The organism is Sphingomonas sp. BK069, from assembly GCF_014193405.1.
Taxonomy (GTDB): Bacteria; Pseudomonadota; Alphaproteobacteria; order Sphingomonadales; family Sphingomonadaceae; genus Sphingomonas.
Genome location: NZ_JACHZH010000015.1, coordinates 1 through 47,727 on the forward strand (window position 1 = coordinate 1; position 47,727 = coordinate 47,727).

The 47,727-nt window shown below is 65.3% G+C and carries 34 protein-coding genes and 1 pseudogene; 20 read left to right on the plus strand and 15 right to left on the minus strand.

Annotation, left to right across the window (positions count from 1 at the left end; genetic code table 11):
- The first annotated feature begins 749 nt into the window (after window positions 1–749).
- Window positions 750–1,367: a recombinase family protein gene (locus tag FHY02_RS21540; RefSeq protein WP_183926216.1), complete on the plus strand. Its 618-nt coding sequence runs from the start codon at window positions 750–752 to the stop codon at window positions 1,365–1,367.
- Between the two features lie 1,065 nt (window positions 1,368–2,432).
- On the opposite strand, the gene FHY02_RS21545 is transcribed toward FHY02_RS21540, so the two are convergent.
- The 3 genes from FHY02_RS21545 to FHY02_RS21555 form a co-directional block, all read right to left on the minus strand.
- Entirely contained in the window at window positions 2,433–3,455 is a 1,023-nt protein-coding gene (locus FHY02_RS21545) for an IS110 family transposase (RefSeq protein ID WP_183926218.1), read from the minus strand.
- A 240-nt stretch (window positions 3,456–3,695) separates the two neighbouring features.
- The gene (locus tag FHY02_RS21550; RefSeq protein ID WP_183926220.1) at window positions 3,696–4,433 is read right to left on the minus strand and encodes an RES family NAD+ phosphorylase; all 738 of its coding nucleotides are present in this window, start codon (window positions 4,431–4,433) and stop codon (window positions 3,696–3,698) included.
- Window positions 4,396–4,737, minus strand: a complete 342-nt coding sequence (locus tag FHY02_RS21555; protein WP_221198782.1) for an MbcA/ParS/Xre antitoxin family protein — start codon at window positions 4,735–4,737, stop codon at window positions 4,396–4,398. The genes FHY02_RS21550 and FHY02_RS21555 overlap by 38 nt, the downstream gene beginning before the upstream one ends.
- 141 nt (window positions 4,738–4,878) lie before the next feature.
- On the opposite strand from FHY02_RS21555, the gene FHY02_RS23385 reads away from it, so the two are divergent.
- Genes FHY02_RS23385 through FHY02_RS21570 form a run of 3 tightly spaced genes read left to right on the plus strand, consistent with a single transcriptional unit; the run spans window position 4,879 to window position 7,167 of the window.
- Window positions 4,879–5,580, plus strand: a complete 702-nt coding sequence (locus FHY02_RS23385) for a multiubiquitin domain-containing protein (RefSeq protein ID WP_221198783.1) — start codon at window positions 4,879–4,881, stop codon at window positions 5,578–5,580.
- Window positions 5,555–6,742, plus strand: a complete 1,188-nt coding sequence (locus tag FHY02_RS21565) for a ThiF family adenylyltransferase (protein ID WP_183926224.1) — start codon at window positions 5,555–5,557, stop codon at window positions 6,740–6,742. The genes FHY02_RS23385 and FHY02_RS21565 overlap by 26 nt, the downstream gene beginning before the upstream one ends.
- A 29-nt stretch (window positions 6,743–6,771) precedes the next feature.
- Window positions 6,772–7,167 (plus strand): DUF6527 family protein, encoded by a 396-nt coding sequence (locus tag FHY02_RS21570; RefSeq protein WP_221198784.1) that lies wholly within the window; start codon window positions 6,772–6,774, stop codon window positions 7,165–7,167.
- A 151-nt stretch (window positions 7,168–7,318) separates the two neighbouring features.
- On the opposite strand, the gene FHY02_RS21575 is transcribed toward FHY02_RS21570, so the two are convergent.
- Window positions 7,319–7,660, minus strand: coding sequence for a hypothetical protein (locus FHY02_RS21575; RefSeq protein ID WP_311731908.1), 342 nt, complete (start codon window positions 7,658–7,660; stop codon window positions 7,319–7,321).
- 153 nt (window positions 7,661–7,813) lie between these two features.
- Window positions 7,814–8,218, minus strand: coding sequence for an FRG domain-containing protein (locus FHY02_RS21580; RefSeq protein ID WP_183926226.1), 405 nt, complete (start codon window positions 8,216–8,218; stop codon window positions 7,814–7,816).
- A 331-nt stretch (window positions 8,219–8,549) separates the two neighbouring features.
- Between FHY02_RS21580 and FHY02_RS21585 the strand changes: the two genes are divergently transcribed.
- Window positions 8,550–9,599: a hypothetical protein gene (locus FHY02_RS21585; protein ID WP_183926228.1), complete on the plus strand. Its 1,050-nt coding sequence runs from the start codon at window positions 8,550–8,552 to the stop codon at window positions 9,597–9,599.
- Between the two features lie 578 nt (window positions 9,600–10,177).
- Window positions 10,178–11,200 carry an aldo/keto reductase gene (locus tag FHY02_RS21590; RefSeq protein WP_183926230.1) on the plus strand — a complete coding sequence of 341 codons (1,023 nt, stop codon included), beginning with the start codon at window positions 10,178–10,180 and terminating at the stop codon, window positions 11,198–11,200.
- A 2-nt stretch (window positions 11,201–11,202) separates the two neighbouring features.
- Here the strand turns inward: FHY02_RS21590 and FHY02_RS21595 are convergent, their stop codons facing one another.
- Window positions 11,203–12,450: a nitrate/nitrite transporter gene (locus FHY02_RS21595; protein ID WP_183926232.1), complete on the minus strand. Its 1,248-nt coding sequence runs from the start codon at window positions 12,448–12,450 to the stop codon at window positions 11,203–11,205.
- A 120-nt stretch (window positions 12,451–12,570) separates the two neighbouring features.
- Window positions 12,571–13,821 carry an MFS transporter gene (locus FHY02_RS21600; RefSeq protein ID WP_183926234.1) on the minus strand — a complete coding sequence of 417 codons (1,251 nt, stop codon included), beginning with the start codon at window positions 13,819–13,821 and terminating at the stop codon, window positions 12,571–12,573.
- 258 nt (window positions 13,822–14,079) lie between these two features.
- Here FHY02_RS21600 and FHY02_RS21605 point away from each other — a divergent pair, with 258 nt between their 5' ends.
- On the plus strand, window positions 14,080–14,895 hold the full coding sequence (locus FHY02_RS21605) for a class III extradiol ring-cleavage dioxygenase (RefSeq protein WP_183926236.1): 816 nt from the start codon (window positions 14,080–14,082) through the stop codon (window positions 14,893–14,895).
- 8 nt (window positions 14,896–14,903) lie between these two features.
- Entirely contained in the window at window positions 14,904–15,398 is a 495-nt protein-coding gene (locus FHY02_RS21610; protein WP_183926238.1) for a VOC family protein, read from the plus strand.
- A 200-nt stretch (window positions 15,399–15,598) separates the two neighbouring features.
- Here FHY02_RS21610 and FHY02_RS21615 read toward each other — a convergent pair whose 3' ends face one another.
- The 4 genes from FHY02_RS21615 to FHY02_RS23390 all read right to left on the minus strand — a co-directional run bounded on the left by FHY02_RS21615 (window position 15,599) and on the right by FHY02_RS23390 (window position 20,325).
- Window positions 15,599–16,705, minus strand: coding sequence for a TauD/TfdA family dioxygenase (locus tag FHY02_RS21615; RefSeq protein ID WP_183926240.1), 1,107 nt, complete (start codon window positions 16,703–16,705; stop codon window positions 15,599–15,601).
- A 110-nt stretch (window positions 16,706–16,815) separates the two neighbouring features.
- Window positions 16,816–18,318, minus strand: a complete 1,503-nt coding sequence (locus FHY02_RS21620; RefSeq protein ID WP_183926242.1) for a carboxylesterase/lipase family protein — start codon at window positions 18,316–18,318, stop codon at window positions 16,816–16,818.
- 19 nt (window positions 18,319–18,337) lie between these two features.
- Window positions 18,338–19,327, minus strand: a complete 990-nt coding sequence (locus FHY02_RS21625; protein WP_183926244.1) for a bile acid:sodium symporter family protein — start codon at window positions 19,325–19,327, stop codon at window positions 18,338–18,340.
- A 17-nt stretch (window positions 19,328–19,344) separates the two neighbouring features.
- Entirely contained in the window at window positions 19,345–20,325 is a 981-nt protein-coding gene (locus FHY02_RS23390; RefSeq protein ID WP_221198785.1) for a PDR/VanB family oxidoreductase, read from the minus strand.
- A 192-nt stretch (window positions 20,326–20,517) separates the two neighbouring features.
- On the opposite strand from FHY02_RS23390, the gene FHY02_RS21635 reads away from it, so the two are divergent.
- Both FHY02_RS21635 and FHY02_RS21640 read left to right on the plus strand, forming a co-directional pair.
- Window positions 20,518–22,860: an acetamidase/formamidase family protein gene (locus FHY02_RS21635; RefSeq protein WP_183926246.1), complete on the plus strand. Its 2,343-nt coding sequence runs from the start codon at window positions 20,518–20,520 to the stop codon at window positions 22,858–22,860.
- 444 nt (window positions 22,861–23,304) lie between these two features.
- Entirely contained in the window at window positions 23,305–24,204 is a 900-nt protein-coding gene (locus tag FHY02_RS21640) for a ribokinase (RefSeq protein ID WP_183926248.1), read from the plus strand.
- Window positions 24,205–24,452: 248 nt separating this feature from the next.
- Here the strand turns inward: FHY02_RS21640 and FHY02_RS21645 are convergent, their stop codons facing one another.
- The gene (locus tag FHY02_RS21645) at window positions 24,453–27,029 is read right to left on the minus strand and encodes a TonB-dependent receptor plug domain-containing protein (protein WP_183926250.1); all 2,577 of its coding nucleotides are present in this window, start codon (window positions 27,027–27,029) and stop codon (window positions 24,453–24,455) included.
- A 133-nt stretch (window positions 27,030–27,162) separates the two neighbouring features.
- Between FHY02_RS21645 and FHY02_RS21650 the strand changes: the two genes are divergently transcribed.
- From FHY02_RS21650 to FHY02_RS21670, 5 genes are all read left to right on the plus strand, one after another.
- Window positions 27,163–27,975 (plus strand): oxidoreductase, encoded by an 813-nt coding sequence (locus FHY02_RS21650; RefSeq protein WP_183926253.1) that lies wholly within the window; start codon window positions 27,163–27,165, stop codon window positions 27,973–27,975.
- A 142-nt stretch (window positions 27,976–28,117) separates the two neighbouring features.
- The gene (locus tag FHY02_RS21655) at window positions 28,118–29,320 is read left to right on the plus strand and encodes an aromatic ring-hydroxylating dioxygenase subunit alpha (protein ID WP_183926255.1); all 1,203 of its coding nucleotides are present in this window, start codon (window positions 28,118–28,120) and stop codon (window positions 29,318–29,320) included.
- Between the two features lie 97 nt (window positions 29,321–29,417).
- Entirely contained in the window at window positions 29,418–30,518 is a 1,101-nt protein-coding gene (locus FHY02_RS21660; protein ID WP_183926257.1) for an acetamidase/formamidase family protein, read from the plus strand.
- A gap of 13 nt (window positions 30,519–30,531) precedes the next feature.
- The gene (locus FHY02_RS21665; RefSeq protein WP_183926259.1) at window positions 30,532–31,554 is read left to right on the plus strand and encodes a helix-turn-helix domain-containing protein; all 1,023 of its coding nucleotides are present in this window, start codon (window positions 30,532–30,534) and stop codon (window positions 31,552–31,554) included.
- A 288-nt stretch (window positions 31,555–31,842) separates the two neighbouring features.
- Complete coding sequence (locus FHY02_RS21670) at window positions 31,843–32,865, plus strand: IS110 family transposase (protein WP_183926261.1); 1,023 nt, start codon at window positions 31,843–31,845, stop codon at window positions 32,863–32,865.
- Between the two features lie 348 nt (window positions 32,866–33,213).
- On the opposite strand, the gene FHY02_RS21675 is transcribed toward FHY02_RS21670, so the two are convergent.
- A complete protein-coding gene (locus tag FHY02_RS21675) occupies window positions 33,214–33,396 on the minus strand; it encodes a hypothetical protein (RefSeq protein WP_132910979.1) in 183 nt (60 codons plus the stop codon).
- Window positions 33,397–33,643: 247 nt separating this feature from the next.
- Between FHY02_RS21675 and FHY02_RS21680 the strand changes: the two genes are divergently transcribed.
- Entirely contained in the window at window positions 33,644–34,192 is a 549-nt protein-coding gene (locus FHY02_RS21680; protein WP_221198790.1) for a MucR family transcriptional regulator, read from the plus strand.
- A gap of 876 nt (window positions 34,193–35,068) precedes the next feature.
- Here the strand turns inward: FHY02_RS21680 and FHY02_RS21685 are convergent.
- Window positions 35,069–35,608, minus strand: a complete 540-nt coding sequence (locus tag FHY02_RS21685; protein WP_183926265.1) for a GNAT family N-acetyltransferase — start codon at window positions 35,606–35,608, stop codon at window positions 35,069–35,071.
- 54 nt (window positions 35,609–35,662) lie between these two features.
- On the minus strand, window positions 35,663–38,350 hold the full coding sequence (locus FHY02_RS21690; RefSeq protein WP_183926267.1) for a TonB-dependent receptor domain-containing protein: 2,688 nt from the start codon (window positions 38,348–38,350) through the stop codon (window positions 35,663–35,665).
- 446 nt (window positions 38,351–38,796) lie between these two features.
- Between FHY02_RS21690 and FHY02_RS21695 the strand changes: the two genes are divergently transcribed.
- The 4 genes and pseudogenes from FHY02_RS21695 (at window position 38,797) to FHY02_RS21710 (ending at window position 46,173) form a co-directional block, all read left to right on the plus strand.
- On the plus strand, window positions 38,797–39,693 hold the full coding sequence (locus FHY02_RS21695) for a LysR family transcriptional regulator (protein ID WP_311731910.1): 897 nt from the start codon (window positions 38,797–38,799) through the stop codon (window positions 39,691–39,693).
- 251 nt (window positions 39,694–39,944) lie between these two features.
- A complete protein-coding gene (locus FHY02_RS21700) occupies window positions 39,945–42,743 on the plus strand; it encodes a TonB-dependent receptor domain-containing protein (RefSeq protein ID WP_221198786.1) in 2,799 nt (932 codons plus the stop codon).
- A 52-nt stretch (window positions 42,744–42,795) separates the two neighbouring features.
- Complete coding sequence (locus FHY02_RS21705; protein WP_183926269.1) at window positions 42,796–44,784, plus strand: prolyl oligopeptidase family serine peptidase; 1,989 nt, start codon at window positions 42,796–42,798, stop codon at window positions 44,782–44,784.
- A gap of 354 nt (window positions 44,785–45,138) precedes the next feature.
- Window positions 45,139–46,173 (plus strand): annotated as a pseudogene (locus FHY02_RS21710) (IS110 family transposase).
- Window positions 46,174–47,727: the final 1,554 nt, after the last annotated feature.

The following is a 47,727-nucleotide window of genomic DNA, read 5'->3' on the forward strand; positions in this document are numbered from 1 at the left end:
GATGCTGCCAGGCGGGTTGTGCAACACCGCCCCGAGGGGCACCATAATAGCCCCGGACTCCAGTTATGACTGGTAGAGCTTTGGGGAGCACGTCAGCACCATTCGCGTAGTTGATAGGTTCCAGGTCCATCCGTTTGCTCCTGTTTAATCGGTCGTGCCCACCGCCTCGGAGTTATGCTCTAGGGGCATTCGTTGAGGCCATTTATGGAACACGTCGGTGCCAACGATCAGCATCGCCCGACCAATGACCAAACGGTAATATGGTCATAAGGTTGCTTTCTATGTGCGCCTAGACCGACAATGTTAAGCTCCGTCCAGGCGGCAGCTCGAACGGTGCGCCTGTTTCTCAAATTATCCTCGCAGGTGGGTTGTGAGAGGTCCGCTCTTTCCCAGTTTATAATCATTTGTGGGACGGTCGCCAGCAGTGAGCTGCAACACGCCGACACCGCCTCGCGAGCCCATAAAAGGCTGAGCTTCGACCCTCTATGAAGCTCCTGCAGTGCCGTTTGGTAGGGTGCCCTTTGGTTCTCCTTGGTTAGGACTCCAGGCGGACCAATGGGCCAATCCGGGCCAATTTCTTGATGTTCCTTTTCGGCGGAAATAGGACCGGCCAAGGTAGGAACGCAGAGGGTATACCCTGTCGGTACATATCTCCTAGAACAGCTTTCCCGTTCAATCAGGGTCGCTGGCAGCTATATTGAACAGTCAGCCGAACAGGTCTAGAAGCTGATCGAACAGAAAGGGGTATCATGACGCTTTTCGGCTATGCTCGAGTGTCAACGATCGATCAGGACCTCGGCATCCAGGTCGCGGCGCTGCGTGCAGCGGGATGCCAGACGATCCGGTCGGAGAAGAAGTCTGGCGTCGAACGTGGATCACGGCCTGAGCTTCAGATCCTGCTCGACTTCCTTCGCGATGGCGACACGCTTGTGGTGACGCGCATCGACCGGCTCGCCCGCTCGATGAAGGACCTTCAGGACATCGTGCACGAGTTGAAGGGCAGGGGAGTGTCGCTGAAGGCGACAGAGCAGCCGATCGACACCGGGACTGCGGCTGGGAAAGCCTTTCTCGACATGCTCGGGGTCTTTGCCGAGTTCGAGACGAACCTACGCAAGGAGCGTCAGGCTGAGGGGATCCAGGCAGCGAAGGCGAGAGGCGCCTACAAGGGAGGCAAGCCGCGCATCGATCCGGAGGCCGTGCGCAAGCTGGCTGCCGAGGGCGTCCGACCATCGCACATCGCGCGCCAACTCGGTATCTCGCGCGGCACCGTCTACCGCTTTATGCCAGCCCAAGCTGCGCATCGACTGAGCGCGAGCGAGGCCTCGACGGTCAGTGCACGGGAGGGGACGGATGCCGATCCGTCCTGAGCACGCCTTCCTTGATCTCACCAACTAGCCAAACATCTCGAGCTTGATCCGCTTCAAGCAAGCGAGGGGACGCTGCGAGCATGGCGGTAGACCTCACCGCCGTCGGATCTTCCACTTGGGCGATGGCCGATGGTGGGATCCGGAGCGCCTCTACTGGCGAGAGGGTAGCAGGCGTCGTGTACGGCGTTCGACCGAAAACCTGCTAGCCCGCGGGCGCTGGACGCCAGTGGTGCTGGCTTGCGCGCACCTCCATCACGATCCCAGCGGTGCACAGATGCACGGGCGCACAAGGACGAAGGTGCCCAGATGCACGGTCGCACACGAGCGCTGGCTCATTCTTAGACGCTCAGTATCGCTGTTGCTTCGCCGATCACGGAAGACGATCATAGCTGCGGTCGGTTTAGCACCGGAGGTGTCGTGGTATGCACGTGAACGCAGAAGGGGAAGACACCGAGTCAGAGAGAGCGGAGGTCCACTTTTTGGCCGCCCTTCTTGACGAGCTGATGCGGAAGGTTCTCGCTGCCGGCGTACTGACGCAGGCCGATCTGAACGACGTGGAAGCGGCCGCAGCCAAGAGGGTCGGGGGAGCGCCGCGCGCTTGGTGAGGCGCTGGGGCCAGCGCAGAGGGCGGAGCTCGTCGGCAACTTTTTTCAGAGAGGAAGAGCCGGCGAACATGAACGGTCGCGTCAGGGTGGCATAGCTGCCCGTCCGCTATCGGGCGGTCGGCCGGGAAAACCGGACGTTCGTTCAGCGGGCAGGGGAGGGGCTCGATCGCCGACCGAGGGTGGAGAGCGGCCTGTCCGTGTGTGGACGCCCCTTCGGACGCAAGGGGGTGTCGGAGAGATTTTAGCGCGCGGGTTCAGGTGCTTCCGTGTGTCCGGCCTGTTGATGCAGCCTTCATCACGGCCGCTGGCCTGAATGGAGATCGCGGATCGGGTCCAAACCGCTTTCGCGCGCTCGAGGCGCTTGGACAGTGCACTGGTTATCCCGACCCCGTCTTCTGACCGTTGCGCCATTCCTCTCTGCTGACCTTCCCTGCGTCCCTGACGCCTCAAGCCTTGGCGGTTACGCCGCGGCCGGAGCTCTGTAGGTACCGCCGTGCGCCATCAGCGCCCAGACGATCCGTGCCATCTTGTTCGCGAACGCGACGGTGACCAGCATGCGCGGCTTGCGCGCGAGCATGCCTGCCAACCACGCAGTGGCCTTCTCGGGCTTGCGCGCCGCGACCTTTGTTGCCGAACTTGCCCCTAGGATCAGCAGCCGTCGCAGGCTGCGCTCGCCCATCTTGGTCGTACGGCCCAGCCGTTCCTTGCCGCCGCTTGAGTGCTGGCGCGGTACGAGGCCGAGCCAGGCTGCGAAGTCGCGTCCCCGGCGGAAGGTGCTGGCGGCCGGCGCTAGCGCCACCAGCGCGGTCGCGGTCACGGGGCCGACACCGGGGATCGTCATCAGCCGCTTCGCGACCGCGTCCGCCTTTGCCCGGCTTGCGTTCTCACGGTCGAGAAGGGCGATCTGCTCCTGTAGCGCCTGCAAGCCCTGTGCGACGACGGCCAGTACTGGCCGCGCCACTGCCGGCAGATCGGAAGCCGGGTCGGCGACGATCTCGACGAGCTTGCCGACGTGCCCGACACCCTGCCGAACGATGTAGCCGAACTCGTTGAGGTGCCCGCGCAGGGCATTGATCAGCTGGGTTCGCTGGCGCACGAGCAGGTCGCGCGTTCGGAACACGACCGCCGAAGCCTGTGCTTCAGCGCTCTTACCTTGAACAAACCGCATCGTCGGTCGCTGCACTGCCTCGCAGATCGCCTCCGCGTCGGCCATGTCGTTCTTCTGCCGCTTGACGAACGGCTTCACGTACGCCGGCGAGATCAGCCTGGTCTCGTGCCCAACTGCCGCGAGCTCACGCGCCCAGTAATGTGCACTCGCGCACGCCTCCATCGCGACGATGCACCGCGGCAAGGTCGAGAAGAAGGGCAGTACCTGATCCCGTCGTAGCTTCTTGCGGAACACGACCCCGCCGCTCGCATCCGCGCCGTGGACCTGAAAAACCGACTTCGCGAGATCGATGCCGACTGTGCTAACCTCACTCACGGACGCCTCCTGCAGTGGTGTTTCAACACCTCCACTTCTGGCACATCGATGCCGTCAGGGGGCGTCCACCCGACCCCAACGCTTTGGGGCGGCCGGCCGGGAAAACCGGACGTTCGTTCAGAGGGCCGGGAAGGGGCCTCAGATCCGAAGTCGGTCAGAAAAAGACGTTCGTTCGTGTGAGGCTGAGTGATGGTACATCGGCGGCCGTGGCAACTCATTGATTAATCGCAGCCGTATTCGTCAGGCGGCCAGTATCTGGTCTTCGCCGCGCAGATCGTCGGGATGGTACTCGGCGCCCGAGCCGAACGAGTAGACCTTGCTGACTTTGCTTCCGTTCCAGACGAACTTAAAGTGGTCCCGCTGGACGGCGCGGTCGAGGACGTCCCCCCGCAGCACGCAGATGCAGAACCCGGCGGGCCGCTCAGGCGGACGGTAGAGCAACCCGTCGAGACCGGCCTCCAGTATAGAGCGGCCAAGCTGGAGGCGGTCGCCCCGTGCGATATCGACGGCCCAGCTCCGGCCATCTGCAAATCGACCGCGAACGGTGCGGGAGAGCTCGCGCATCTCCAAGCCGATGGCGGCCTCGCCGGTGCTTGAGAGGAAGGTCTCACGCTTGCGAATCGAGATGGCGAGCGCGGTCTGCATGTCGCTGGCGAGATCCAGCACCGGGTGCTCGGCCTCGAAGAAGCGCGAACCTTCCGGGTTGTGGTATGCGAACGGCGCGTGGTTCCAGTTCTGAAGGAGCGGACCGTTGCCGTCGACAACCTGCGCGCCGCTGAGCAGCCGGTCACGCTCCCGGAGACGCGGGTTGGTCAGCGACTCCAGTTCCGCCAGTTCGCCGCTGCGATCGTTCGCCACGCGCGCGAAGACGTCGATCGTCGGGAACCTCGAAGGGATGAGGGTGAAGAACGTCTGGTCGACGTCGACGATCTGGTGATCCTCAGCCGCCACGCTGCGCGTCCACGTATTGTCGGACACGATAGATATCCATCACCTGTCCACCCCTCATCACATCGAGCGCGCTCTGATCGTTGAAGAACTTGTTGGGACGGCGGACCCACCCGTCCGCCGCCCTGGGATCGGGAAGGAGTATCTCTAGCGCTTTATGAATCGCGAGGAGGTGGGAGACGCGCTCAACGCTGTCCCTTGGTATCGAACCACCCTCCTTCTTCCACTTGAAGAACGTCGATCTGCCTGGCGACCCGAGCAGGAGCAGCTGATCCTCGGTGGTGAGCTGCCATAAGTCGGCGATGCCCAGGAACGCCTCGATGACGGCGGGCATCGGGGCTTGCCCTCCGCTCGATTGAGCGGCGGGTTCATTTTTCACCACGCATGACCTCCTCCGTGCCAAGATGGACTTGAAACGCACATCAGTCCCGATATAGATAGTCCACATCGGGACTCGAAAGACACCCTAGTCCGCGTGGGACTCGGGATCAAGAGTCCTAGGACGTGGAGCACCGCCGTGGCGAATGGCCGAGACAAATATAAGTTCACCGTCGACGGTGCCCCCTTCGGCACGGACGACAAGATCCTCGACGGCAGCCAGGTCCGGGAGGCCGCAGATAAGGCGCCGGCGAGCGACTTCGTGCTGATCCAGATCGTCAGCGGCTCGGCCCGTTCGGTCGGGCTGCAGGATGAGGTGACGCTCGACGCCAAGCACCCCGCGACGTTCCTGTCCTTCGATAGCGATCGCGTCTTCAACTTCACCCTCGATGAGCGCGGTTGGGAATGGGGTGCGGCGACGATCAGCGCGGCGGACCTGCGCCTCCACGCCCAAATCGACGCCGACCGCGAGTTGGTGCTCGACAGCGACGCCGACACCGTCATCGCGCCGGACGGGCAAATCGACCTCGAGGGTAAGGGTGTCGAACGGGTTCGCACCCGTGAGGCGAAGACCGTGACGATCAAGGTCAACGGCCGTCCCCGTGTCGTCGATAAGCGCCGCCACACGTATCGGGAGATCGCGGCGATCGCCTACCCCAACCCCGACTTCGAGAACTTCAATTACACGACCACGTACCTTCACGGGGTCGACGGTGCCGAGGGCGACCTGGTCGAGGGTGAATCGATCGCGGTCAAGAATGGGATGGTCTTCAATGTCCGCCGCTCTGATAAGTCTTGATCCTCATCTGAGGCGCCTCGCCGACGAGGGCTTCGAGATCGAGGTCGCGAACACTCATCTGGTTGTTCGCAGCATCCCGCACGTGACGACCGATGGAACGTTGGCGAGGGGCGTCCTCACGTGCGAGCTGTCGATCGACGCCGCCACCGGGCTCACGTCCACGCCCCAAGAGCCCCACACGATGTTCTTCGCCGGAACGCCGTGCCATCGAGACGGCACCCTCATGTCGAACATCATCGCCAGCTCTTCGAGGCAGCGGTTCGGGGAGATCGAAGTCGATTACTACTTGTCGTCGAAGCCCGAGGTCACGCATCGTTACGAGAACGTCTACGACAAGGTGGTCGCATACGAACGGCTGATCGGGAGCGCCGCGCGCTCGCTCGACAAGTCCGCCAATGCGCGCACCTACGCGCGGGGAATAATCGCGAACGACGACAGCCCGTTCGCGATTCCGGACTCCGCTTCGGCCCGCTACCGCATCGGCAAGGTGAACCGGAAGCTGATGGGTCGGGTCGCCATCATTGGGCTCGGCGGCACGGGATCCTACCTCCTCGACCTTCTGGTCAAGACGTGGGTGACGGAAATTCACCTCTACGACGGCGACCAGCTCCTGAACCACAATCTGTTCCGGTCGCCTGGATCGCCGGAGCCCGCGTTGCTCAAGGAGTTCCCACTTAAGGTGAACTACTATGCGCAGACCTATGGCCGGATCCATGCCGGCATCACGGCGCATCCTTTCCGCGTCACGCAAGACAATGTCGACGAGCTCGCGGGCTTCGACTTCGTCTTCGTGTGCGTCGACAAGGGTTCGTCGCGGCGGGCTATCGCGGAGGGTTTGCTTCGGTTGGGGATCCCGTTCGTCGACACGGGCATCGGGGTCGGCATGGAGGACGACTGCCTGGATGGTTGTGCGCGGGTTACCTTCATCCGCCCCGAGACGCCCTGGGCGGAGGTGGAGAGGCTGCTGCCGTTCGGCGACGACGCTGAGGATGATGACCTATACCGCACCGACATCCAGATCGCCGCCGTCAACTCGCTGAACGCGATCATGGCGGTGATGCGCTGGAAGCGCTGGGCGAACTACTTTCGCGATGAGCGGAACGAGATGAACTCGGTCTACATGATCGAAGGGAACAACATCTCGAACCGGGTAGCCAGGTGAGCCGGGTTGATCGGCTACGTACGGTGTTCGTGGCCGAGATCCCCGAGACCCTTGAGGACGGGATCCTCTACGTGTCGCGGGAATGCCATGTCGCCCTCCATCACTGCGCGTGCGGCTGCGGGGAGGAGGTGTCGACCCCGCTGGTGCCGACCGAATACTCGCTCACCATGACCGGGGACGACGCTTCGATCTGGCCCTCGATCGGAAATCACGACTTCGCCTGCCGCTCCCATTACGTCATCGACCATGGACGGATCGAGTGGTCCGGGCGGATGTCGCGGGCGGCCATCGAGGCGGGGCGCGAGAAGGACCGCCTGCTTAAGCGTCCGCCGATCAAGGCGGCGCCTGCACCACGACGCCGGCGCTTTATCGGGCGTGTCGCCGACTGGCTCGTGGCGACCTTCCGACGGATCACCGGTCGCTGATCCACCATCGCCCGCGGGGTCGAGACGGCCCCGCGGGTCGTCACATCGTTTCAGACCCATCGCAGCTCGTGATCGTCAGGCGCGGGGAGGACAACGCACGCGGCGATGTGGGACCGCTGCCGATGGGAACGCCGTCACACGCGACCGGCGATCAGACCGTTCGTGAAAGGATGGCCGTCGCCGAGACGTCGTCGGTCAGGTACTTGGCCGCCCGTTCGATCTCGGGGAACATGGTGCGTTCGTTGATCGCAACCCGCTTGAGCTGCGCTAGGATGTCGGCTTTGTCTCCGGCTGGAACCCTGATCCGTTCTACACGCATTCCGGGCGTCGCACGACCGTCGATCTCCTCCGTGAGGCCGAAGGCGAAGAAGCACCCCTCCTGGGCCAGAATACGTCGATTGCTGAGCTTCGGCTTTACCAGGAACACGCGCGAGAGATGCGAGGGGACGATGTCGGGTGCGAAGGCGGGCTTCTCGGCACTGATGAAGTGCACCAGCCGCTTGACCGGTCGGTTGCCGTTGAACCACTCGATGCCGGCTTCGCTATCGTCGCACCGGGCATCCAGCAGCAGCCTGCCGACATCGTCCTTCAGCTCCGTGTCGCATCGGGCAAGGTTGGCCAGACAGCTGACGGTATCACTGTCGAATTAGCGGACCAGCTTCTTGTCGACGACGAGCCTCACGACTTCGCCGTCCGCCTCTTGGCTGACACGAATCTTGGTGCCGGGACGCAACTTTCGGGCTTTCTTAGACTGTGCCGCGAAGTAGAGGGCGACGAGCGGGTTCCAGGTGGCGTCGAGCAGGCGTGTCGGAAGTGAGTAGTGCTGCATGCAGACGAGCATCTCTAGGGCGCTCGTGTCGGCCGCGAACTGGTCGGGGTGCATCGCCACGAGGTCACGAAGCAGCAGATGTTCGTTCGCGGCATAGGCGGTGGTTCTGAAGATCGTGGGCTTCAGCGTGTAGCTTCGGTTCGGATGCCCTCGATAGACCGTGACGGTCGTGCCGTCGGTCTGCTCGGCGTTGATCTCGCCTATGAAGCTCTGCAGGTCCATGCCGTCTCCCCCCGTCAGCCTAGCGTGATGCTGCATGGTCCTAAAGCGTATTCGGACAAAGACTTTCGGAAGTGATTGCCCGAGCAGATAGCTTCTCACGGCGCCGCGGCCATCAGCATGAGCCAATGGCAGAAAGTGGGAGGCGAGCAGGCACCATGAACGACCGGTTCTGGGTCGCCGCTGACCAAGGCTCAGCGAGAGGGCTCTGCTAGCCTACAAATCCGCCAAGCCACTGGGGTCGTTGGCGATCAAAGCTGCCGGTTGGAGGTGCTTGCGTCGACATAGTGCATTTTCCCAGGCATCTTGCGCCTGCGGGGAAAAGATTGGGGGCATGATGAAGCTGGTACGCGACGCTCGAACGCTCAAGACCAAGGCCATCGAGTCGCTTCGGACCGCAATGACCGCGTTCAACAGCTACGACGAGATGGGACGCGTGACCACGGTCCTGATGCACACTCAACACGCCTGCGAAATGCTGCTCAAGGCGGTCCTCGTTCAGGGTAAAATGAAGGTTTTCGACAAGGACAGCGGCAAATCAATTGGCTTCGAGAAATGCCTTGGTCTGTGCCAGGCGCACCACGACCTCACTGCCGACGAGGCCGGCATAATGCGGGCGATCGACGCTCAGCGGGATGCGGCGCAGCACTGGTTCGTCGTCGTGTCAGAGGACTTGCTCTACATGCAGCTCCGGGCGCTGATCACCACGTTCGACGCCTATCTGAAGCGCAAGCTGGACGAAGCTCTGCAGGAGCACATCCCGCCCCGGGTCCTGCCGATCTCGACGAAGCCACCCGGCGACTTCGAATTCCTGGTCGATAAGGAATTCAACTACGTCAACGAGTTGCTGCAGCCCGGCCGTCGCGCGCGCGACGAGGCGCGTGCCCGAATCCGAGCGATGCTTGCGATGGAGGCGATAGTCACCGACAAAGTCGAGATTTCCGAACGCGACATCGACCGGATCGAGAAAGCAATGCGTGGTGGCGCTGGGTTCGCCGCCGTGTTCCCGCGCCTAGCAACCGTTGGCACCACCACAGAGGGTGAGGGCGTGAACTTGATCGTCCATTTTACGAAAAAGCAGGGTGCGCCGGTGCATTACGTCGGCGGCGACGATCCGACGGCATCGGCAGCCGTCCGCGAAGTCGATCTGCGTAAGAAGTTTTACCTTCAGCGGAACGAGCTTGCCACAAAGGTCGGCCTCAGCCCGCCCAAGGCCAAGGTACTACGTGCCCATCTCGGCATCGACGACGACCCGAATTGCTGTCACGTCTTCGAGTTCGGAGCACAGAAGATCCCGTGCTTCTCCGATAACGCCAAGCGACGGATGGAGGAGGCGCTACCGAACATCGACATGGCCGAGCTCTGGGCGAACCGGAACGGCTGACCGACTTGCACAAGCTGATTATCATTACGAGCCGCCGATGTCCGAGGTGAACGAACGTCGGAAGTTGGGGAGCAGATAAGGTGTCCTGAGTGTCGCCTTGTGGGTCCGTCTCGCCAGGTCACGCAAGCTCTTCAAAGCCCCAGGTCCGCTTGAGCTGCTAGCCCGCCCACATTCGGAAGCCGTCGCACCTCGGAATAAGAGCTTTGCGCGGCCTCGGCGATGTTCTCAACGCGTCATTGCGAACGCTGCTTATTGTTCTTGGGCTGGCTAGGCAATACTCGGCGCCGGGTCGAGAAACGACGTGCCGCTTCATAGCGCCTTAAAGGGCCGCTCCGCTTAGGTGAGCCGACACGGCATGACAGTGTCGGACAGCAGCCGAACCATGTGGCGATCACCAACAACTCCGGATCGCTGCAGGCGGTTTTTGTTGCGGGAGCATACGCCCCGGCCGTTTGAACGGTTGCACACAAACGAAAACGCTTCGTCACAAGGCGCAATCAAGAATAAGGGGTCGGTAAGTCAAGCCATTCTCCCTCGCGGCGGCGCTAAGGACGCTTATTCGAGAGAGGGATTGGGCGATGCAGGTCAGCAACATTGTCGCGACGTTGCCGGTCGTCGACCTGGGTAGCACCGGTCTTGCGATCACGCGGGTCGGTTTCGGCGCTTGGGCGATCGGCGGGGCGGACTGGGCGGTCGGCTGGGGGGCGCAGTCGGACGATGAGTCGATCCGCGCGATTCGCCACGCGGTCGATCGTGGCGTCAATTGGATCGATACGGCCGCGATCTATGGTCTTGGCCATTCGGAGGAGATCGTCGCGCGCGCGCTGGCGGAGTTACCAGAAAGCGGACGCCCTTATGTCTTTACCAAATGCGGGCAGGTGTGGGACCTGGCGGATCGCTACAGTAAGCGGCGCGTCGGGCGGCGCGACAGCATCCGGCGCGAGGTAGAGGGCTCGCTCCGCCGCCTGCGCGTCGATGTGATCGATCTCTATCAGATGCACTGGCCCGCTGAGGACGGATCGCCGCTGGAAGAATATTGGGGCGCGTTGCTCGAGCTGAAGGCGGAGGGCAAGGTGCGCGCGATCGGCCTGTCGAACCATGACGCCGCGCAGCTTCAGACCGCTGAGGCGATCGGCCATGTGGACACGCTCCAGCCGCCGCTATCCGCGATCCGGCGTGGGTCGCTCGCCGCCGAGCTGCCATGGTGCCGCGCGCACGGCACCGGAGTGATCGTCTACAGCCCGATGCAGTCGGGGCTATTATCGGGGGCCTTCTCGGCCGAGCGCGTCGACGCGCTGGCCGATGATGACTGGCGCAAGCGGCATGCGGATTTCTCGGGCGAGGCGCTGCTCCGTAACCTGACAGTGGCCGAGGCGATCCGCGAAGTTGCGGTACAGCGTGGGGTGAGCGCGGCGGCGGTGGCGGTCGCCTGGGTGCTGGCGGTGGAGGGGGTGACGGGGGCAATCGTTGGCGCGCGTGCGCCCCAGCAGGTCGATGGCTGGCTCGCCGCCGCCACGCTGTCGCTTGGGGCGGCGGACCTCGCGCACATCAATGCAGCGATCCGGGAGAGCGGTGCAGGCGGTGGCCCGCTTCCGGACTGATCTCAAGCGCGGTACAGCGCCGGAGCCGCCACGTTGCGAGGCGCGCGCGCGATCCGCGCCGGCAGTGGTACGATCGCCAGCGTCGCGATCAGCATCACCATCTGCATCGCGTCGATCGCGTTGCGATATGATCCGGTAGCGTCGAACACCGCGTTCAGCCCCGCGGGTATAAACCCCGTAACAACCGCAACGATGCCATAGGCTAGTGCCGAGATCTTGCCGAAATGCACCAGCCCGAACCAGCGCGACAGCAGCACCGGCAGCGCGCTATATTCCGCTCCCAGGCACACCCCCATCATTACCGCCGCCGCCAGCAGCGAGGGAACGGTGGTTGATCTGGCCAGCAGCCACAGCCCCGCAATGCCGACAAGGTAGAAGGGCACCAGCACCGCCGGTCGCTGAAACCGATCAATCAGCATCCCGATCGCCCATTGCGCTCCCGCGCAGACCAGCGCGAAGGTGCTCACCGCTGTCACCGCCTCCCCCATCGCCATTCCGTTCGACAGCGTGATCGGCACCACCTGCGTGAACATCGCGGTCATGCACCCAGCGCAGATCCCGACGCTGAGCATCAGCCCCCAGAAGGCGGGGGTTTGAAGCACCTGCGTCAGCGTCATTCCCTCCGCTTCGGTCGGCTCGACCGCGCGCGCAGGCGGATCGCGGAACAGCGCGAAAACCACCGGCACGCCGAGGAGCAGGATGATAGCGGCGATCAGCATCACCACCCCGCGCCAGCCGAGCGATGGCAGCGCTCTCCCCGCGATTATTGGGAAGACCGCGGATCCGATACCGGTGCCCAGCCCCGCCGACAGCCCGATCGCGGCGCCGCGGTTGCGATCGAACCACCCCGCCAGCGCCTTGCCCAGAGTCGGCCCTGCCATAGGTGCGCCCAGCGCGCAGATCAGCCCGAACCCGGCGTAGAAGATTGTCACCTCGCCCGGCAGCGTGGCGAACACGATCAGCCCGGCCGCATAGAGCGTGAGCGCGCTCAGCAGCACGCGCCGCGGCCCGAAGCGATCGACCAGCGTTCCGACGACCAGCGTGAGCGCGAGCGACTTGACCACCACCAGGCTCATAACGCCCGCCGCCAGCGCGCGCGGCCAGCCGAATTCGTTCGCGATGGGGACGAGCAGAATGCCGTAAATCCCCAGCATTGTCTGCGACAGGCCAAGCCCGAACCCCACCGCCGCCGCGACCGCGGCCGCGGTTGAGGGCGGCAAGAGGCTGGTGCTGCCGATCGCACGACCCATCGCGCCACCTCCGTCACACGCCGCGTCGCACGTAACGCCGCGATCCTGTGACCTCAGTCTATGCGCGGACGTGTGCGATGCTTGCCCCTGCGCGTCCGCAAAGTTGACGTGCCGCGCGCATTACAGCCCGACATGCGCCAGCCCGGCGACATCCTCATGCGCTACCCGGCGCGCGCCGAACGGCGGCAGCACCAGCATCAGCGCGGAGATACCCAGCAGGCACGCCTCGATCAGCAGGATCGACGGTGCATAGCTGCCATAGGAGTCGAACATCCAGTCCATCGCCACCGGGGTGCCGCCCTGCGCCAGCATGACGATCGCGTAGATTACTCCGCCGATCGTGCCGTAGCTGCGCAATCCGAAATAACGCGAGATGAACAGCGGCAGCGCGCCGAACACCGCGCCCAGCCCGATGCCCAGCATCGCGCCCGCGACCAGCAGCGTCGCGCCGTCCCGATGTTCGAGCAGCCACAGCCCGGCGGTCGCGATCGCGAAGGCGGGGGCGACGACTCGTGGCGAGGCGAAGCGGTCGAGCAGCGAGCCCGACAGGATCTGCGCGGCGCTCGTTACCAGCGCCAGCGTCGACATGACGGAGGCGGCGGTGGCGAGGTCGAACCCGCGATCGGTCAGCACCGGGATGACGTGCGAGAACACCGCCGTCAGGCATCCCGATCCCAGCCCCAGCGTCGCAAGGATCAGCCAGAAGGCAGGGGTACGCAGCGCCTCAACCAGCGTATGCCCTTCCAGTTGCGGGGCCGGTGCATTGATGCTGGCTGCAACGGGCGCGGGCTCTCGCAGCAGGAACCATTGCAGCGGAAAACCGACGACGAAGATGATCGCGCCGATCAGCGCATAGCTGGTCTGCCATCCCAAGGCGGCCAGGCTGGCGGCGGCGATGATCGGCATGATCGTCGCTCCCACGCCATTGCCGACACCCGCGGAAATGCCGAGCATCAGTCCACGCTTCTTGTCGAACCAACCCGACACGACCTTGGAGAACATCGCCGTACAAGGGATGGAACCCGCGAGCCCGACCAGAACGAAATGGCCGTAGAAGCTGGCCACCGTGGCGTGCGCCAGACTGATCGAGGCGACACTCGCCGCGAGGAGGACGTTCCCCGCCAGCAGGATCGGCCGCGCGCCGAAGCGGTCGATTGCGCGGCCCACCAGCGGATAGGCGAATGCGTTGATGATCGCGATCAGCCCCAGGACGCTTGTCACCTGCGCGCGTGGCCAGCCAAAATCCTCCGCGATCGGGACTAGGAACACCCCGAACACCGCGCTGACCGTCGTCGTCATGCACAGCATGTTGCCGATCGTGCAGGCGACGACAACGCCCAGAGCGGTTCGCGAATTCTCGGTGCCGGACATGAAAGACGCGCCTCGCAGAGTCGGTTGCACCGCCAGACGAACGCCTCGCGCGCTCCACGTCAAAGCCAAAGCGACCGACGGCCGCGTCTGACAAGAAACAGTTCGCGAGGCGTCTAGTCCGATCCGGCCCTGTTAGGCTCGATGGATGAGCCGGATGCGCGCAACAACTTTCCCGGCGCATGCCGACAAGTGGAACCGCACGCCGCGTGGCTAGAACTGACCAGCATCATCGACTGTAGTAGACGGGGGTTTCATCGCATGCCGGGCACAACGCAACCGACCTTGTTCATCCCCCACGGGGGCGGGCCGTGCTTCTTCATGGACTGGTCGCTGATGGGCGAACCGGCAGATACATGGGACAAGACCGCCGCCTGGCTGCGCGGGCTCGCCGCCGACCTGCCGGAAAAGCCCAAGGCGATCCTGGTCGTCTCGGGGCATTGGGAGGAGCCGGTATTCACCGTCGCCTCGGTGCCGGCGCCGGGGATGATCTACGATTACAACGGCTTCCCGCCGCACACCTATCAGCTGCAATATCCCGCCCCAGGTTCAAGCGACATCGCGCGCCGCGTCGTCGAGCTGATGCAGGACGCCGGGATCCCGATCCGCGTGGATGTGCGGCGCGGGTTCGATCACGGGGTGTTCATACCCTTCCTGCTTGCCTTCCCGGACGCGGATATTCCGGTGGTGCCGTTGTCGCTCAAGTCCAACCTCGACCCCGCCGAGCATATCGCGGCGGGCAAGGCGCTGACCGCGTTACGCGATGAGGGCGTGCTGATCGTCGCGTCGGGCATGAGCTATCACAACATGCGCGCCTTCCGCACGCCGATGGCGACCGCACCCTCTGCCGCGTTCGACGGCTGGCTCACCGGCGCTCTGGGGCAGGACGACGCCAATGCGCGGCTGGGGCAGCTCGCCCAGTGGAGCGGGGGCGACGCCGCGCGCAACGCGCACCCGCGCGAAGAGCATTTGCTGCCGCTGATGATCGCAGCGGGGGCGGGTGCCGACGCTCCCGGTAAGCGCATCTTCTCCGACGTCGTCATGAAGGCGACCGTTTCCGCATTCCGCTTTGGATAAGGACCGACATGGAAAATCCGACCACCCTGATCTTCGTCGATCTCGCCTCCGACGATCCCGAGGCGACCGGTGCATTCTATGCCGAGGTCTTCGGCTGGACCAATGAAGGGCGCCCGGCGGGCGTCTATCACCGCCTCGTCCCCGGCGGGAACTTCCGCCACAAGGACGGCACCGACAGCGCCATCGGCAACCTCCACATCGGCGTCTACAATTCCGCCAACGCGCGTCCTTATCCCGCGATCGAAGGTGGCGGCTCGCGCCCGCTGTCGCGCGGGACCGATCACAAAGCTCGCATCTGGCTGTTGATCGGCGACGACCAGAAGGCAGACGACATCCTCGCCGCCGCGGAGACGCGTGGCGCCAAGGTGCTGTGGCGCAATCATTATTGGAAGGAGTTCAACGGCCTGAACTGGGCGTTCGAGGACCCTTGGGGCAATGAGATCATCCTGTGGGGCAAGGCCGGCGATCCGGCGGTGGTGCCCGAAAGCTTCACTCGCGAATAAAGCGCGCGGGCGTCACAAACGGAAAGGGGCGGGACACGCAGCGTGCGTCGCCCCCTTCTTTTGTCCGCCCGATGTCCTTGCGCACGCGGGAACCCAGAGTTGCGGAGGACAACCGCAGCAACCCCGGGCTCCTGCGTGCGCAGGAGCACATAATCAGGCTTCTACTTCCCTCTTGCGAACGAAGAAGCCCGGCTCCGGGCCTAGCCGTGGTCCGCCAGCAGGCGCGGCACCGGCGCGTCCTTGATGCGGAAGAAGCCCTGATCGTCCACGGTCACGCCCTCGCGCGGCTTGTGACGCACCTGCACCACGCCGTTCTTGCCGAAGCCGTCGATCACCGGGCGCTCGCCCTGTCGGCTCAGCCACAGGCGAAGCAGGTGGCGACGGCGCTGCGGTTCGGGATAATCGTCGAAGCCGGTGCGCGCATGCAGCGCGGCATAGTTCGACAGCCACTGGATGTCGCCGGGACGGAAATCCATCTCGATCGCCATGCCAGGCTCGTAAGCGATCTCGTCGAACAGCTTAAGCACCTCGATCTGCGCCTCGGTCAGCTTCGGCACGCCGGGGTAATCCTGCGCGGTGAGGATGTAGAGCGATCCCGCATACATGCTGAACACGCCGTCGGTCAGGTCGATGATCGGCGAGGTATAGGTGTCGGCGGGCGCGCGCACGTCCTGGCGGCGCCAGTCCCAGTGATACGGCTCGAACAGCAGGGGCGCGAGATCGGGGCGGCGGCGCAGGATCTCGTTGTAGATCTGCGCGCCCGAGACGAGGCACGACGCGCCGCCGTCCTTGGCCGGGCGCAGGCACATCAGCGCGACGATGTCCGATGAGTCCGAGTGATAGACGAGGCCGTCGCGCACCTTGGACGATTTGGCGGTAGGATCATCCATCGTCTTGTCCGAGGTGGCGTAGACCGAATCGATCAGGTCGCCCTTCTCGTTCTGGCGGATCGGATCGCCCATGTGCAGCCCGAGGATGTAGTAGATCGCCGCTGACAGCGCGTCCGAATAGAGATGCGTGCGCAATCCGCGCACCAGCACAAAGCCGCGCCCGCTGTCGACGTCGCGCCCCCATTTCAGCACCGCTTCGGCACAGGCGGTAAGCGGATATTCTTCCTTCTGGACAAAGCGCAGATCGGGATCGGCCTCGACGAAGCGCGTACCGAGCTCTTCCAGCTCCGCCAGCTCCTTGGCGGACAATTGGTAGATCCAGCCGTCGCCCTTCGACAGCACGTCGCCGCGCCATGCGGCTTCAGTGTGGATTTCCTCCAGCGGAGCAGCGGGGGTGATCGCCGCGGCGATGTTCATGATGATGGGCCTCCAGCCATTGCCGGGTTCGGGAGAAAATCCACCCGACCATCGTTAGGATAACAGCGACCCCGCCTTTCGACTTGTTCGTGCGAACCCCATTGCTTGATCTACCTGGCGTCCGCCGATCCTGCCGCCGCCTCTATCAGATCGAGGCGCGGGCGCGCGAAGTCGATGACCGTGCTGGTGCCATAGGCGTTGATCAGTTGCAGGCGGTCGGCGCGGGGGGTGAACGCGGGCCAGTCGGGCGCACCGGCATGGTTGGGGTTGCCCGTCCTTGCGAACGCGAGCCAATAATCCCCCATCAGCCGCGCGGTTGCACGATCCGCCGCAGTCCATCGATAGCCCGGGTGCGCCGGCCCGTTGCCGAACACGAACGGTATCTCGTCGGCATGGCCCACGCCCGGCGTGGTCGCGCGCAATGCCTCCGGCACATAGGCGAAGCGATAGAGATAGACCGGCGCGCCGTGCGCCGCCTGCTGCTTGGCACGCCAGCGTGCGGGTTCGGTCATCGCATTCTCACCCCACAGCCGCCCGATCTGGCTTTCACGCGTGTCGCCCGAGGCGGCGTAGGCGGCGAGCAGCGCGGAAGCCTTGTCGCCGAACTGGCGAACCATCGTTTCGCCTCCGCCCGGGAACCAGCGCAACAGGCTTTGCTCAAAATCGTTGGCGCCGACCAGATAGGGGACCTTCGCAGCCAGCCCGGTGCGGAAGGCAACATCGGTGCGTGCGACCACCAGCTTTCCGTCGATCACCGGGCGCGCGGCGACGGTGACGGGGGCGTCGAGGATCATGTCGGCGCCGAGCGCGCGCAATTGCGCGAGCGTCGTCGCGCGCTTGATCGTAGCCCACGCGCTACCCTTTGCGGCGGCGGCATCGATCGAATCGAGCACGTCGTTGCGGCCGCCCGATGCCGATATCGCCCTGGCGAACAGTCCTTTGGCAGCGGGCGAGGTCATCAGGAAATTGACAGACGAGGCGCCCGCCGACTCGCCGAAGATCGTGACGTTCGCGGCATCGCCCCCAAACGGCGCGATATTGTCGCGAACCCATTTAAGAGCCGCTATCTGATCCATCAGCCCATAATTGGCGATCGGCTGCCCTGCCTGTTCCTTGAGCAGTTCGGGATGGACGAACGTCCCGAACCGCCCGAGCCGATAGTTGAGCGTCACCACTATGGCACCGCGAGCCGCCAGCGCCGCACCGTCATAATCGGGCATCGACCCCGATCCCATAATGAACGCACCGCCGTGTATCCACACCATCACCGGCAGTCGCGCGCCGAGCGTCGCTCGCGGACGCCAGATGTTGAGGAAGAGGCAATCCTCACTCTGCTGATTGGTGTAGCCGACGGGGAGCGGGTTGTTCTTCGAATCCTGAACGCAATCCGCGCCGATCGCGCTCGCCTGCCGCATCCCCGTCCAGCGCGTAGCCGGAGCGGGCGGGCGCCAGCGAGACGCGCCGATCGGGGGTGCCGCATAGGGCACCCCGAGGAATGCCTCGACCGCGCCCGTGTACAATCCTTCGATTCGGCCTGCCGGCGTATCGACACGCGGACCGGCGAGGGCAGGCGAAGCGATCGCGCACAAGGTGAGCAGGGCAAAGCGCTTCATAGGGGTCGCTCCCTTGGGGTCAGGCGGCGGCGAGGTCCGCGGTGGCGGCATCGTCCGCGCCGCGCGCGAACGCCTGCGCCATCGCGGCGCAGACGATAAGCTGGAGTTGGTGGAACAGCATCACCGGCAACAGCACCGACCCCAGCGCCGCCGCCGGGAACAGCGTCGAGGCGATTGGCACCCCGGTCGCGAGGCTCTTCTTCGAGCCTGCGAACAGCATCACGATCCGGTCCTCGCGCTTCAGCCCGATCCACGACGACGCCCACCAGGTCAGCGTCATCACCGTCGCCAGCAGCGCGGCGGAGACGAGCAGGATCGCGGCGATGTCGGTGGCGTCCACACGGTTCCACAGTCCCTCGACCACCGAGGCGCTGAACGCGGAGAAGACGATCAGCAGGATCGAGCTGCGATCGACGCGGCCCACCAGCTTGCGATGCCGGTCGACGACCTTGCCGATCCACGGGCGCAGCAAATGCCCGGCGGCAAATGGCAGCACCAGTTGCAGCACGATCTTTTCGATCGCAGCGGTCGAGACGCTTGCGCTATGCCCCATCAGCAGCGCGACGAGGAACGGCGTCGCCATCACGCCCAGCAGGCTGGAAAAGGACGCGCTGCACACCGCCGCTGCGACATTGCCGCGCGCGAGTGCGGTGAAGGCGATCGACGACTGGACAGTGGAGGGCAACAGGCACAGGAACAGGATGCCGTCGAGCAAGCCCGGCGCCATGTGCCCCGTTAACGCCGCGCGGATTGCCAGCCCCAGCAGCGGGAACAGCGCGAAGGTCGTCGCCAACACCGCCGCATGGAGCCGCAGGTTGCTGAACCCCGAGACAATCGCATCGCGCGACAGCTTCGCGCCGTGGAGGAGGAACAGCAGGACGATCGACACTTCCGCGGCGATCTCCACCGCCTGCGCTGCGAGCCCGCGCACCGGCGCGATGCTGGCGAGCACCACCAGCCCCAGCATGAGCACGATGAACGGATCGACCCAGCCGGTCGTACGCGACATTGCGCGCCGCAACGCACTCACAGGTCAAGCACCAGGTGCGCGGACTTGGCGCCCGAACAGCAGACCATCATTGTCCGGTTCGCCGCCTTTTCCGCATCGGAAAGCACATCGTCACGGTGATCGGGCACGCCGTCGAGCACCGTCGCCTCGCACGCGCCGCAGATCCCCTCGGCACAGGAATGCGGGATGTTGATCCCCGCCGCCTTCAGCGTCTCGAGGATCGTCGATCCTTGCGCGACCGCATAGCACCCCCCCGTTCGCGCCAATTCGACGGTGAACCCGCCCTCGGTCGCCGTGGTGCCGGTGCCCGCGAAGCGCTCCAGATGGACCACGGCTTCGTCCACTCCGGCGGCTTTGGCCGCGTCGACATAGGCATCGAGCATCCCGGACGGCCCGCAGGCGTAAAAATGGCTGCCCGCGGGTGCCTGGGCAAATAACCGCGCGAGATCCAGCCGCGCGCCTCGATCCGCTTCGAACACCGTCTCGAACGTCGTTGCCAACCCTTCCAGCACCGGCGCGATCTCGTTAAGCAGCGGCGCGGTTGCGGCGCTGCGCGCGCCGAAATGGAAGGAGAAGGGCCGTCCCAGCGTGCGCAGCCGCTGCGCCATCGCCCACAGCGGCGTCACCCCGATTCCGCCCGCGATCAACACGCTGTGCGCCGCGTCCTCTATTAAGGGAAAATGGCAACGTGGCGCGCTGATGGTGATGACGTCGCCTTCAGAGACCTGTTCGTGCAGGTGCCGCGATCCGCCCCGGCTATCGGCATCCAGCGCGACCGCGACGACATAGCGCCCGCTGTCCGCCGGATCGTTGAGCAGCGAATATTGCCGGATCAGATCGGGGGTCAGGTGCAGGTCGATATGCGCGCCAGCGACGAACGGCGGCAGTATCGCGTCTGCGTCGGGCAGCAGATCCAGGATCGCGACCGCCCCCGCGCTGCCTTCCGCCCCCGTCACGCGGATCCGGTCGACCCGTACGCTGATCTGTTCGACGTCCACCGCTCTCTGATCCCGCCCCTAGCGCACAAAATGCTGCGACTGCTTGAGCATAGGTGACACGGCATGCCCGCGACGGCTTGCCTGAAACGGCACGAATTCTTGCGCACGGCCGGTGTCGCGCGCAGCCGGGCCGTCCCGCTATGGCCACCGATGCTGCGTTGCGGCACCTTTATCATCACCGGGTAGCCGATCATGCTGCGTTCGCTCGGTAAATGCGGGGATCTTGAATTGCGATTCACCACGAATGCCTATCCCAAGGAAGAACGCTGGGAGGCGTGGCGCTTCGCGCTCAAGCGCAAATCGGTGCTGCTCAACGTCATGAGCGAACCGGCCTATGGCGAGCTGTCGAGCCATCGCGGCGCCAACGGGCCCGAGTTCATCAGCATATCCTCCACCAGCCAGAACGTCACGATCGACCTGTCAGATCGCGCCGATCATATCTGGATGGTGCAGCTGCTGGAGGGCGAGCTTTCCGCCACGGTCGGCGCGCAGACGGTTGTCGTGCGTGAAGGCGACGTGCTGATCGGCGGGAACGATGCACGCGCGGTGCTGGATCTGCCGCGCGATCATCGCTTCCTAATGATGCATGTCCCGCGCGCGTTTTTTGGCCCGGCGGTGCGCAACCTGCTGCCCGCCGATCTCAGCCTGATCGCGTCGGATACCGGGGCGGGGCGGTTGCTGTCGGCGATGCTGCGCTCGGTCGCGGATACGATCAACGAGCTCACCAGCGACCGGCTGCGCCCGGTCGAACTCAGCCTGTCCGAATTCCTGCTCACTGCGCTGCTTGAGGGGGCGCCCGCGCGCTCGCTCGGCGGGTCGGCGGGTGCGCGCGCGATGCTGCTGGAGCGCGTCTTCCAGTCGATCGAGATGCATCTTTCCGATCCGACGCTCAACCTTCAATTCGTCGCCACCGAGCACGGCATCTCGATGCGCTACCTCCAGAAGCTGTTCGAATCGATCGACGACAGCTTCGGCCATTATGTGAAGCAACGGCGGCTTGAACGCTGCCGGATGGACCTGGTCAGTCCGCTGCATGCGCAGAAGTCGATTTCCGACATCCTGTTTCAATGGGGCTTCAACGATTCGGCCTCGTTCAGCCGCAGCTTCCGCGAGCGCTACGGAGTGTCGCCGCGCGAATATCGCAAGGCCTCGCCCGGCGGCGAGGACGACAGTGTTCCCCAGCGCGGCAGCCCCGTCGCGCGCACCGCCGACGCGCCGACCGACGAACCGCTAGAGCTTGAGGCTGCGATCGAACCCGGCATCGGCGCCGACGATATGGTCCCCGCCGGCGACGTGCGCCATCATCATCTGCGCGCGACGGTGGACACCGTCCATTGGGGCTATCTCAGCCGTAACCTGCGCCCGGTGCTGCGCGTCCGGTCGGGCGATTACGTCACGATCGAGACGGTCACTCATCACGCCGGCGACGATCACGAACGGATGATCGAGGGCGACCCGGAGGTCGAGCGCATCTACCATTGGGAAAAGGGCGACAAGGCAATCAACCGCCGCGGCGCCGGGCCGATGGATGCCTCCGCGGTCGGGCGCGGCGCGGGCGAGGGGTTCGGTGTCCATATCATGACCGGACCGATCGCGATCGCGGGGGCGGAGCGCGGCGACGTCGTGGAGGTGCGCTTCCTGGAGATGACGCCGCGCCCCTCGGGCAGCGAAAAGTTCGCCGGGCGCAGCTTCGGCAGCAACGTCGCGGCCTATTGGGGCTTTCATTACGGCGACATGTTGACCGAGCCTAAGCCGCGCGAGGTCGTCACCATATATGAGGTCGAGCGGCGCCACGGCGGGCATTGCGCGCAAGCGGTCTACAGTTACCGTTACGTGCCGCAGACCGACCCCAATGGCGTCGTTCACCAGCGCTATGATTACCCCGGGGTGATCGTCGATCCCGAACTGGTGACGAAGAACTTCAACGTGCTGCGCGACGTAGAGGTGCCGGTGCGCCCGCATTTCGGCTTTGTCGCGATGGCGCCCGCGCATGACGGGCTGATCGATTCGGTCCCACCCGCCAATTTTGGCGGCAATATCGACAACTGGCGGATGGGCGCAGGTGGATCGGTTTTCCTGCCGGTCAATGTCGCGGAAGGGCTGCTGTCACTGGGTGATCCGCATGCGTCGCAGGGCGACTCCGAATTGTGCGGCACCGCCATCGAATGTTCGATGAGCGCGGTGATCCAGATTGTGCTCCACCGGCGTGTCGACCAGCCCGAGACACTGCGCGATCTCGATTACCCGTTGATCGAGACGCGCGACGAATGGGTGATCCTGGGCTTTTCGCAGCCCAATTACCTGCGCGATCTGGGCGGCAAGGCGCAGAGCGACATCTACAAGCAGAGTTCGATCGAAAGCGCGATGCGCGATGCCTTCCGCAAGGCTCGCCGCTTCCTAATGACGACGCGCGGGCTGACCGAGGACGAGGCGATCTCCCTGCTGTCCGTCGGAGTCGATTTCGGCGTGACACAGGTGGTCAATGGCAACTGGGGCGCGCACGCGATCATCCGCAAGGCGCTGTTCGTGCATTGATGGGCGCACCCGATTGCGGAAGTGGGTGAATGGCCGGTTTGCCGGGGAGCTGTGTTTCACCAACTGTCCGATTCGAGCAGCATCGAGCCTGCCGAGGTGCGCCCGTCGAGAACTCGTCGGGCGTGGTGGCTCCCCAAAATTCGACTTCAGGTCTCGGCCTCGCTCAACCCTGCGCTCGAGACGAACGGACTCACTAGTGGGTATCCGTTCGTGCTGAGGAGAGGCTGAGCTTGTCGAGGCCCTGTTTCGAAGCACCGGGAACCACCGTCCCTCGAAGAGTCATCTCGACAAGCTCAATGGCTCCTCAGGATCAACGGAGTCCGCGAGAAAACCGAAATAAACGGCGCGCGAATCCGACGGGCCAACAGACCATGCACCGGACGACAAGTCGCCGTGTGCGCAGCATCAACGCGCGAGGGGCTCGGCTGCGCTAGGCTTGCGGGCATGAGCATCGCGCCCCGCATCGCCGTCGTCGGCAGCATCAACACAGACATCATCATCGACGTGGCGGCACTGCCGCGCCCGCACGAGACGATAATGACCCGCGGGCTGCGGCGGGGGATAGGGGGCAAGGGGCTCAATCAGGCGATCGCCGCGCGGCGGATGGGTGCGCGCGTGTGCATGATCGGCGCGGTCGGCAACGATGCCGAAGGGGCGGCGGCGTGCGGCCATCTGGTCGCGGCGGGGATCAACACGCTCTATATCGATGGTGTCGCGGCGCCGACCGGGACCGCGCACATCATGGTCGCGGCCGATGGCGGCAATGTCATCGCGGTGACGGCGGGCGCGAACGCGCTGGTGACGCCCGCGCTGGTGGAGGCGGCGGAAGCCTCGATCGCAGACGCGGGGTTGCTTATGGTACAGCTTGAAACCCCGCTTGATGCGATCGAGGCGGCGCTGCGCGTCGCGCGGCGGCACAATGTCCGCACGCTCCTGAACCCTGCGCCTGCCGAATGCGCCGCACTGTCGCTGTTGCCGCTGGTCGATCTGGTGACGCCGAACGAGACCGAACTGGCGACACTTACCGGCACCGATGACGTGGCGGCGGGGCTGAAGGCGCTGGTCGCGGCGGGAGCGGGCGCCGCGCTGGTGACGCTGGGGGGAGATGGCAGCGCCGCGCTGATCGGCGACGAACTGGTGCGCCAGCCCGCGTTTCCCGCGTCGGCTGTGGACACCACAGGGGCGGGGGACGCCTACAACGGTGCGTTGGCGTATGCGCTGGCACTGGGCGAGCCACTGCCGGCCGCGATGCGGCTGGCGGCGGCGGCGGGAGCGCTGGCGGTATCGCGCGCCACGGCGGATGCGGCGCCAACCTATCGCGAGGCGCTGGCGCTGCTGGGATAGCGCAGCAGCGCTCCTTCTGGTCATGCCAGCAACGGCTGGCATCCCTGTCTCCGTCGCGAATTTGCTGCCCCGCGACGGCCATAGGAGGACCCCAGCCTTCGCCGGGAGTGACGATGGCGTGATGCGCGCCGAGGCGCCGCCGCTCGCATCGAGGTGTCTCCCAGGCTCCGGAGTAGCGCCATGATGCGGATTTAGTGAACCTCCGTCCTGCCACCCGCGCCCATTGCGGCGCGGGTGGCGCGCCGATTCTAAAAATTGCGGCTCAAGCGGACCTGGACGGTGCGGCCGATGCCCGGCAGGACATTGGCGTTGGCGTCGGTGTCGTAACCGGCGATGAAGTACCGCTTGTCGAACAGGTTGTTGGCGTTCACGTCCACACGCCACGGCCCGTCGATGACATAGACGCCCGCACGGAACAGCGCATAGCTCGGCACCTTGATCGCCCCCGGCAGATAGCCGCCGGTCTGCGACGAATACGTCACGCCGCCGGTCAGCCCCCAGTGCCCGCGCCGGTCATAGGTGGCGAATAGCGATGCGCTCGTGTCCGGGGTGGCATGCAGGTAATAGCCGCCCTGTAGCTCTGGTATGCGGTTGGCGTTCGTGAAGACATAACCGCCATAGCCGTCGGTGCACGGGATCCCGGCAAGGCATGACGGCACCGTCAGGAAGAAGCCAGCTCCGGCGGTCGGCAGCACCTTGGTCCGCTGGTGCGTGAAGGTGCCGGTGACCCCTAGGGAGCGGGTGACGAGATAGCGCAGCTCCGCTTCGATGCCCCGCGTCCGCCGGGCATCGACCGATTGCACCCCAGTGGGCGGGGTGGAGAGATACGATCGTCGCTGCTCATAGGCGTCGATTGCCGCGAAAAGCCGCCCGCCGAACTGTGAGGTCTTGATCCCGACTTCCTTCAGCTTCGACGGCCCGAGATAGGCGTCGTTCTGCACCAGCGCGGGGTTGATCCCGCCGCCTTGATCGACCTGGACCGAGCGCGCTTCCGCATAGGTGCCGTAGAAGGTCGCCAACGGGATTTTGTATGCCAGCGAGGTGTTGAAGCTGCCCGTCGTGTCGCTCGCGCGGAAGGTTTGGCGCGCGCCGTCCACCTCGCTGCCGGTGTTGAGCGACTTGACCTTATAGTTGTCGACGCGCCCGCCTGCGGTCAGCCTTACCGGCCCCAGCGTCGCATCGACCAGCGCGAACCCGCCGATGTCGCGGATCGTGCTCTTCACGTCGGTGGCCCAGGCGAAATTATCGCCCGCGAACGGGTTGTTGAACCGGTCGTCGATCGTCGCCCCGACGCTCAGGTCGCGGCGGTCCTCGGAGAGGACAAAGTCGTTCAGGCTGCTCTGCACATGCGCGTCGGTGAAGCGGTGATTGCCGCCGAACACGGTCTTCCACTCGACCGGCCCGGTCGCGAAATCGGCGAGATAGCTCAGCCGCTGCTCGGTCACGGTCGAGCGATAATAGCTGCCGAAGCCGTAGCTCTGGTAGTTGCGCGAGCTCAGTGTATTAACGAAGCTCTCGAACTTCAGCGTGCTGCCATTGTCGAACGCATAGGCGAGGCGACCATAGCCGGTGTTGGTATATGCCTCGTTGATGTCCACGCCCTCGTCGATGAAAGTCGTGCGCGAGCTCAGCTTGACCATGCGGATCGTCGCCGGATCCAGCTTCGTGAAATTGTTCGGCGACACTGGTACCCCGATCGCGGGCCCATAGAACATCAGCGTCGACCCGCCGGTTACCTGATAGAACCGCTGCGGCGTGATATAGGGCGAGACCCCATCGGAGATCTGTGCGATTGGGCGACCGGCGACGTAACTGCTATTATCGATCAGATCCTGCGTGACGCGATTCCAGCCGATGTTCTTCAAATAGCCGTCCGAATGGATGTATTGATACGTCAGCTCGACCGACAGTTTCGACGTCAGGTCACCCGCATAGGATGCCTGCCCGATCTGCGACTTCGGGTGCATGCCCTTGTAGAAGCTGTCCGAGTCTTCCAGCTTGCCGAACAGGTGCAGCCCGCCCGCATTGCCACCAATGCCCAGCGGGATCGCGACATTGCCGGTCAGCTCGCGCTGGTTGTAGCTGCCCAGCACGCCCGTCAGGTTGCCGCTCAGCTCGTTGACGTATTTCGTCTTCTCGCCATAGCCGGTCTTGGGAATGAAGTTCAGGTACCCGCCGACCTGCCCCGCGCCATAGACGGGCGAGGCGGGGCCGCGAACGATTTCGATCGAGGAGGTCGCATCGACCGGCGTCGGGTAATTGGCGAAGTTCGACAGCCCCTGGAAGCCATTGAAATAGTTGTCCGCCATGTTGCCGCGCAGATTAAGGCTGCCCGGCACGCCGAAATAGGAGCCGGTCGAGGCGCCCGCCGAAACGCTGGCGAGATCGAAGACGTTGCGAATGTTGTAGCGCGAGAGGAGTTCGTCCGAGACGGCGGTGACAGAGCGCGGGGTGTCGACCAGCGGCTTGTCGATGCCGAACACGCTTTCGGTCGATCCGGCCTGGATCACGCCGTTCAGGTCGCGCGCGCCGGTGACGACAACATCGGCGCTTTCCTGCGGAGCATCTGTCGGATCGGCGGCGGCGGTCGCGGCGGCCGTTACGGCTTGGGCGTGCGCCGAACCGGTGGCAAGCGCCAGCGCGAGTGCGGATAGGCTAAGCGAATGCAGTCGCATGATACGCGACGGATCGAACATCGATCGTCCCCCTCTATATGGTTGATCCCCGGCCCGGCGCGGCATGGGCGTGTTCGCTCTCCTGCCGACGGGTTCCCGTGATCCGAATGTTCGATGCCGGCCGGGTAACCGTCTTGTGGCGGCGCGCACTGGAACTTGTGCGTGGCGCACCTTCTGCCGCTGCGCTCAACAAGCATGACGCGCAGCGCCAAGAGCGGTTCGCGCGGCTGTGGCGAAAGCGTGAGGGCCGCGATCTGCGCGGCATGGCGGTGGGGAAAATCTGATGCGATGGTTCATCACGGGCGCGTCGAAGGGCTTGGGGCGCGCGATCGCACAGGCGGCGCTGGAGCGCGGCGACACGGTGTTCGGCACGGTGCGCGGCGAGGCGGATGCGGCGGCGTTCGCGGCGCTGGCGCCGGGGCTGGGCACCGGGCTGGTCGCCGATGTCACCGATCGCGCGGCGATCGACCGCGCTGTGGCGGCGGCGGGCGAGATCGACGTGCTGGTCAACAACGCGGGCGTCGGGATCACCGGCGCGATCGAGGAATATAGCGGCGAGGACGTCCGCGCGCTGTTCGATGTCAACGTCTTCGGCGCAATCGCGGTATTGCAGGCGGTGCTGCCGGGGATGCGCGCGCGTCGCGCGGGGCGGATCCTCAACATCACCTCGGTCAGCGGCTGGGCGCCGTGGGCTGGAACCGCGCTTTATGGCGCGACCAAGTTCGCACTGGAATGCGTCGGGCGCACGCTGGCCCAGGAGGTCGCGGACTACGGCATCCGCGTCACCAACGTGGCGCCGGGCGGGCTGCGCACCGATTTCGCCGCCGGCTCGCTGCGAGCGGCGTCGAACCCGATCGAGAACTATGAAGGCCCCGCGCATGAGGCGGAGCGGACCTTGCGCGGCCATGCGGGCGAGGAGCCGGGCGACCCGGTGCTGGCGGCGGCGGCGGTGCTGCGGGTGGCTGATTCCGCCAAACCGCCGCTTCGCCTGCTGCTGGGGGCCGATGCGTTGCGTTATGCCGACGGCGAGATGGCGGCGATGAAGGCCGATGTCGACGCTTGGCGGGAGACCACGCTGTCGATTTCCTGTCGCTGAACCGAGGCGCCGCGCAACTTTGTGTGCGCCGCCAAACAAGAGAGTCGGGCGGCGGCAGGGGTAGCAATGGGATGTTGGCATCCGCCGGCCGCATGTAGTCTGCCGGGGCGCTGCCACGATACGAGTTGCTAGGAGCGCCGTGATGGCCGCTTTGCCTAACCAGGAATTCATCGCGTCGCTGAACACGTCCGCCATCGACCTTGCCGATGCCGAGACGCTGCCGCCCGCCTGCTACACCGACGCCGGCTTTTACGAGTTCGAGAAGGAGGCTCTCTTCTTCCACGAATGGCTGTGCGTGGGTCGTGAGAGTTGGGTTGCGGCGTCGGGCGACTATTTCACCACCAGGATCGTCGGCGAGCCGATCGTGGTGGCGCGTGGGCGCGACGGGAAGATCAATGCCATGTCGTCGGTCTGCGCGCATCGCGCGATGTTGGTCGCAGAAGGCGCGGGCAACACGCGGATGTTCCTGTGTCCCTATCATCACTGGGCCTATGGGCTGGACGGCAAGCTGGTCGGTGCGCCCGCGATGGAGAAGACCTGCAACTTCCAGAAGGAGGACCACGGGCTCGCGACCTTCAAGGTCGAGCTGTGGCAGGGGTTCATCTTCGTCAATTTCGATCATCAGGCCGCGCCGCTCGCGCCGCGCCTCGCCGCGGTGACCGAGGCGATCGCGGGCTATGACCTTGCCAGCGCCGAGGGAGAGAAGCCGGGCGAGCCGGGCGTTTTCGCATGGAATTGGAAGGTCATGTTCGAGAACAACAACGACGGCTATCACGCGTCGAAGCTGCATCAGGGGCCGCTGCACGATTTCGTGCCGTCGGAACTGTCGGTGTTTCCGGACGCCGACCCCGCTGACGCCGGCTTCCTGCGCTACAATGGCACGCTGCATCCGGACGCCAGCTTCAACGCCACTCAGAAGGCGCTGATGCCGGTCTTCCCGGGGCTGGACGAGACTGCGCGCAGCCGCATGACGTTCGCCAACATCCCGCCGACGCTATCGCTGGTGATGATGAGCGACATGGTGATCTATCTGATCCTGCGCCCGACCGGGCCGGAGACGATGGAGCAGGATACCGGCGTGTTGGTCGCGCCCGGCGCGTCGAAGCACCCGTCCTTCGCGTACAGGATGGCGATGAACATGACGGCGGCGTCGCACATCATCGATCAGGACATGCACGTCGACGGGCTGGTCCAGGTCGGGCTGCGCTCGCGCTTCGCGCCGCGAGGCCGCTATTCGTGGCAGGAAGGCGCACAGATCCAGTTCAATCGCTGGCTGGTGACCCGCTACCGCGAAACCTGGGACCGGCTAAACGGCGGCGCAAGGCCGGTCGTCCGCGCCGCCTGAGGCCTGATAATCCGGAATGGGACATTCCGTCGGCGCCCATCGCGCCGGCGAACCACCCGGCGCGTGCCGGACGACAGATCATACGAAGGGGGGTTTCATGTTGATGACCAGTGCGACCGGCGAGAAGCGCTCCGATACCGAGGCGCGCGCGCTCCATTTGCTGAAGGCGACCCCGGAGACGATCCATTGGGGCTATTTTCATCCCGAGGTAAAGCCCGCGCTGCGCGTCAACTCGGGCGATCTGGTGATGGCCGAGGCGATCACGCATCACGCGGGCGACGCGCCCGAGCTGATGATGGACCCGGCGATCCACCGCATCTACGCCGAGGTGCCCGAGGCGGATCGCAACCCCGGCGTCCACATTATGACTGGCCCGATCTATGTCGAGGGTGCGGAGCCCGGTGACATGCTGGAGGTGCGTTATCTGCGCATGGTCCCGCGCAACAATCATGGCTCGAACCTCGCCGCCAACTGGGGGCATCTGTACGAGGAGTTCGGGAAGAAGGAGCGCGTGACGATCTACGCGCTCAACCCCAACACCAACACTGCGACCGCGGAATATGCCTATGATTTTCCGGGCACCTATCTGACCCCGGGCACGATCACGCACTGCCCCGAATGCGACCGGATGCCCGCGCTGGAGGGAATCACCGTGCCCGCGCGCCCGCACCTGGGCACCGCGGGCGTCGCCCCGGCGGTCAACGAACGCATATCGACCATCCCGCCCGGGCTGCACGGCGGCAATATCGATAATTGGCGCATCGGCGCGGGCGCGACCATGTATTATCCGGTACAGGTGAAGGGCGGGCTGTTTTCGATCGGCGATCCGCATGTGTCGCAGGGCGACGGTGAAATCTCGGGCACCGCGATCGAGGCGTCGCTTGACGTGCTGTTCCAGATCGTGCTGCGGAAGGACTTCAGCTTTCCCTCGCCGCTGCTGGAGACGGCCGATACCTGGATCGTTCACGGATTTCACGAGGACCTCAACCAGGCGATGAAGAACGCCTCGCTCGATATGCTGACGCTATTGACCGAGCACCAGCGGCTGTCGCGCGACGACGCCTATTCGCTGATGTCGGTCGCCGCGGACTTCGGGGTCACGCAGGTCGTGGACGGGACACGCGGTATCCATGTACGCATCGATCGCGGCATCTTCCCGTCGAGAGGCGTGGTGAAGGACCCGCGCCGACTAGAGTGACGATGAAGGTGGCATGGCAAGCTGGAGCTTCTCGCTAGACGAGATCGAGGCCGGGGAGCGGCAGTCGGCGTGGATCGACGTGCTGTCGCGCCTCCGCCTGCCCGTGGCGGATCCCGGCTCGATGCGCGCGGCGGCTGGCGCGGTGACGGTCGCCACCGCGCCGCTGGGCACTGAATTCGCGCTGATGAGCGCGTCCGCGCAGACATTTTCAGGGCGCAGCGTCGATCTTCGCTCGAGCGCGTGGATCGTAGCGATCATCGCGGGCGAGGGCGTGTTGGCGGGCGCCGGCGGGGAGACCCCGGTGGCGCGCGGATCGTTAATCGTCGGGGCTCCGGAGATCGACACGACGCTGCGGATGGAAAGCGATTTTCGGCTGCTCTTCGTTCGCTTCCCGCAGGTTGCGGTCAGCTCGCGGCTGGTGACTCCGGTGGAGCGGACGGTGCGCGCGGTGTGGCCGGATGCGGGCTTCAATGCTCTGTTCTTCGGGTTCCTCGACACGCTGGCGGAGCAGATCGGAGCCCTCGGCGAGGATCACCTACCCGCGATCGAGCAATCGACGATCGAACTGCTCATCACGCTGGTGGCCAGTTCGGGCGGGATGGCGGCGCGCGGCGGCGCGGCGGGGGCGCGCGCCAGCCATTTGCGCCGCCTGTGCCAGCGGATCGAGGCCCGCCTGTCCGACCCCGAGCTGTCCCCGGTCGTGATCGCAGCCGAGGATGGCATTACGCCGCGCTATCTTCAGAAATTATTCACCGCCGCCGGCCTTCGTTTTTCCTCTTATGTGCGCGAGCGAAGGCTGGAGCGCTGCTATGCGGATCTCGTCAGCCCGATCCACGCGCAGCTGTCGATCTCCGAAATTTGCTACCGCTGGGGCTTCGGCGACGCACCCCATTTCAGCCGTGCCTTCCGCGCGCGCTACGGCATTACGCCGAGCCAGCATCGCGGTAAAGTCGCAGATGCGGAACTAAGCTCAAACATCGGGCCTTGCTCTGGAAGCAGTTGGCGGGACGCCCCTTGCATCCGACGCCGTGTGTAACAGGTCCGACATGGCCTGAAACACGAAAGGACATTAGCGCACAATCCTACGCGCTCCCATCTAGCGTCGGAACCGCGCGCTGTATCTCGATCCTTGCATTTAAATACCGACTTGCCCGATCTACCAGCCCCTTTCGGAAGGCCCGAGCGGCGAGATGAACATGGGGTAATCGCGGGAGCGAGCTACCTCGATCAGCGATGACGTGGAGGAAGGTGGCTGTTCCCCGGTAGATGAAGGTGCGGGCTCACGACTGGCAGCCGGGCCCATTCATCGGAACGGAGAACAGCCATGGGTGAGTATATCGGGCTCGACGTATCGTTGAAAGAGACAGCCGTTTCGATCCGGCGCGGTGGCAAGCGGGTGTGGCGTGGCAAGTACCTGTCGGATCCAGCGGCCATCGCGGCTCTGATCCGCAAACATGCGCCGGCCGCCGAGCGGGTTGTGTTCGAGACGGGGCCGCTCTCGATTTGGTTCTACCACGCGCTCACGGCAGAGGGGCTGCCCGCGATCTGCATCGACGCCCGTCATGCCAAGGCCGCGCTCGACATGGCGGCCAACAAGACAGATGCTAACGACGCCGACGGCCTGGCTCACTTGGCGGAGGTCGGGTTCTACAAGGAGGTGCGGGTCAAGAGCTTCGACAGCATGCTCGCGCGCACGTTGGTCGCGGCGCGGACTCGCCTGGTGCGGATCGGCACCGAGCTGTCGAACCAGATCCGGGGCTTGATGAAGACGTTCGGGCTGGTCGTCCCGCCGGCGTCGGGCAGCAAGTTCGAGCGGGAGGTGGAGGCTTTGCTCGCCGACAATGCCGACCTTGGCCGGATCATTCGGCCGCTACTCGAGGCCTGGCACGCGGTTCGCCTTCGCGCCGCGGAGCTGGGACGCAAGCTGCTGGCGGACGCCCGGCGCAGCGATGCCTGCCAGCTGCTCATGTCCATTCCCGGTGTCGGCGTCGTGACCGCCACTTCGTTCATCACAGCCATCGAGGATCCGACCAACTTCAAGCGATCACGATCTGTCGGTGCCTGGGTCGGGTTGACCACCCGGCGCTACCAGTCGGGCGAGATCGACTATGACGGCCATATCTCGCGGCGAGGCGACAGCCATTTGCGCGGGCTGCTCTACGAAGCCGCGACCGTACTGCTGGTCCGGAGCCGATCCGAGTGCGACCTGCGCAAGTGGGGGCTGCAGCTGCGCGAGCGGGTCGGCTTCAAGCGCGCTGCGGTCGCAGTTGCGCGCAAGCTGGCCGTTATCATGCACACTATGCTGGTCACTGGCGAACCGTTCCAGCAAACACGCGCCTCAGCCTGACACCCGAACTCGTCCGCGTCGCAAGGCGCTGCGAGACGTCCTGCCGGGACGTAGGCCGACCCACTCCGCGACGCTCGTTGCATCCGTTGCCTCAACGGCAGCAGAATGCGTAATGAACCTCGGAGGGGTCGCCCCGCGAAGCCCCATCATGCGGCGGCACATGCCGACCGCGAAGACGACCATGCTCCTGGCAGCGGCATCTTGAAAAACCCTTGCACCCGGCGCGATTAGACGACGAATGGCCGGAGTCGAGAAGCGGGGGGCCGTCTGAGTGTCCGCTGTTTGGTCCTCGGCACGAGAGAGTAGGTGGTCGCAAGCGCCCACTGATGCCGGTTGGCACTCCTGATGCTACCAAGCCCGAGGTACTCCGCCGACTCTCTTAGCAGCGGCGGCCTCAACCTCGTTTAATTCCGCTTGCGTCAACACGCCGGCACTAAGCACCTTGCGCATCAGCTCGTCTAAAAGCGCAGCGAGGAAGTGAACTTCGGCGCGCTCTGACTCAGTGTCTTCACCCTCTGCGTTCACCTGCATGCCGCGGCTCCCTCGATCGTTGAATGCGATCCAGGCATGACCACGGCAGCGGAGGGCACGCAAGAGGCGCGAATAGATGACGGCAGGCTCATGTTCGAGGGCGAGTGAGGCGCCACGCGTAACCGCGCCTGGGTCTCAGCAGCAAAAGGTGACTTAGAGATCAAAAAACGCACAGTAGATTGGAGAGGGGCGATCAGAACGCTGGACAGCGGATTTGCCGCCTCGCTAGACCCAAAGAATGACCATTATGACCTCCGAGCCAAGCGCGCATGCGCCCGATATCATTGCGCTCGCCGCGGAATTGACAGCGGCCTGGCTCACCAATCCACACACGCGTGCAAGCTCAGCCGAGGTACTCGCCTTCCTGACGTCGATGCACGAGGCTGTGGAGGGTCTGTCGAGTCGCACTTCGGTCGCAGACGCCACGTCGGCGATTGAGCATATGCCGGCGGTATCGGCCCGCAAGTCGCTCGCTGATCCGGATCGGATCATCAGCATGATAGACGGCAAGCCGTACGCCAGTTTGAAGCGTCATCTCGCCAGCCACGGGCTCACGCCTGCTGAGTATCGCGAGCGGTTCAACCTCAAGTCTGATTATCCGATGGTGGCACCGGGTTACAGTGAGCGGCGGCGCTCACATGCGAAGCAGATCGGACTGGGGCGAAAGGCTGCGACCGCGGTGGAGAGCGCCGGTGCTGCCCTCGAGCAGGTGGCCGAGGAGGTCGTCGGCAAAGCGGAGAAGGGCGGCAGAGCCGCGCTTGGCGCCGCGCGCAAGACGCTGGGTATCCGCACCTAAGCTCGCTGCGCAATGCGCCTTAGCGAGTTAGCAGCCGGTTGAACGACACGCCGTCTGGTTAGACGTGGGTCCTCGAAGAGGTCGCGGATGGCTCGGCGCCGGAACCTATTCCACCAACGTTGCCAGCGGTGCTCCGCAGCATCGTGGACCAGATGACAACGCTGGCAGAGCGCAGCCAGGTTGGAGCGCGCATTGTTGCCGGGATCGTGGTCGAGATGGGCGCAGGCCAGCACGACCTTGGTCGACCGCACAGACGAGAGTGCGAGATAGCCTGAGAGCAAAACTCGTCTTCCTAGATGCGATCGCCAGCACCCGGCGTCCGCGTCCCACCACCTACCATCTCCTAGGTGGATGATCCTGCGCAAGTGAGGGCGGCCACAGTGGTCGCACCGCGAACCTGCGCGTTTGAAGCGTACCGCTGCCGACAGCTGCTCCCAGTCAATGGGGTAGAGCCAGCGGTTCTCGGGACGTATCGGCATTCCGATTCTATGAGTCAGCGAGCGCGAGAACAAAAGGGAAAGCTGACGGTCTGACGGAAGAGCAGCTGGCGGTGGTTGCCGCTGTTGTTAGCCGGGCACCTGACTGGATCCGCCGGAATCTGTCATCCACCAACTCGGCCCTGAGGCAAAGGGCTGAGGAAGCGCTGGCCGCTATGCTCGCGGCAGCAATGCGGGGCGTTTAGTGGGCGAGGAAAGGCGGGCATGAGGCGCGCGGGCGTACGACGACGCATAGACATGAACAAGCGGCTGGAGTTGGGAAGCGGTAAGGGCGCCGGGAACGGCCGCTTCTGGGTCCTCCCACTTGTGCTCCCTCCTTCCAGGCAGCTGGTGTCTGCGGCGCCACGTGCCGGATGTTCGGACTGGTCCGATAGCTATGTCACCTCATCAGTATCTTTCCCATCCTAACGAGAGGCACCGCGGCGCCGCCCGCCTCTGCGGCGATCGGCTCCTCCAGCCGGACATAGCCGCACGAGCGGTACAGCGGCTCGCCCGCCATCGTGGCCATCATCTCCGTCCGCCGGAATCCACGGTCCCAGGCTGCCCGCTCGCACAGCTCGAGCACGCGTCGGCCGATGCCGCGGCGCGTGAAAGCGGGGTCGGTGTACATCGCGCGGATGCGCGCCGCGTCGATCGAAGGGTCCAGCGTCTCCGGCTCGCGCGCGATCACGCTGGCATCGCCGCCGAACAGCGTCCGGCGGTAGCTCCAGCCACCGCAGCCCGCGATCCGGTCGCCGGCGAGCAGGAGGATGTAGGTACCGTCGCGCAGCAGCTGCGTGTCGACGCCCATCACAAGGTGGCTGGCCGCGACCTGTTCGGGCGTGAGGAAGTCGGACTGCAGCTGCTCGATCGCGCGACGCACGACGACGCGGATGGCGTCGAGATCGTCGAGCGTGGCGACGCGGTGGGTGAGATCCATCGTGCGATCCTCGCCGGTTCGGGCGGGACGGGCAAGCCGCCCCGCCGCATGCCGTCAGTACTTCACCCGCAGGCGCGTGTAGTAGAAACCGCCGTTGAAGCCGAACGGCCCGCCGTTGCGCGGATACACCTGCCCGTCCGCGGTGCCGCCCGTGAGCGGGTAGATCTGCACCGTCGAAGTGGGCGCGAGCCGGTCGGGGTGCTCGTCGGTGAAGTTCTGTGCGCCGACCGAGAGCGTGACGTGCTCGGCGAAGGTGTAGCTCAGTTCGAGGTCGGTGGTGAACTTGCCCCCGAAAAGCTGGTTGGCGACGCCGTTCGTCTGCCCATAGTCCTGCGCGCTGGTGAAGGAGCTGTAATAGTTCTCGCGCACGTTGAAGCTGAGGTTGCCCAGCGACCAATTGCCGTTGAAAACCACGCGGTGGCGGGGCGCGAGGTGCTCCGCATCGATTAGCTGCGCGGTGCTCACCACCCGTTCGTCATAGTCGGTTACCTTGGTCTCGTTGTAATTGTACCCGATCGAAAAGTTGAGCAGCGCCTCGCTCAGCTGCGTTCGCCAGGTACCCACCACGTCGATGCCTCGTGTCCGCGTGCGGAAGCCGTTGGTGAAATATTGCACCTGGCCATCGACGCCGACCGGCAGCAGCGCGGGCTGCGCTGCCAGATCCGCCGCCGAGACGATGAAGGGCGAGGTCAGCCCGATCCGGTTGCGCAGGTTGATCTGATAGCCGTCGACGGTGATCGTCATCCCGCTGACCGGCTCCAGGATGAAGCCGAGCCCGTAGTTGGTCGACTTCTCCGGCGTGAGCGGCGTGGCGCCGTAATATTGCGCCACCGCGGTATTGGTCGGGTAGGTGCCGCTCTGGAACGCGACGCCGTTGTTGAACGAGGTCGTCACGATCGAGACGTTCGACTGACCTGGCGACGGGGCGTGGAAGCCAGTGCCGACGCTGCCGCGGATCGAGAAGGCCTCGGCGAATTTGTAGAGCGCGTTGACCTTGCCGACCCAGGCGTCGCCGAAGGTGTTGTAATGTTCGTAGCGCCCCGCGGCGCCCACCGTCAGCGCCTCGGTGAGGTCGGTCTCCAGGCCGACATAGGCGCCGTACGCCTTCTGGTTGAAGCGCCCGGCCGTCTCCGGGCTGGTCCCGGCATAGCCGCTGGCGCCGACGCCCTGCGCCGCGGTCGTGCCGGAGGCGGTGTACACGCCGGGCGCGGTCTGCGTGTAGAGCTGCTGCGCGACCGCGTACGGACCGGCGGCGTAGGATTGCAGGTCGCCCGCGGTCTGCGCGTAGGTCTCCTCGCGATACTCGGCGCCCGCGGAGATCGTCAGCGGCGCGGCCAGGCCGAGATCGGCCGCGTAGGTGAAGTCGGCGTTGAAGTTAGTCTCCTTCTGTATGAGCTCGCCGAAATCGAAGCTGGTCTGCGTGTCGGGCCCGAACGAGAAATTGGCCGAGCTGTACATCGAGAGCGACAGCTTGTTGCGCGCGAGCGTGCCCGACACGTCGTAGCTGAAGGCGCCGGCGGTGCCCTTGTAGCCGAGCACGCCGTAGACCTGCTGGGTCTCGCCGACGAAGCGCGGGGTGAAGCCCGCCGGGTACAGGTCGGCGAAGCGGAAGGTGTTGCCGTCACGCACGAAGCCGCCGGCGGGGCAGGTCGCGCTGCCGGCCGGACAGGGGGTCAGGAAGAAGGTGTTGTTGAAGGCGCCGTTCGCTCCCTGATTGCGCACGGCGCCGGTGGTGTCGGTCGCGGTGCTCGAGACCGAGGCGCGATAGTTGAAGCTCTGGTTGCCCTTGCTCTCGGCGTAGTTGGCGAACACGTAGAGCTTGCTCGTCTCGGTCACGTTGATGGCCGAGTTGTACACCGCCTTGAAGCCGTGGATCGGCGAGCTGCCCCAGATCTGCGCGGGCAGCGGGTAGTTCGGCAGCTGCGAGGCGAGGTCGGGAAAGTTCTGCGCGAAATTGGCGGCCGACGGCCGCGTGCGCCCGCGGCTGGTCTGGCCGTCGTCGGTGTACTCGCCGGTGACGTTGATGAAGCCCCAGTCACCCTTCACGCCCGCGTTGCCGGCGATCTGGTAGCTCTCGCCGTCGCCCGCGTAGAACTGACCGGCGCGCCCGACGAGCTCGATGCCCTGGTTCTCGCGCAGGCCGTAGTTGAGCACGCCGGCGATCGCGTCCGAGCCATATTGCGCGGTCGCCCCCTCGCGCAGCACCTGCAGGCTGCCGATCGCGAGCGAGGGGATGGCGGAGATGTCGGGCCCCTGCGCGCCGCGACCGAGGCCGGTGTCGCTGCCCCCGTAGACCTGCACCAGCGCCGAGCGATTGTAGCGCTTGCCGTTCAGCATGACGAGCACCTGGTCGCCGGCGAGGCCGCGCAGCGACGGCGAGCGCACGAAGGTGGAGGCGTCGGAGATCGTGTTCTGGCCCGCGTAGAAGGAGGGCACGATGTTCTTGAGCTGATCCACCATGTTGGTGGCCGGCTGGGTGGTCAGCTCGGCGGCGCTGATCACGTCCACCGGCGAGGGCGAGTTGGTCAGCGTGCGGTCGGTGCGCCGGGTGCCGAGCACGACGATGTCGCTCTCGGGCTGGACGGTCGCGGCCGTGCCCGACGCCGCCGACGTGTCCTGCGGCACTTCCGCCTGCGGCGCGCTCGGCACCGCGTCGCTCGTCGTGGTTCCTTCTCCGTGCGCCGCCTGCGCTGCGACGAGGGCGAACGCGAGTGCGACGGTCGAGGTCATGTGTCTGATCATCTGAGGCCCCTATGACGAGTGGCTCTCAGGCTCCCTTCCAGACGTTCCCGCCCTTCACCGCCGGTTTCAGCCCGGTGCGCCAGGACGCGTGATGATCAGCCCTGCAGATGTCTGCGGCATCGTTGACGCGTGCCGCTGACCAAGAGAGTGGGATTAGGAAGGATCGTCCGACAAGCGGAAAATGATCCGGATCGCTCCAATACTTATATATGTTGCAAATATGTCGCATAGCTCTCGCGATCGACATCTAACGATCGAACGAAGTTGGGTACGTTTAGGACTCAGGTTGATCAATATTCGTCGGCTTACGTGCTCATGTCGTATCACCGCGTGCGAGCACATGAGCTCTCAGGGCGCGGCTTCGGAGCGGCCAGGTTGTGAGAGCTGACGATAGCAAGCGTTGACATCGATTAAGGCCTGCAACACCACGCCAACGTGATGATCGCATGATGCGCCTGCGGCATATCGAGGTTTTCCACGCGGTCTACTCGGCCGGGTCGGTCAGCGCAGCGGCGCGTGCGCTCCACGTGTCGCAGCCGTCGGTCACCAAGGTGCTGCAACACGCCGAGCAGGTGCTCGGCTTCCCGTTGTTCGAGCGGATCAAGGGCAAAATGGTGCCCACTGCCGACGCACACGCCTTGTTTGACGATGCCGCTGCGATCCAGAGTGGTGTCCATCTCATGCAGCGGCGGGCGCACAACCTGCGGCGTGGTCGCGGCACCACGCTGCGGCTCTCGACGTTGCCGTCGCTTGGGTTGGGAGCAATCCCGCGTGCAGTAGCGCACTTCCTGGAGCGCCATGCCGAGGTGCGGTTCGAGCTGCACACGATCCACACCGACGATATCGCTCGCAACCTGCTCGAGGGCGAGAGCGACATCGTGATCAGCTATCATCGCCCTCGCGGCGCGGCGCTGCAGAGCGTGCGCGTTGGCCGCGGCGAGATGGTGCTACTATACCGAGCCGGGGAGTTAAGCGACTTGCCAGAGCGCGTGTCGCTCGAGCGGCTCGCCGAGCTGCCCTTCGTCTCGACGGTAGACAGCGGACCCCAGGGCCAAATGTTGCTCGCCGCGCTCGAGCAGCAGGAGCTGCAACTTGACGAACTCGCCGCAGCCAGAACCTTCTTTGTCGCGGCGGCGCTGGTCGAGGCTGGTGTCGGTGTAACCGTCGTCGACAGCTACACGGCGGGCACCGCGGTGGCGCAGGGGCTCGAGAGCCGTCCGCTCGACCCCCCAATCGCCTTCGACGTCTACGCATTATACCCGGAAAGCCGCCCACCCGGTGCGTTGGCGGCGGCCTTCCTCGAGCACCTAATTGCAAGCCTAGCGCCGACGTTGCATCCATAACGCGCGGCTATGACATGCCGATGGGATAACATCGGACAATAGTCTTTCCCTTTCCGATCTCCCGACGCAAGAACGTGTCACACAGATCGGGAGCGGTGACACAATCGCTCGCCCTAGCATCTTGCGATGCAATCGGGCGCGCATTCACCATGCCCGACCGCGCGCCGCTAAAGGCCGCAACGCCCGCATAGGGCTTTCCGCAGGGAGAACGACGACGCGCCGCGCAAGCGGCTACTCGAAGGGGTTTGTTGATGTTGCATGATAGTTTGTTCCGCCGCTCGCTTGCGGCGGGCGGCAGCGCGCTCGCGCTGACCGCGATTTTCGCCATGCCGGCGTTCGCGCAGTCGAGCGCGCCAGCGGCGGCCGCTGCCGATGCCGGCATCGACCCGGCCACCACCTCGGCCACCGCCACGCCCGATCAGGCGAGTGCGCTAGATCAACGCGACGCTGCCGGGCAGGACGTCGTCGTCACCGGGTCGCGCATCGATCGCGCCGGCTATGACGCGCCCACGCCGACGCTGCGAGTCACCGCTACCGACCTGAGCGTCGGCGGCCGGCCCAACGTTGCCGCGGCGCTCAACGACCTGCCGCAGTTCCGCGCCACCACCTCGGCGCAGACCACCGGCACCAACACCGGCGCGGGCACCGCCCCGGTCGACCTGCGCGGCCTCGGCACCAGCCGCACCTTGGTGCTGCTCGACGGGCGCCGCTTCGCCAGCGACAACGACCTCAACACGATCCCGACGGTACTGATCAAGAGCGTCGACGTGGTCACCGGCGGCGCCTCGGCCGCGTGGGGCTCGGGCGCGGTCGCGGGCGTGGTCAACGTCAGCATCGACGACCGTTTCAACGGGCTGCGGCTCGGCGCGCAGGCGGGCATCTCCTCGTTCAACGACGCCGCCGAGCGCCGCTTCGAGGGCGCGTTCGGCGCCGCGTTCGCGGGCGGGCGCGGCCACGTGCTGGTCGGCGGCGAGTATCTCGACAATGACGGCGTGGTGCCCAAGGTCAGCCGGCCGCGGATCGGCCGCTGGGCCACCGTGGCCGACGGCGCTGGACGCTTCGTGCTCGCGCCCGACGTCGGCTTCTCCAACGCGGCCTATGGCGGGCTGATCATGTCGGGGGTGCTCGCCGGCAACGCCTTCAACCCCGACGGCACGCTGCGCCGCTTCGACGGCGGCACCGTGCGCGGCACCAACTCGATCGGCGGCGAGGGGCCGTCCAACGACGACCTCAGCCCGCTGGTGACGCCGCAGCGCCGCTACAATGGCCTGGCGCGCGTCAGCTACGAGCTGTCGGACGCGGTGAAGGCGACCGCCGAGGTGCGCCACTCGCGCATGTACAACAACTATATTTGGTTCGGCGATCACAACCGCAGCAGTGCCACGAGCGGGCTGCGGATCGGCAGCGACAACGCCTTTCTCCCGGCGGCGGTGCGCGAGCAGATGGCCGCGGCGGGGCAGACGAGCTTCTTCCTCGGTCGTTTCAACAACGACTTTGCTTACTCGACGATCGACTTCGAGCGCGAGACCACGCAGGCGACGCTGGCGCTGGACGGCACGATCGGCACCCGGCTGCGCTGGAGCGCCTATTACACCCACGGCGCGTTCCAGAACAACATCGACACGCCGGGCTTCATCCTGACGCAGAACTATGCCCGAGCGGTCGACTCGATCGTCAGCCCGACAACGGGCCAGCCGATCTGCCGCGTCGCGCTGACCGACCCGGGCACCGCCTGCGTGCCGATCAACTTGTTCGGCGAGGGCGCGCCGTCCGCTGCGGCGGCGGCCTATGTCACCGGCACGCCGATGTCGCGCTCGACCACCAAGCTCGACGTCACCGGCTTCTCGCTGCGCGGCGAGCCGTTCGCGCTGCCCGCGGGCGACGTCTCGTTCGCGGCCGGGTTCGAGGCGCGCAAGGAGCAGATCGACACGCGCGTCGGCGCGCTCGACCTGGCGCGCGCCTTCACCTCGTTCAGCTTCTCGCCGCTGGCGGGCGCGTTCACGGTGAAGGAGGCGTTCGGCGAGCTGCTGGTGCCGCTGATCCACGACACGCCGCTGCTGCGCCGGCTCGAGCTCAACGGCGCGGTGCGCGTCAGCGACTATAGCACGACCGGCTCGATCTGGTCGTACAAGCTGGGTGGCACCAACGAGTTCTTTCCCGGGCTGCGCGGCCGCGCGACCTACTCGCGCGACATCCGCTCGGCCAGCCTGTCCGAGCTCTTCACCCAATCGACGGTCGGCTACAACAACCTGACCGACCCCCAGACCGGGCAGAGCGTCTACGTCCAGAACATTGGCGGCGGGAACGTCGCGCTGCGCCCGGAGGTGGCGAACACCTTCACCGGCGGCGTGACCTGGTCGCCCGCGTCAGTCGCCGGGCTCAATCTGACGGTCGACTATTACGACATCCGCATCGACGACGTGATCACCACGATCGCGCCGCAGGACCTGGTGACGCGCTGCTTCGCCGGCAACCTCGACCTGTGCTCGCGGATCGACCGCGACGCCGCGGGCACGTTGGTCCGCACCCGCTCCACCTTCGTCAACCTGTCGCAGTATCAGACCAACGGGATCGACGCCGAGCTGTCGTACCTGCTGCCGCTCAGCCGGCTAGGGGTCGACAGCGGCGGGCGGCTGCGCTTCCGCCTGCTCGGCACCTGGGTCGACGGGCTCAGCACCGACGACGGTGTCAGCCAGATCGAGTATGTCCGCTCGCAAGGCTATTCGTTCGGGCTGGGCGTGCCGAAATGGCGGGTCAACGGCGCGATCGGCTATGACGATAAGACCTATTCGGCCGAGCTGCGCGCGCGCTACATTTCCCCGGGCGAGTATAACCTGACCCAGGACATCACCAACGGCCATATCGGCGCCTACACCTATGTCGACCTGCAGCTCGCCGCGCGCATACCGGTGACGAGCGGGCCGTCGCTCGAGGTCTACGCCAATGCGAGCAACCTGTTCGACAAGGCACCGCCGGTGGGCTCGCTCTACTCGCCTTACTACGATGTCATCGGCCGGTACGTCACGGTCGGCGCCCGCGTCCGCTTCTGATCCCTCACCGTCGCCGTCATCGGCGGCGACGGCCCTCTTCCCGGAGACTGCCATGCGGCCGCTGTGCCCGTTCCTGCTCGCCACCTCGCTCCTCATCCCGCTCAGCGCTGTCGCTCAGGCGGGTGATCCCGCCACGGCTTCCGCCGTCGTCGCCAGGCCGGCGGCAATCGTCGCGGACGGCGTGCCTGCCATTCCGGTCGCCCTGGCCGACGCAACCCGCCCCTATCTCCAGTCGCGCCGCGCGCAGTTCCTCGGCTGGAACGACGCCGATCGTTCGATGCTGATCCGCACCCGCTTCGGTAGCACCGATCAGGTGCACCGCGTCGCGGCGCCGCTCGCGTCGCGGCACCAGCTCAGCTTCGAGGATGAGCCGGTTCTCGCCGCCACGCTGGCGCCAGGCCGCGCCGACGCGCTGGTGGTGCAGAAGGATGTCGGCGGGGGAGAGTTCTACCAGCTCTACCGCCTCGCCGACGGCCGGCTCGAGCTACTGACCGACGGCAAGAGCCGCAACTGGTTCGGTGCGTGGAGTCGCGATGGCGCGCTGGTCGGCTATTCCTCGACGCGGCGCAACGGCGCTGACAGCGACCTCTACGTCATCGACCCGCGCGATCGCGCCAGCGACCGCCGCGTCGCGCAGGTGCGCGGCGGCGGCTGGAACATCGCTGATTTCTCGAGCGACGGGCGCCGCGCGCTGGTGCTCAACCGCCAGTCGATCAACAAGGCCGATTTGTACGAGCTCGACCTCGCCTCGGGCGCCCTCCGCGCGCTCACCGACGTCAAGGCGCAGGTGTCGTACGAGCATCCGCGATACGGCGCCGGCGGCGCCATCTGGGTCGTGTCCGACGCCGGCGGCGCCGACTTCCTGCGGCTCGGCCGGCTCGACGCGCGCGGCCGCTTCACCGCGGTGTCGCGCGAGCCGCGCTGGGACGTGAGCGACTATGCGCTGTCCCCCGACGGCGCGACGATCGCCTACGCCGTCAACGAGGCGGGGATCAGCCGGCTGCGCGTGCTCGACGTCGCCGGCGGGACGGTGCGGCCGGTGACCGACCTGCCCGAGGGCGTCATCCCGTACAGCATCGGCCCGGCGCTGGAGATCTCCCCCTGGGGCGTGATCGGGCTGAGCATCGGCGCGGCGCGCGTGCCCGGCGACGCCTTCGCGGTGGACGCGCGCACCCTGGCGGTGACGCGCTGGACCGACAGCGAGGCGGGCGGGCTGGATCCGGCCGGCAACGCGGCGCCGCAGCTGGTCGAGGTGAAGAGCTTCGACGGCGAGACCGTGTCGGGCTTCCTCTACCGCCCTGATGCGCGCCACTTCCCGGGCAAGCGCCCGCTGGTGGTGGACATCCACGGCGGCCCGGAGGGCCAGACCCGCCCCGACTTCCTCGGCGCCGACAATTACCTGCTCAACGAGCTCGGCGTGGCACTCTTCTACCCGAACGTGCGCGGCTCGTCGGGCTTCGGCAAGCGCTTCGTCAACCTCGACAACGGCCCGGACCTGCGCGAGAATTCCGTGCGCGACATCGGCGCGTTCCTCGACGCGCTGGAGCGTGACCCGGCGCTGGACGCGACGCGCTTCGCGGTGACCGGCGTCTCCTACGGCGGCTATATGTGCTACGCCAGCGCGATCCGCTACGCGGCGCGGTTCAAGGGCGCGAACTGCTATGTCGCGATTTCAAACTTCGTCACCTTCCTCGAGAATACGCAAAGCTATCGCCGCGACTTGCGCCGCGTCGAATATGGCGACGAGCGCGACCCGCGCCAGCGCGCCAAGCTTACCGCGATCTCGCCGCTCACCAGCGTCGACAAGATCACCATGCCGCTGCTGGTGGCCACCGGCGGCAACGACCCGCGCGTGCCCAAGTCGGAGGCCGATCAGATGATCGCGGCGGTGCGCGGCCGCGGCGGCACGGCCTGGCACCTGATCGCGCAGAACGAAGGACACGGCTTTCGCAAGAAGGAGAACAGCGACTATTATTTCAACGCGTCGATGCTCTTCTGGCAGACAACATTGCTTGCAGATCCTGACGCAAAAACGCGCTAGGAGTTTACCTCGCCAATGACGTTTGCATGTCCGCGCAACTTTAAAGCGGACGTGCAAACGCCCATGGCATGCTAGGCCAGCCACGGTCGGCCCCAACGGAGCCGATGGTCATGGCTTATGTGCTCGCCGACTGCAGCCAAATGGGTGACTTCGACCATAGTTTGGGCGATTAGTAGAATGTCGCGGCTCGTTCCTGCTCGCATCCTAAAGCGGTGGATCCGAGAGTCCGCCACACCGTCTCGCCGCCCCTAAATCTGACCTGAACGAATGGGGTGGATGGCTCCCGCTCACGGCATCGCGGTGCCAAAGTGCGAAGGCTGTCAGGCATTCACGAGCATATGGGAGCCACCCGTCATGGAGATTAGCACGATTGGCCTTGATCTGGCCAAGAACGTTTTCCAGGTTCACGGCGTAGATGCGGAGGGCAGCGTGGTCGTCCGCAAGACGCTGCGACGAGCGCAGGTTCTGCCATTCTTTGAGAAGCTACCGCCTTGTCTTATCGGCATGGAGGCGTGCGGGACCGCGCATTAATGGGCGCGCGAGCTGATGAAGCTGGGTCACGAAGTGCGGCAGATGCCGCCGGCCTATGTCAAACCCTATGTGAAGCGCGGCAAGACAGACGCAGCTGATGCGGAGGCGATTTGCGAGGCGGTGACGCGTCCGACGATGCGGTTCGTGCCGGTGAAGTCGCCGGAGCAGCAGGCGGCCTTGTCGATGCATCGGGCGCGCGACCTGCTGGTCAAGCAGCGTACGCAACTCGTCAACATGGTGCGAGCGCTGCTGGCGGAGTTCGGCATCAACATTCCCCAAGGCGTTCGTTTGGCGTTGGGAATGGCGCGCAAGATCGTCGACGGCGAGGCGCCGGCGGTGCCGAGCGAGGCGGCAAGGGTCGTCGGACGATTGTCACAGCAGGCGCTCGACACCCATGCGCAGCTTCGAGAGATCGATCTGGATCTCCTGGCCTGGCAGCGGGCAAACGATACGGCTCGCCGTCTCATGTCGATCCCCGGCATCGGTCCGATCGGGGCAACGGCGCTTGCCGCGTCGGTCACTGATGCGAGCCAGTTCCGCTCAGGGCGAGAGTTCGCCGCCTGGTTGGGCCTGACGCCGCGGCAGCATTCAAGTGGCGGCAAAGAGCGGCTTGGGCGCATCACCAAGATGGGCGACAAATACCTTCGAACGCTGCTCGTCGTGGGCATGACGTCGCTCATCAAACGCGTGGAGCGCAAGCCGGAGACTGCCGACCCGCGGCTCGTGGCCCTACTCGCGCGCAAGCCGACACGCGTGGCGACCGTCGCCATGGCGAACCAGACCGCCCGGGTTGTCTGGGCCATCATGGCGCGCGGCGAGACGTACCGGGCCGGGCACCAACCCAGGCTTGCGGCATAACGACTTAGCTGGAACGACCAAACCAAGGAGACCAGCTTCACGAGGTTGTGAGAGCGATGCGATGTGATGGCGAACCGGTCAGACCGGGAGCAGAGACAACCCAACGGACGCTCAAGGCATCATAGCCTGTTGAACGAGATGGGACTCAGCTCGCGGACTCCATCAGGGCCAGCAGTCCTCACCGGCTGCACCAACAGGCCGAACAGAGAGCTGCACCCGACCCTACGTCGACACGTCGAATTACCCTTGCAACGCGGGAGCCATCCACAGAGAGCGACCGAGATCAGGATCCGAGCGGGGTTCTCGCAAAGACTGCTTTCGGGTCCACGGGCGCAGTGGAGAAGGGACGGAAGACGCTCACCGCTGTGTCCGCTGTATCCGCTGTATCCGCTGTTTCCGCTGTACCCGTAACCGCATGGACGCCGCTGACATTCATGCTGTTGCAGGAGGGTCCAATGGAGGCGTTGTTCGTGCATCCCTCCAGGCACTAGCACGGCGTCGGATCGCGCCCGGTCTGGCATCGGCTGGACCTATGTCCGAATCGCGGAGGCTTTCGGCACGCCGGTGCACGTCTACTCGGCCGCCACGCTGCGCGGAGGGGGTCGGCGCTGCCATCGAGCAGGTGGCCGAGGACGTCGTCGGCAACGTGTAGAAGGGCGGCAATTCCGCACTTAAGCTCGCTTCGCAGTGGGCCTAGGCGAGCTGGCAGCCGGGTAAACGACGCGCCTTCTGGTCAAGCGTGGATCCTCGAAGAGGTCGCGCATGGCTCGCCGCCGGAACCTGTTCCACCAACGCTGCCAGCGGTGCTCCGCGGCGTCGTGGACCAAGTGACAACGTTGGCAGAGCGCAGCCAGGTTGGAGCGCGCATTGTTGCCGGGACCGTGGTCGAGGTGAGCGCAAGCGAGCACGACCTTGGTCGTTCGGACAGCCGAAAGTGCGAGATAGCCGGACAGCGCTTTTCGTCGCCCCCAATGTGACCGCCAGCGCTCGGCGTTGGCGTCCCACCACCTGCCGTCCCCCAGGTGGATGACCCTGCGCAGGTGAGGGCCACAGTGATCGCACCGCGAACCTGCGCGCTTGAAGCGCACTGATGCTGACAGCTGCTCCCAAACGATGGGGTAGAGCCAGCGGTTCTCGGGACGTATCGGCATTTCTATTCTATGAATCAGCGAGCGCGAGAACAAAAAGGAAAACTGACGGCATGACGGACGAGCAGCTCGCTGTGATTACCTCTGTGTTGAGCCGGGCACCTGACTGGATCCGCCGGGATCTGTCATCCACCGATCCTGCCTTGAGGCAAAGGGCAGAGGAAGCGCTCGCCGCTATACTCGCGGCAGCAATCCGAGGCACTGCTTAAGCGGGGGAAGAAGCGGGGCGTTCTGCGAGTCGGCAAAGAAACGCATCGAGATGAACGAACATGGGGTAATTGCGGGAGCGAGCTACCTCGATCGGCGATGACGTGGAGGAAGGTGGCTGTTCCCCGGTAGATGAAGGTGCGGGCTCACGACTGGCAGCCGGGCCCATTCATCGGAACGGAGAACAGCCATGGGTGAG

What these genes read in the sequence shown, in the direction of transcription:
- FHY02_RS21540 (WP_183926216.1), top strand. Translation starts at nt 750, where the DNA reads ATGACGCTTTTCGGCTATGCTCGAGTGTCAACGATCGATCAGGACCTC.
- FHY02_RS21555 (WP_221198782.1), bottom strand. Translation starts at nt 4,737, where the DNA reads ATGCCCGCCGTCATCGAGGCGTTCCTGGGCATCGCCGACTTATGGCAG.
- FHY02_RS21565 (WP_183926224.1), top strand. Translation starts at nt 5,555, where the DNA reads ATGTCCGCCGCTCTGATAAGTCTTGATCCTCATCTGAGGCGCCTCGCC.
- FHY02_RS21580 (WP_183926226.1), bottom strand. Translation starts at nt 8,218, where the DNA reads ATGGACCTGCAGAGCTTCATAGGCGAGATCAACGCCGAGCAGACCGAC.
- FHY02_RS21585 (WP_183926228.1), top strand. Translation starts at nt 8,550, where the DNA reads ATGATGAAGCTGGTACGCGACGCTCGAACGCTCAAGACCAAGGCCATC.
- FHY02_RS21590 (WP_183926230.1), top strand. Translation starts at nt 10,178, where the DNA reads ATGCAGGTCAGCAACATTGTCGCGACGTTGCCGGTCGTCGACCTGGGT.
- FHY02_RS21595 (WP_183926232.1), bottom strand. Translation starts at nt 12,450, where the DNA reads ATGGGTCGTGCGATCGGCAGCACCAGCCTCTTGCCGCCCTCAACCGCG.
- FHY02_RS21600 (WP_183926234.1), bottom strand. Translation starts at nt 13,821, where the DNA reads ATGTCCGGCACCGAGAATTCGCGAACCGCTCTGGGCGTTGTCGTCGCC.
- FHY02_RS21605 (WP_183926236.1), top strand. Translation starts at nt 14,080, where the DNA reads ATGCCGGGCACAACGCAACCGACCTTGTTCATCCCCCACGGGGGCGGG.
- FHY02_RS21610 (WP_183926238.1), top strand. Translation starts at nt 14,904, where the DNA reads ATGGAAAATCCGACCACCCTGATCTTCGTCGATCTCGCCTCCGACGAT.
- FHY02_RS21615 (WP_183926240.1), bottom strand. Translation starts at nt 16,705, where the DNA reads ATGAACATCGCCGCGGCGATCACCCCCGCTGCTCCGCTGGAGGAAATC.
- FHY02_RS21620 (WP_183926242.1), bottom strand. Translation starts at nt 18,318, where the DNA reads ATGAAGCGCTTTGCCCTGCTCACCTTGTGCGCGATCGCTTCGCCTGCC.
- FHY02_RS21625 (WP_183926244.1), bottom strand. Translation starts at nt 19,327, where the DNA reads ATGTCGCGTACGACCGGCTGGGTCGATCCGTTCATCGTGCTCATGCTG.
- FHY02_RS21635 (WP_183926246.1), top strand. Translation starts at nt 20,518, where the DNA reads ATGCTGCGTTCGCTCGGTAAATGCGGGGATCTTGAATTGCGATTCACC.
- FHY02_RS21640 (WP_183926248.1), top strand. Translation starts at nt 23,305, where the DNA reads ATGAGCATCGCGCCCCGCATCGCCGTCGTCGGCAGCATCAACACAGAC.
- FHY02_RS21650 (WP_183926253.1), top strand. Translation starts at nt 27,163, where the DNA reads ATGCGATGGTTCATCACGGGCGCGTCGAAGGGCTTGGGGCGCGCGATC.
- FHY02_RS21655 (WP_183926255.1), top strand. Translation starts at nt 28,118, where the DNA reads ATGGCCGCTTTGCCTAACCAGGAATTCATCGCGTCGCTGAACACGTCC.
- FHY02_RS21660 (WP_183926257.1), top strand. Translation starts at nt 29,418, where the DNA reads ATGTTGATGACCAGTGCGACCGGCGAGAAGCGCTCCGATACCGAGGCG.
- FHY02_RS21665 (WP_183926259.1), top strand. Translation starts at nt 30,532, where the DNA reads ATGGCAAGCTGGAGCTTCTCGCTAGACGAGATCGAGGCCGGGGAGCGG.
- FHY02_RS21670 (WP_183926261.1), top strand. Translation starts at nt 31,843, where the DNA reads ATGGGTGAGTATATCGGGCTCGACGTATCGTTGAAAGAGACAGCCGTT.
- FHY02_RS21675 (WP_132910979.1), bottom strand. Translation starts at nt 33,396, where the DNA reads ATGCAGGTGAACGCAGAGGGTGAAGACACTGAGTCAGAGCGCGCCGAA.
- FHY02_RS21680 (WP_221198790.1), top strand. Translation starts at nt 33,644, where the DNA reads ATGACCTCCGAGCCAAGCGCGCATGCGCCCGATATCATTGCGCTCGCC.
- FHY02_RS21685 (WP_183926265.1), bottom strand. Translation starts at nt 35,608, where the DNA reads ATGGATCTCACCCACCGCGTCGCCACGCTCGACGATCTCGACGCCATC.
- FHY02_RS21690 (WP_183926267.1), bottom strand. Translation starts at nt 38,350, where the DNA reads ATGATCAGACACATGACCTCGACCGTCGCACTCGCGTTCGCCCTCGTC.
- FHY02_RS21695 (WP_311731910.1), top strand. Translation starts at nt 38,797, where the DNA reads ATGATGCGCCTGCGGCATATCGAGGTTTTCCACGCGGTCTACTCGGCC.
- FHY02_RS21700 (WP_221198786.1), top strand. Translation starts at nt 39,945, where the DNA reads ATGTTGCATGATAGTTTGTTCCGCCGCTCGCTTGCGGCGGGCGGCAGC.
- FHY02_RS21705 (WP_183926269.1), top strand. Translation starts at nt 42,796, where the DNA reads ATGCGGCCGCTGTGCCCGTTCCTGCTCGCCACCTCGCTCCTCATCCCG.